The organism is Paenisporosarcina sp. TG-14 (genome assembly GCF_000297555.1).
GTDB lineage: Bacteria > Bacillota > Bacilli > Bacillales_A > Planococcaceae > Paenisporosarcina > Paenisporosarcina antarctica.
This window is the reverse complement of record NZ_AMGD01000018.1, coordinates 1-57,671: the sequence shown is the minus strand read 5'-3', so window position 1 is coordinate 57,671 and position 57,671 is coordinate 1. Positions and strand designations below refer to the sequence as shown.

69 protein-coding genes and 1 pseudogene (1 of these 70 running past the window's edge) are annotated in these 57,671 nt (G+C 36.6%); 54 read left to right on the top strand and 16 right to left on the bottom strand.

All coding sequences use genetic code 11. The annotated features are described in order from the left end of the window. The 32 genes from C406_RS21235 to C406_RS0106165 all read left to right on the top strand — a co-directional run. A protein-coding gene (locus C406_RS21235) for a hypothetical protein (RefSeq protein ID WP_017379759.1) crosses the window boundary here: on the top strand, nt 1–105 show its 3' portion. It extends 24 nt beyond the left edge of the window; 105 of the gene's 129 nt are visible here — the last part of the coding sequence; the start codon falls outside the window, past its left edge; the stop codon is at nt 103–105. Then, the gene (locus tag C406_RS0106315) at nt 93–344 is read left to right on the top strand and encodes a hypothetical protein (RefSeq protein ID WP_017379758.1); all 252 of its coding nucleotides are present in this window, start codon (nt 93–95) and stop codon (nt 342–344) included. The genes C406_RS21235 and C406_RS0106315 overlap by 13 nt, the downstream gene beginning before the upstream one ends. A gap of 120 nt (nt 345–464) precedes the next feature. Then, the gene (locus C406_RS0106310) at nt 465–812 is read left to right on the top strand and encodes a RyR domain-containing protein (RefSeq protein WP_017379757.1); all 348 of its coding nucleotides are present in this window, start codon (nt 465–467) and stop codon (nt 810–812) included. Nucleotides 813–843: 31 nt separating this feature from the next. Continuing rightward, nucleotides 844–1,005, top strand: coding sequence for a hypothetical protein (locus C406_RS20485; protein ID WP_017379756.1), 162 nt, complete (start codon nt 844–846; stop codon nt 1,003–1,005). Between the two features lie 2 nt (nt 1,006–1,007). Further along, nucleotides 1,008–1,205 (top strand): XtrA/YqaO family protein, encoded by a 198-nt coding sequence (locus C406_RS0106300; protein ID WP_017379755.1) that lies wholly within the window; start codon nt 1,008–1,010, stop codon nt 1,203–1,205. Next, complete coding sequence (locus C406_RS0106295) at nt 1,202–1,579, top strand: hypothetical protein (protein WP_017379754.1); 378 nt, start codon at nt 1,202–1,204, stop codon at nt 1,577–1,579. The genes C406_RS0106300 and C406_RS0106295 overlap by 4 nt, the downstream gene beginning before the upstream one ends. Before the next feature lie 85 nt (nt 1,580–1,664). Further along, nucleotides 1,665–1,925 (top strand): hypothetical protein, encoded by a 261-nt coding sequence (locus tag C406_RS0106290; RefSeq protein WP_017379753.1) that lies wholly within the window; start codon nt 1,665–1,667, stop codon nt 1,923–1,925. A gap of 12 nt (nt 1,926–1,937) precedes the next feature. Beyond that, nucleotides 1,938–2,129 (top strand): hypothetical protein, encoded by a 192-nt coding sequence (locus tag C406_RS19335; RefSeq protein ID WP_017379752.1) that lies wholly within the window; start codon nt 1,938–1,940, stop codon nt 2,127–2,129. Nucleotides 2,130–2,140: 11 nt separating this feature from the next. After that, the gene (locus C406_RS0106280; protein WP_017379751.1) at nt 2,141–2,632 is read left to right on the top strand and encodes a sigma-70 family RNA polymerase sigma factor; all 492 of its coding nucleotides are present in this window, start codon (nt 2,141–2,143) and stop codon (nt 2,630–2,632) included. A 163-nt stretch (nt 2,633–2,795) separates the two neighbouring features. After that, entirely contained in the window at nt 2,796–3,638 is an 843-nt protein-coding gene (locus C406_RS0106275; RefSeq protein ID WP_017379750.1) for a terminase small subunit, read from the top strand. Continuing rightward, nucleotides 3,625–4,932 (top strand): PBSX family phage terminase large subunit, encoded by a 1,308-nt coding sequence (locus C406_RS0106270; protein WP_017379749.1) that lies wholly within the window; start codon nt 3,625–3,627, stop codon nt 4,930–4,932. Before C406_RS0106275 ends, C406_RS0106270 begins: the two co-directional genes overlap by 14 nt. 12 nt (nt 4,933–4,944) lie before the next feature. Continuing rightward, a complete protein-coding gene (locus tag C406_RS0106265) occupies nt 4,945–6,426 on the top strand; it encodes a phage portal protein (protein ID WP_017379748.1) in 1,482 nt (493 codons plus the stop codon). 6 nt (nt 6,427–6,432) lie between these two features. After that, nucleotides 6,433–7,557 (top strand): phage minor capsid protein, encoded by a 1,125-nt coding sequence (locus C406_RS0106260; RefSeq protein WP_017379747.1) that lies wholly within the window; start codon nt 6,433–6,435, stop codon nt 7,555–7,557. 1 nt (nt 7,558) lies between these two features. Continuing rightward, nucleotides 7,559–8,161, top strand: a complete 603-nt coding sequence (locus C406_RS0106255; RefSeq protein WP_017379746.1) for a hypothetical protein — start codon at nt 7,559–7,561, stop codon at nt 8,159–8,161. 43 nt (nt 8,162–8,204) lie between these two features. Further along, nucleotides 8,205–9,104, top strand: coding sequence for a hypothetical protein (locus C406_RS0106250; RefSeq protein WP_017379745.1), 900 nt, complete (start codon nt 8,205–8,207; stop codon nt 9,102–9,104). 46 nt (nt 9,105–9,150) lie between these two features. Beyond that, nucleotides 9,151–9,381, top strand: coding sequence for a hypothetical protein (locus C406_RS0106245; protein WP_017379744.1), 231 nt, complete (start codon nt 9,151–9,153; stop codon nt 9,379–9,381). A gap of 12 nt (nt 9,382–9,393) precedes the next feature. Further along, complete coding sequence (locus C406_RS0106240) at nt 9,394–9,783, top strand: hypothetical protein (protein WP_017379743.1); 390 nt, start codon at nt 9,394–9,396, stop codon at nt 9,781–9,783. Continuing rightward, the gene (locus C406_RS0106235) at nt 9,776–10,108 is read left to right on the top strand and encodes a putative minor capsid protein (RefSeq protein ID WP_017379742.1); all 333 of its coding nucleotides are present in this window, start codon (nt 9,776–9,778) and stop codon (nt 10,106–10,108) included. Before C406_RS0106240 ends, C406_RS0106235 begins: the two co-directional genes overlap by 8 nt. Further along, nucleotides 10,109–10,456, top strand: a complete 348-nt coding sequence (locus C406_RS0106230) for a minor capsid protein (RefSeq protein ID WP_017379741.1) — start codon at nt 10,109–10,111, stop codon at nt 10,454–10,456. Nucleotides 10,457–10,466: 10 nt separating this feature from the next. Further along, entirely contained in the window at nt 10,467–10,865 is a 399-nt protein-coding gene (locus C406_RS19330) for a phage tail terminator protein (RefSeq protein WP_017379740.1), read from the top strand. Continuing rightward, the gene (locus tag C406_RS0106220; RefSeq protein ID WP_017379739.1) at nt 10,865–11,302 is read left to right on the top strand and encodes a phage tail tube protein; all 438 of its coding nucleotides are present in this window, start codon (nt 10,865–10,867) and stop codon (nt 11,300–11,302) included. The genes C406_RS19330 and C406_RS0106220 overlap by 1 nt, the downstream gene beginning before the upstream one ends. Before the next feature lie 74 nt (nt 11,303–11,376). Then, nucleotides 11,377–11,778: a hypothetical protein gene (locus C406_RS0106215; RefSeq protein WP_017379738.1), complete on the top strand. Its 402-nt coding sequence runs from the start codon at nt 11,377–11,379 to the stop codon at nt 11,776–11,778. Between the two features lie 2 nt (nt 11,779–11,780). Next, the gene (locus C406_RS0106210) at nt 11,781–12,386 is read left to right on the top strand and encodes a Gp15 family bacteriophage protein (RefSeq protein ID WP_017379737.1); all 606 of its coding nucleotides are present in this window, start codon (nt 11,781–11,783) and stop codon (nt 12,384–12,386) included. Nucleotides 12,387–12,392: 6 nt separating this feature from the next. After that, complete coding sequence (locus C406_RS0106205) at nt 12,393–14,789, top strand: phage tail tape measure protein (RefSeq protein WP_017379736.1); 2,397 nt, start codon at nt 12,393–12,395, stop codon at nt 14,787–14,789. Next, the gene (locus C406_RS0106200) at nt 14,786–15,526 is read left to right on the top strand and encodes a phage tail family protein (RefSeq protein ID WP_017379735.1); all 741 of its coding nucleotides are present in this window, start codon (nt 14,786–14,788) and stop codon (nt 15,524–15,526) included. The genes C406_RS0106205 and C406_RS0106200 overlap by 4 nt, the downstream gene beginning before the upstream one ends. A gap of 15 nt (nt 15,527–15,541) precedes the next feature. Further along, nucleotides 15,542–17,143: a phage tail spike protein gene (locus C406_RS0106195; protein ID WP_017379734.1), complete on the top strand. Its 1,602-nt coding sequence runs from the start codon at nt 15,542–15,544 to the stop codon at nt 17,141–17,143. Nucleotides 17,144–17,158: 15 nt separating this feature from the next. Then, nucleotides 17,159–18,505: a hypothetical protein gene (locus tag C406_RS0106190; RefSeq protein ID WP_017379733.1), complete on the top strand. Its 1,347-nt coding sequence runs from the start codon at nt 17,159–17,161 to the stop codon at nt 18,503–18,505. A gap of 139 nt (nt 18,506–18,644) precedes the next feature. Next, nucleotides 18,645–19,082, top strand: a complete 438-nt coding sequence (locus C406_RS0106185) for a phage holin family protein (RefSeq protein ID WP_017379732.1) — start codon at nt 18,645–18,647, stop codon at nt 19,080–19,082. Continuing rightward, nucleotides 19,082–19,939: a peptidoglycan recognition protein family protein gene (locus C406_RS19845; RefSeq protein WP_017379731.1), complete on the top strand. Its 858-nt coding sequence runs from the start codon at nt 19,082–19,084 to the stop codon at nt 19,937–19,939. Before C406_RS0106185 ends, C406_RS19845 begins: the two co-directional genes overlap by 1 nt. A 300-nt stretch (nt 19,940–20,239) precedes the next feature. Beyond that, complete coding sequence (locus C406_RS0106175; protein ID WP_017379730.1) at nt 20,240–20,713, top strand: hypothetical protein; 474 nt, start codon at nt 20,240–20,242, stop codon at nt 20,711–20,713. Then, entirely contained in the window at nt 20,710–21,345 is a 636-nt protein-coding gene (locus C406_RS0106170; protein WP_017379729.1) for a hypothetical protein, read from the top strand. Before C406_RS0106175 ends, C406_RS0106170 begins: the two co-directional genes overlap by 4 nt. A 2-nt stretch (nt 21,346–21,347) precedes the next feature. Next, nucleotides 21,348–22,280: a hypothetical protein gene (locus C406_RS0106165; protein ID WP_017379728.1), complete on the top strand. Its 933-nt coding sequence runs from the start codon at nt 21,348–21,350 to the stop codon at nt 22,278–22,280. 879 nt (nt 22,281–23,159) lie between these two features. Here C406_RS0106165 and C406_RS0106155 read toward each other — a convergent pair. Beyond that, entirely contained in the window at nt 23,160–23,498 is a 339-nt protein-coding gene (locus tag C406_RS0106155; protein WP_017379726.1) for a YuzD family protein, read from the bottom strand. 84 nt (nt 23,499–23,582) lie between these two features. On the opposite strand from C406_RS0106155, the gene C406_RS0106150 reads away from it, so the two are divergent. The 10 genes from C406_RS0106150 to C406_RS0106105 all read left to right on the top strand — a co-directional run bounded on the left by C406_RS0106150 (nt 23,583) and on the right by C406_RS0106105 (nt 30,226). Then, nucleotides 23,583–23,819, top strand: coding sequence for a NifU family protein (locus C406_RS0106150; protein WP_017379725.1), 237 nt, complete (start codon nt 23,583–23,585; stop codon nt 23,817–23,819). A 267-nt stretch (nt 23,820–24,086) separates the two neighbouring features. Then, entirely contained in the window at nt 24,087–24,449 is a 363-nt protein-coding gene (locus tag C406_RS0106145; protein ID WP_017379724.1) for a HesB/IscA family protein, read from the top strand. Nucleotides 24,450–24,660: 211 nt separating this feature from the next. Then, nucleotides 24,661–25,875, top strand: coding sequence for an NAD(P)/FAD-dependent oxidoreductase (locus C406_RS0106140; RefSeq protein WP_026045624.1), 1,215 nt, complete (start codon nt 24,661–24,663; stop codon nt 25,873–25,875). A gap of 394 nt (nt 25,876–26,269) precedes the next feature. Continuing rightward, complete coding sequence (locus C406_RS0106135; protein WP_017379722.1) at nt 26,270–26,761, top strand: NUDIX domain-containing protein; 492 nt, start codon at nt 26,270–26,272, stop codon at nt 26,759–26,761. A gap of 143 nt (nt 26,762–26,904) precedes the next feature. Continuing rightward, entirely contained in the window at nt 26,905–27,030 is a 126-nt protein-coding gene (locus C406_RS20675) for a YuiA family protein (protein WP_192812581.1), read from the top strand. Nucleotides 27,031–27,305: 275 nt separating this feature from the next. Further along, complete coding sequence (locus C406_RS0106125) at nt 27,306–28,268, top strand: S8 family peptidase (protein ID WP_017379720.1); 963 nt, start codon at nt 27,306–27,308, stop codon at nt 28,266–28,268. Nucleotides 28,269–28,586: 318 nt separating this feature from the next. Beyond that, a complete protein-coding gene (locus C406_RS20145) occupies nt 28,587–28,748 on the top strand; it encodes a YvrJ family protein (RefSeq protein ID WP_017379719.1) in 162 nt (53 codons plus the stop codon). 126 nt (nt 28,749–28,874) lie between these two features. Continuing rightward, entirely contained in the window at nt 28,875–29,465 is a 591-nt protein-coding gene (locus C406_RS0106115) for a sigma-70 family RNA polymerase sigma factor (RefSeq protein ID WP_017379718.1), read from the top strand. A 17-nt stretch (nt 29,466–29,482) separates the two neighbouring features. Then, nucleotides 29,483–29,755 carry a helix-turn-helix domain-containing protein gene (locus C406_RS0106110; protein WP_017379717.1) on the top strand — a complete coding sequence of 91 codons (273 nt, stop codon included), beginning with the start codon at nt 29,483–29,485 and terminating at the stop codon, nt 29,753–29,755. A gap of 141 nt (nt 29,756–29,896) precedes the next feature. After that, nucleotides 29,897–30,226, top strand: coding sequence for a YuiB family protein (locus C406_RS0106105; RefSeq protein ID WP_017379716.1), 330 nt, complete (start codon nt 29,897–29,899; stop codon nt 30,224–30,226). Nucleotides 30,227–30,392: 166 nt separating this feature from the next. On the opposite strand, the gene C406_RS0106100 is transcribed toward C406_RS0106105, so the two are convergent. Next, nucleotides 30,393–30,869: a divergent PAP2 family protein gene (locus tag C406_RS0106100; protein ID WP_017379715.1), complete on the bottom strand. Its 477-nt coding sequence runs from the start codon at nt 30,867–30,869 to the stop codon at nt 30,393–30,395. A 160-nt stretch (nt 30,870–31,029) separates the two neighbouring features. On the opposite strand from C406_RS0106100, the gene C406_RS0106095 reads away from it, so the two are divergent. Beyond that, nucleotides 31,030–32,538 carry a leucyl aminopeptidase gene (locus C406_RS0106095; RefSeq protein ID WP_017379714.1) on the top strand — a complete coding sequence of 503 codons (1,509 nt, stop codon included), beginning with the start codon at nt 31,030–31,032 and terminating at the stop codon, nt 32,536–32,538. A 173-nt stretch (nt 32,539–32,711) separates the two neighbouring features. After that, nucleotides 32,712–32,966 carry a hypothetical protein gene (locus C406_RS0106090; protein WP_017379713.1) on the top strand — a complete coding sequence of 85 codons (255 nt, stop codon included), beginning with the start codon at nt 32,712–32,714 and terminating at the stop codon, nt 32,964–32,966. Between the two features lie 55 nt (nt 32,967–33,021). Here the strand turns inward: C406_RS0106090 and mnhG are convergent, their stop codons facing one another. The 8 genes from mnhG to C406_RS0106050 all read right to left on the bottom strand — a co-directional run bounded on the left by mnhG (nt 33,022) and on the right by C406_RS0106050 (nt 40,399). Then, nucleotides 33,022–33,393 carry a monovalent cation/H(+) antiporter subunit G gene (gene mnhG / locus C406_RS0106085; protein WP_017379712.1) on the bottom strand — a complete coding sequence of 124 codons (372 nt, stop codon included), beginning with the start codon at nt 33,391–33,393 and terminating at the stop codon, nt 33,022–33,024. After that, nucleotides 33,374–33,658 carry a Na(+)/H(+) antiporter subunit F1 gene (locus tag C406_RS0106080; protein WP_017379711.1) on the bottom strand — a complete coding sequence of 95 codons (285 nt, stop codon included), beginning with the start codon at nt 33,656–33,658 and terminating at the stop codon, nt 33,374–33,376. Before C406_RS0106080 ends, mnhG begins: the two co-directional genes overlap by 20 nt. Then, a complete protein-coding gene (locus tag C406_RS0106075) occupies nt 33,655–34,134 on the bottom strand; it encodes a Na+/H+ antiporter subunit E (RefSeq protein ID WP_017379710.1) in 480 nt (159 codons plus the stop codon). The genes C406_RS0106080 and C406_RS0106075 overlap by 4 nt, the downstream gene beginning before the upstream one ends. A 1-nt stretch (nt 34,135) precedes the next feature. Then, nucleotides 34,136–35,620: a Na+/H+ antiporter subunit D gene (locus C406_RS0106070; RefSeq protein ID WP_017379709.1), complete on the bottom strand. Its 1,485-nt coding sequence runs from the start codon at nt 35,618–35,620 to the stop codon at nt 34,136–34,138. After that, a complete protein-coding gene (locus tag C406_RS0106065; RefSeq protein ID WP_017379708.1) occupies nt 35,613–35,954 on the bottom strand; it encodes a Na(+)/H(+) antiporter subunit C in 342 nt (113 codons plus the stop codon). The genes C406_RS0106070 and C406_RS0106065 overlap by 8 nt, the downstream gene beginning before the upstream one ends. Next, the gene (locus C406_RS0106060) at nt 35,954–36,376 is read right to left on the bottom strand and encodes a Na(+)/H(+) antiporter subunit B (protein WP_017379707.1); all 423 of its coding nucleotides are present in this window, start codon (nt 36,374–36,376) and stop codon (nt 35,954–35,956) included. Before C406_RS0106060 ends, C406_RS0106065 begins: the two co-directional genes overlap by 1 nt. Then, the gene (locus C406_RS0106055) at nt 36,363–38,786 is read right to left on the bottom strand and encodes a Na+/H+ antiporter subunit A (protein WP_017379706.1); all 2,424 of its coding nucleotides are present in this window, start codon (nt 38,784–38,786) and stop codon (nt 36,363–36,365) included. The genes C406_RS0106060 and C406_RS0106055 overlap by 14 nt, the downstream gene beginning before the upstream one ends. 380 nt (nt 38,787–39,166) lie before the next feature. Beyond that, nucleotides 39,167–40,399: an MFS transporter gene (locus C406_RS0106050; protein WP_017379705.1), complete on the bottom strand. Its 1,233-nt coding sequence runs from the start codon at nt 40,397–40,399 to the stop codon at nt 39,167–39,169. A 142-nt stretch (nt 40,400–40,541) separates the two neighbouring features. On the opposite strand from C406_RS0106050, the gene C406_RS0106045 reads away from it, so the two are divergent. Both C406_RS0106045 and C406_RS0106040 read left to right on the top strand, forming a co-directional pair. Continuing rightward, nucleotides 40,542–41,279: a peptidylprolyl isomerase gene (locus C406_RS0106045; protein ID WP_017379704.1), complete on the top strand. Its 738-nt coding sequence runs from the start codon at nt 40,542–40,544 to the stop codon at nt 41,277–41,279. Nucleotides 41,280–41,296: 17 nt separating this feature from the next. Further along, nucleotides 41,297–41,509 (top strand): hypothetical protein, encoded by a 213-nt coding sequence (locus C406_RS0106040; protein ID WP_017379703.1) that lies wholly within the window; start codon nt 41,297–41,299, stop codon nt 41,507–41,509. A 609-nt stretch (nt 41,510–42,118) separates the two neighbouring features. Here the strand turns inward: C406_RS0106040 and C406_RS0106035 are convergent. Beyond that, nucleotides 42,119–43,291 carry a MalY/PatB family protein gene (locus C406_RS0106035; RefSeq protein WP_017379702.1) on the bottom strand — a complete coding sequence of 391 codons (1,173 nt, stop codon included), beginning with the start codon at nt 43,289–43,291 and terminating at the stop codon, nt 42,119–42,121. Between the two features lie 74 nt (nt 43,292–43,365). Here C406_RS0106035 and C406_RS0106030 point away from each other — a divergent pair, with 74 nt between their 5' ends. Next, the gene (locus tag C406_RS0106030; RefSeq protein ID WP_017379701.1) at nt 43,366–43,626 is read left to right on the top strand and encodes a DUF1871 family protein; all 261 of its coding nucleotides are present in this window, start codon (nt 43,366–43,368) and stop codon (nt 43,624–43,626) included. A 71-nt stretch (nt 43,627–43,697) separates the two neighbouring features. Here C406_RS0106030 and C406_RS0106025 read toward each other — a convergent pair whose 3' ends face one another. Together C406_RS0106025 and C406_RS0106020 are read right to left on the bottom strand one after the other, a co-directional pair. Next, nucleotides 43,698–43,913, bottom strand: a complete 216-nt coding sequence (locus tag C406_RS0106025; protein WP_017379700.1) for a helix-turn-helix domain-containing protein — start codon at nt 43,911–43,913, stop codon at nt 43,698–43,700. A 100-nt stretch (nt 43,914–44,013) separates the two neighbouring features. After that, on the bottom strand, nt 44,014–45,354 hold the full coding sequence (locus C406_RS0106020) for a sodium-dependent transporter (protein ID WP_017379699.1): 1,341 nt from the start codon (nt 45,352–45,354) through the stop codon (nt 44,014–44,016). Nucleotides 45,355–45,485: 131 nt separating this feature from the next. On the opposite strand from C406_RS0106020, the gene C406_RS20140 reads away from it, so the two are divergent. Together C406_RS20140 and yugI are read left to right on the top strand one after the other, a co-directional pair. Continuing rightward, nucleotides 45,486–48,194, top strand: a complete 2,709-nt coding sequence (locus tag C406_RS20140; protein WP_017379698.1) for an RNA polymerase sigma factor — start codon at nt 45,486–45,488, stop codon at nt 48,192–48,194. A 90-nt stretch (nt 48,195–48,284) separates the two neighbouring features. Beyond that, nucleotides 48,285–48,659 carry a S1 domain-containing post-transcriptional regulator GSP13 gene (gene yugI, locus C406_RS0106010; protein ID WP_017379697.1) on the top strand — a complete coding sequence of 125 codons (375 nt, stop codon included), beginning with the start codon at nt 48,285–48,287 and terminating at the stop codon, nt 48,657–48,659. Nucleotides 48,660–48,779: 120 nt separating this feature from the next. On the opposite strand, the gene C406_RS0106005 is transcribed toward yugI, so the two are convergent. Then, nucleotides 48,780–50,087, bottom strand: coding sequence for a sigma 54-interacting transcriptional regulator (locus tag C406_RS0106005; protein WP_017379696.1), 1,308 nt, complete (start codon nt 50,085–50,087; stop codon nt 48,780–48,782). A gap of 140 nt (nt 50,088–50,227) precedes the next feature. Here C406_RS0106005 and pruA point away from each other — a divergent pair, with 140 nt between their 5' ends. The 5 genes from pruA (at nt 50,228) to C406_RS0105980 (ending at nt 56,219) form a co-directional block, all read left to right on the top strand. Next, the gene (gene pruA / locus C406_RS0106000; RefSeq protein WP_017379695.1) at nt 50,228–51,772 is read left to right on the top strand and encodes an L-glutamate gamma-semialdehyde dehydrogenase; all 1,545 of its coding nucleotides are present in this window, start codon (nt 50,228–50,230) and stop codon (nt 51,770–51,772) included. 136 nt (nt 51,773–51,908) lie between these two features. After that, nucleotides 51,909–53,102 carry an ornithine--oxo-acid transaminase gene (locus tag C406_RS0105995; protein ID WP_017379694.1) on the top strand — a complete coding sequence of 398 codons (1,194 nt, stop codon included), beginning with the start codon at nt 51,909–51,911 and terminating at the stop codon, nt 53,100–53,102. 82 nt (nt 53,103–53,184) lie between these two features. Then, the gene (locus C406_RS0105990; RefSeq protein WP_017379693.1) at nt 53,185–54,429 is read left to right on the top strand and encodes a Glu/Leu/Phe/Val family dehydrogenase; all 1,245 of its coding nucleotides are present in this window, start codon (nt 53,185–53,187) and stop codon (nt 54,427–54,429) included. Nucleotides 54,430–54,545: 116 nt separating this feature from the next. Continuing rightward, a complete protein-coding gene (locus C406_RS0105985; protein ID WP_017379692.1) occupies nt 54,546–55,709 on the top strand; it encodes an iron-containing alcohol dehydrogenase in 1,164 nt (387 codons plus the stop codon). A 102-nt stretch (nt 55,710–55,811) separates the two neighbouring features. Next, complete coding sequence (locus tag C406_RS0105980) at nt 55,812–56,219, top strand: YugN family protein (protein ID WP_017379691.1); 408 nt, start codon at nt 55,812–55,814, stop codon at nt 56,217–56,219. A 49-nt stretch (nt 56,220–56,268) separates the two neighbouring features. Here C406_RS0105980 and C406_RS0105975 read toward each other — a convergent pair whose 3' ends face one another. Next, the gene (locus C406_RS0105975; protein WP_017379690.1) at nt 56,269–57,258 is read right to left on the bottom strand and encodes a cation diffusion facilitator family transporter; all 990 of its coding nucleotides are present in this window, start codon (nt 57,256–57,258) and stop codon (nt 56,269–56,271) included. 12 nt (nt 57,259–57,270) lie between these two features. Then, a pseudogene (locus C406_RS20670) lies at nt 57,271–57,671 on the bottom strand (MgtC/SapB family protein); the annotation flags it as partial.

Here is a 57,671-nt window from a genome sequence, read left to right as displayed (position 1 = left end):
ATGTTTCGCAAGGAAGATGGCCAAAACGTATGGCTATATGAAGCGCTTCAACAGCACGATCTAAATGCTCGCAAACGACAAGGGTGGCGCTTATGTCACTCATAGATAAAACAATCCAATACGACGATCAAGGTCGCATGCTTTATCATCCTAAGTTTCATAAACGGCACGGTAAACCATTTACTTTGGAGGAACTTATATACCTCTGTAAGTATTGGGAAGTTGATGACCGTCAAAGCCTTTCATTCGCTTTAGGAAAAACAGAAGGCACGATTGCATCTAAAATTCATGATATGAAAAAGAACGGCAAATTCGAGGTTTACAAGAAATGGGTGGGTGAGTGATTTATGCATGGTTAATACTCGGCACGATGTTCATTGTCGCTCTGGGGTTGCTGATAAAGCAAGATATGGACCGCTGACCAATAAGGTTTAACAAACAAAAATAGAAAAGAGGAAATTAAAATGAAAAATGTTGAGATAATTGAAATCGCAAAAGTATGCCACAACGTAAATAAAGCCTATTGCGAAGCACAAAACGACTTTTCCCAGACGTCTTGGGAAGATGCACCTGCGTGGCAGAAAGATTCAGCGATGAACGGTGTTGAATACCACTTAAACAATGACGTGACACCCGAAATGTCACATGAAAATTGGTTGAAACAAAAACTTGAAGAAGGTTGGGTATACGGTAAGGCAAAAGATGCTGAATTAAAAACACATCCTTGTATTATGCGTTATGAACAACTTCCGAAGTTTCAACGAACTAAAGATGCTTTATTCAAATCAGTAGTCGATTCATTTAACTCTTAATACACAGTTCAACTATAAACGAGGTGAAGGAATGAAGCCGAAACTCAGAGCAAAAGGTGATACATATAGACCGCTAACAAAAGTACTGAAAGAGAAAAACGGTCTACCGACTAAAGTTGAGCTTAATGGGTATGAATATGCACTGATCCATCCTAGCTTTATAAATGGCCATAAAGATACGAAAGGGGAATAACTATGAGAATGAAACCTGTAAATATAGATTACCAAGGATTGCTAAATCTTGATATAATGGAACTACCAACAAGTTGTGTAGTGATAATTTGTGAGGGCAAAGCTAAGATTTCTGAACTTCCTGCATTTGCTGAGACGAAAATTACCACACATCAAGGTAAGGTAACCCGTGTTAAGTGGGATGAGGGGGAAGTGTTTTGAATTACTTTGAAAAATCATTCAATTTAACACTATTAGATTTAATTGTTGTGGCAACAGTTGGAGGATTAATAGTATGGATTATTAGTAAATTTCTTGATTATGTTGCAGTGCAAATAAAGAGTAAGCATGAAAAAAATTTTACCAAAATGAAAAAAACGATCCTAAAATTCAAGAAGTATTGGAAAATAAGAAAATTATTTAAATTAGAATATGATAAGGGATTGTATCAATCAATTGAGTGGGATAGTAAATTTAGATATTTATACCCTGCTGAAAAAAAATATTTAAAACGGCATGCAGAAATTCATAAAGTTCAAAAAGAGAAAGATGACGATTCGTTTAGAACTGCGTTAATCAAAACTTATACTTCTTAGTCCCACCAGCAATCTGGAGGACACCTGACAGCATTCCGCTGTTTTGGTGTCCTCTTTTTTTATTCAATAAAAAGGAGTGGAAAACATGCAGGAACAACCAACAATAAATGATCTGCTTAATAACTTTCATCAAGCATTACAGGCTTTAGCCAAAAGAATGAGTGAAATTGTTTCACGAATTTGGAAAGCATTATCAGACATTACGCAAACTATGGAAACCTTACTTACAGAAGAAAATAGAAATTATGAACGTCAAATTTTCAAGTTTGATTTAAAACCCCAGCGCATGAAGCATCAAGTCATTATAAATAAACCGCGGAACATGATTCGTAAAATAATTCACTAAGGGGATAGCACGATGAGAACATTGCAAAGTGAATTGTTCATGAAAAGACTCTCACAGACTCCTATTCAAGAGATAGAGAAAGAAGATATAAAGACAAGCAAACACCCAAAAGAAATGCTCAGTCGAAGAGAATGGCTTGAAATCATGGGGTGTAATCGAGATACCTATTCTCGCGGCAAAGGCGGAGCTATTCGAAGACGATAGGAGGAGATTTTATGACAACCATTTGGGCGGACGATTTGATTCAAGAGTACGATGAAGGACGTAAACAGTTAGGACAAAAACGGAATCAATTGAATAGGAATGACCCTTCGACTGCGCAAGATTTGACGATGATCAATAGCATGATAAGTGAAATGTCTTTTGCAATTGAATGGATGTCTACTGGAAAGCAACCAGGAACATATAAGGGAACCGACGAACGGTTAGTATATCAAAAGCGTTCATTTGAGAGTATGGACCTCATACCTGACATTACAAATCAATTAGATATTAATGATCACCAGTTGCGGTTGAGCGAAAAACAAAAGAAGGTGTTAGTTGATGTTTTCGCTTCCTTTTCCCTCCGTGAACGACAGTGTTACATATTACATGCTGCTAGAGAAATGAGCATGTCTGATATTGCTGAAGAGATAGGAATAAAGAAACGAACGGTTCAACAATACATTGAACGTGCGCGGAAAAAGGTCCAAGAAAAAGTTTCTTGACGTACGATGACGTACGAAGTTTACATAAATGAAGGGGAGAATTAAAGAGGGGATGCGTTCGAGCGTCATACTCTTCCCTGGAATGAATGAATTGCGCAATTTATTCAAAGCATCTCATTGAGGGTATTTTTTATTAGGAATTTCGGAGGTGTGGTGAAGTGAAGTGAAGTGGGAAAAAATTCGTAATGACTATGAATCATCTTCCATCACGTTATTGTCATTGGCTGAGAAGCATGATGTGAAGCTCGGAACTCTTAAAAGCAGAAAAAGCCGTGAAGCTTGGGTAAGAGATACAACTAAAAAGAAAAAGGATGCAACAATTTCTAAAAGGATGCAGCCGAAAGAAGTCTTTGTAGAGTCGGATGATTTAACCGATAAACAAAGGCTTTTTTGTATTTATTACATTAAGTACTTCAATGCGACAAAAGCTTATCAAAAGGCTTATGGATGCGCTTATTCAACGGCTATGACAAATGGTCATAATCTACTGAGAAATACTGAGATATCCAAAGAGATTGATCGGATGAAGGTTGAACAAGCTATGGAGTTAAAACTGGACGTTCGAGATGTGCTGCAGAAATACATTGACATAGCTTTTGCGGACATAACGGACTTTGTTCTATTCGGGACGAAAGAAGTCATTGAGTATGACGATAACGGTGTAGCAATAATTGATCCAGATGGAAAAGTAGAAACACGTACTGTTTCATTTGTAGATTTTAAAGACTACAAAGAAGTGGATGGCACACTCATCACTGAAGTGAAACAAGGTCGAGATGGTGTAGCGGTCAAATTAGCAGACAAAATGAAAGCACTGGAAATGCTATCGAAGTACTTTGACCTCCTATCAGAAAGCGACAAGAAGAAACTTCAGGAAGAAAAACTGAAAGCAGAGATTGTGAAAGTGACTGCTGAAACTAAAAATGAGGATTCGGGCATATCCAGAGTGGTGATTGTCAACGACAAGGAAGCGATGAGGATGGCGATGCAAAATGACGACGATTGACAAGACAGTAAACGTCATGGACCTGCTGAACCCTAACTTTTATTCCGTGTGGTTGAATGAATTGCCGAATAGCATCTTAAGCGGTGGTCGTTCTTCAATGAAATCATCTGTCATTTCGTTGAAACTGGTGATTGACTTCTTAGAAGATGATCAGGGTAATGTGGTTTGTTTGCGTAAAGTGGGAAAGTACCTTTCAACCAGTATTTACGAGCAAATCAAGTGGGCCATATATGTGTTGGGTGTTGATGCAGAATTTAGATTTATGACATCACCTTTGAGAATAATCCACAAACAAACCAATACCGCGTTTTACTTTTATGGTGTTGATGATCCTTTAAAGCTTAAATCTGCAAAGATTGCAAAAGGATATGTTATGGCGCTCTGGTTTGAAGAGTTGGCTGAATTTGCAGGAGTCGAAGACATTGATACGGTCGAGGATACGTTCATTCGTGAGAGGCTTAATGATAAAGAGGTAAAAGTTTATTACTCCTATAACCCACCTAGAAACCCTTATTCATGGGTAAACGAGTGGAAAGATAGCAAAGCAGGAGATAGCGATTATCTTCTTCATCACAGTACCTATCTAGACGATGAAAAAGGGTTCCTTTCTGAGCAGATGCTTCGGAAGATTGAAAAGTATAAAGAAAATGACTTTGATTATTGGCGGTGGATGTATTCTGGAGAGGTTATCGGATTAGGTGACACGATCTATAACATGAATCATTTTCATCTGGTTGAATCGTTACCTAGTGACGACCGAATCATATTAATCGATACTTCAACGGATACTGGCCATCAAGTATCAGCGACTACTCATGGCGCTTATGCTTTAAGTGCCAAAGGGAATGTCTATTTGTTAGACACCTACTATTACTCTCCTGCTAATCAAGTAAATAAGAAGGCTCCAAGTGAATTATCCATTGAGTTTTATGATTGGTACACATGGTTACGAAAAACGTATCCGTATCACATCGACAAAACGACAATTGATAGTGCTGAGGGTGCTTTGCGTAATCAAGTATTCAAGGATTACGGCATGAGACTCCATCCAGTGCCGAAAAAGAAGAAAATTGACATGATCGACAATGTGCAGGATTTACTTGCACAAGGTCGATTTTTTGTGTTGGATACACCACGCAATAAGATATTTCTTGAAGAACATCGTAAGTATCAATGGGATGTGAATACAATCAATTCCAACGATCCTAAGGTGACGAAAGAAGACGACCATACTGTCGATCAATTTCAATATTATGTTTGCGATAATTTAAGAAAGTTAGGATTGAAATTCTAAGGTGGTGACAAAGTGTTTAAAAACCTAATCTCCAAAATAAAGGCGGTGATGTACAAAATGGGTTTGATTAACGGCGTTAAAAAGCTAACCAATCGAAAAGATAACATAGCAAATGAAACCTTCTTCGCTCAAATAGAAGTGTGGAAGAATTTATATAAGGGTTATCACAGTGGCTGGCATGATGTGAAATACCAAACAATTAACGGAACTAAAGCAAGGCGTATGCAGTCGATGGGGATGCCGAAAGTGATCTCTCAAGAAATGGCCACACTCGTATTTAATGAGAAATGTGATATTTCCATTGATGATGGCGAGTCGGATTTTGCAGAGAACATTGAAAATGTTTTATCAAATAACGCGTTCAGTCAAAACTTTCAAAACTACTTAGAATACATGTTTGGGTTGGGCGGCACAGTTATTAAAGTTCATGTTATCGACAATCAAATCAAATTGTCTTACGTGTCTGCAGAACAGTTTGTTCCAATCGCTGACAATGGGCGGACCATTACAGAGGGCGTATTTGTAACGGAATCACGAAAAGGCGAAAACAAATTCACGCTGCTCGAATGGCATATGTGGGAACAAGGCATTTACACCGTTAAGAACGAGTTGTATAAAGCAGATAAAAATAGCGGTGATCTGGGTGTTAAGATTTCTCTTGATACAATGTATCCAGGCTTAGAGGATGAAGTACAGATTACTGGACTAACTCGTTCAATGTTCGTCTATTTCAAGCCGAATATTGCTAACAACGTAGAGCTAGATAGCAAAATGGGCATCAGCTTGTTTGCAAATGCAATGGATACTTTGCAGAGCCTGGATGTAGCGTTCGACTCGTTCCATCGAGAGTTTAGACTAGGTAAAAAAAGAATTGTGGTTCCTGCAAGTGCGATTAAAGTAGCTGTAGATCCTTTAACGGGAACTACGAGTCGTTATTTTGATGCCAACGATGAAGTGTATGAAGCGTTTAACTTCGAAGATGAGAAATCAGAGATCAAAGATGTTTCACTTGAATTACGAGTTGAAGAGCATGTTGATTCAATTAATGCATTGCTTGAGATTCTATCCATGCAAACAGGATTTAGTCCTGGTACATTCACCTTTGATTCAAAAGGATTGAAAACAGCCACAGAGGTAATTAGTGAGAACAGTAAAACCTATAAAACACGTTCAAGCCACATCACGTTAGTCGAGGAAGGTTTAAAAGACCTTGTTGAGACCATCGCTGAGGTGGCTTCTTTATATGGATTGTTCACATCACCAGATGAATTTGAAATGAAGGTTAATTTCGATGATTCCATTGCAGAGGACCGCACTACAAACGCAACATATTGGATAACGCTTGTTGGTGCTGGAATTGCTTCTCAACTGCAAGCGATTCAGAAGGTCCAGAAGGTGACAGAGGATGAAGCGTTGACGATTCTCAAACAAATTCAATTAGAACAAGGTTCAATTCAAGAAGCTGAGGATTTCATGCCAGATGATAGGGTGTGATGATGAATGTCACTTACTCCAAAACAGTTATATGACGCTTCCAAACCAATCACAGACGTTTATAGTGCCATTGAATTAAAACTACTAATCAACATAGCTAAACGCCTAAACGGGACATTAGATGAACTATCAGAGAATCCTATGGTGTGGCAATCAGCTAGATTAGCAGAAGCTCAACCGTTATTAAACGAAAATCGTGTTGCTATTTTTAAAAATAGTCCAATTGCGGAACGAGAGTTATTAGCAAGCATGAAAGAAATTAGCATGAAGCATCTTGAACAGAACGAAAAAGTTCTGCAACAAGCATTTGCACAAGGATTACTACCCGTTTCTCCTACAGCTGCACTTGCAAATGATGCTCAGGTGTTAACAATCTTAGCAACCTATAACGGTCGTGCGAAGGACAGGCTTAATAGTATAAATACAACCATGCTATCAAGTTCACAACAAGTTTACCGAAACATAATTAGCCAATCCACTGCAAGAGTCTTAACAGGCCAAGCGACTGCACAACAAGCTATTCGCTCTACCTTGTCACAGTGGAATGACAAAGGGATACCAGTTCTCACTCGAAAAAATGGTTCTGTGATGTCGGCTGAGGGTTATGTAAGCATGATTGTTCGAACGGTTACTAATGACGTTACTCACGACATGCAATCCAAACGCAATGAAGAGTATGAAAGTGATTTGATTGAAATAACCAGTCATGAAGGCGCTCGTCCAAAATGCGCTGAAGATCAAGGGAAGGTATTTTCTGTATCTGGTAGTCATCCAGTTTATCCACCTTGGTCAAGTAGTTCGTATGGCGAGCCTGATGGAATTCTAGGAATCAATTGTGGCCATCAAGATTACCCGTTTTTTGAAGGCATAAGTCAACGGACATCCGAGCCGACAGAAGATAGAGAAGAAAATGATCGGATTTACAAAGAAAGCCAAGACCAACGGCGTTATGAACGTGAAATAAGAAAAGCTAAACACCGCGAAGATATCTTAAAACAAGCAGGAGACGCTGAAGGTGCTCAACTTGCTGGGAAACTTGTAAGGCAACGGCAATCACGTATGAGAGATTTCATAGATGATTCAGGGCGTACTAGACGTTATGGAAGAGAAAGAATTCAGAGGAGGAAATAACATGAAAAAACTATTCAACCAAAAGAAGTTTCTGCCACTAAATATACAATTTTTTGCGGATGATCCAGCACCAACAGATTTACCAACAGACCCACCTACTGATTTGAATAGTGATACTCCAACAGATCCACCGAAAGGAGGTGAAAGCGAGTTAACTGCAGACGAACTTGATAAGTTGGCGGAATCCAAGTTTCTCAAAAAACTAGGTGTGGATGATTTCTCTCAGCTTGAGAAAACGCTGAAATCCCATAAAGATTGGGAGGAAAGCCAAAAAACCGAAGTGCAAAAGCAAACAGACCGACTGAAAGATTTAGAAACGTCATTAGGGACTGCCAACGATGAGAAATTCACCTTGCAATCGAAACTAGCCGCATATGACGCAGGAGTCACAGGAAAGAATGCTGATGCTGTTATCATTTTAGCCAAAACAAGAGTAAGTGATGATGTGGATATTAACGCAGCCATTAAACAAGTGGTTGATGAGTATCCACATTTTGCCGAAGCACCACCGCAAGAAGGCAAAAAGCCACCTCAATTTGTTCAAGACAAACACACGAAAGATAATTTGACCAAAGAGGAAGCATTCATGCAAGCCTTTAACTAGATTTTGCACTTATAAACCATTCAACTACTAGGAGGAAAAACAAATGCCGGTTTTAAATTATGCTGAACTATATACGAAAGCTCTTGAACAAAAATTCACGAAGGAATTAGCGTTTTCTAAGCTTTACAACACGTCAAATAACGCACGTATTCGTTTTGTGAATGCAAAAACAATTCAAATTCCACGTATTGACGTAACAGGAATGGTAGATACGAACCGTGACGCTATCACTGGATTTACTCGTAAGGTGGATAACGACTGGGAAACAAAAACACTTGATCATGACCGAGAGTTTGATACGTTTATCGACCCAATGGATGTGGATGAAACAAATGATGCGGTGACAATTGCTAATACCACTCGAGTGTTCAACGAAGAGCAAAAGATTCCTGAAATGGACAAGTACATGGCATCTAAGCTGTTTGCAGAAGCTACTGGCTATGGTGTAACACCTGTTACGACTGCTGCAACTGTTGCAACTGTTTTAACAATCTTTGACCAACTGATGGAGGATATGGATGAAAATGAAATTCCTGCTGAGGGTCGTTTGCTTTATGTGACACCTGCTTTTTATACACTTTTGAAAAACGCAGAACAAATTCAACGTCAAATTCAAGTCACTAGCAATAACGGAGCTGTAAATCGTTCTGTACGTTCTCTTGATGATGTTGAATTGATTCGTGTCCCTTCATCTCGTATGAAAACATTGTACAATTTCACAGTCGGAGCAGTTGCAGATCCTACAGCAGACCAAATCAATTTGATTCTGGTTCATCCAAACGCAATTCTTTCACCAGTGAAGTATGAGCAAGTGCTACTTGGTCAACCTTCATCTCTTTCTAAAGGGAAGTACACGTACTACGAACGTTCATATTGGGATGTATTTGTATTTGAACGTAAAGCACAGGCTGTAGCGTTCCACACAACACCATATTCAGCATAAGAGAGCTTAGGCTCTCTTTTCTATTTTAAATTGAGGAGGGAAACGAATGGCTAAAGTAAAAAAGAGTAATCGCGTATTAACGGTTGATGAAAATGCAGTCGAAGCTTATCTCAAACAAGGATATGACAAGGTTGATGATAAAGGGAAAGTTCTTAAAAAAGCTATTGCTGGTAAGTCAGTTTCTGCTGCAGAACACAATAAAGTGATTGAAGAAAACGATAAGTTGAAAGAGGACTTAAAGAAAGCAAAGGCTGATTTAACTGCAGCTAAAAAGTAAGGGGTGAGTTAGATGCCTTATATCACACTGGAGTATTATAACGACACCTACCACGGAACGCCGATTGATGCAGACGAGATTGACCGCTTCATCGGTCGTGCATCTGATGTGGTAGATATGGTGACCAACTATAAAATAACTGACTTTGATGCCCTGCATCCACGTATACAAGAGCTTATTAAAAAAGCGACCGCTGCACAAGTGGAATTTTTCGAAGTAGCAGGAGGCATTGATGAAATAGTAGCTGAATCACTGAATAATGCAAGCATCGGAAAGTTTTCCTATGGCAATAAAGCATCATCAGGGAATCTTTCTAGAACACAGGCGGCTATATCGCCATTGGTAATCCAATTTCTTTCTCACACAGGGCTATTGAATAGGTCGGTGAGTGTTTATGGCTAGATCCATACCTAAACGCTTGCTAATACATTCTGTGAATTACGAAGAGTATGTGGGCGATGACCGTTATGGTGAAACATGGGCAAAGCCAATTGAGATTAAATTCGTGAGGGTTGAGCCTTCGCGAAAGGTTACATCTAATGCAAACGGTGAGGACATTGTGGCTCAATCGCTTATTTTCATCGACGCTAAACACTCCAAACCATTTGTGAAGATGGAAAAGGGGTCGAAAGTGACGTTTAACGGAGTTGAGACCTTTGTGAACAAGGTAGATCCTCTTTATGCGTTCGGACCTAACATTCATCACTATGAAATAGAGGTTGTTTAGATGAAGGTGAAAGTAAATATGGATTATGGCGCTCTCAGATCAAAGATGGTTAACGCAACAAATAAAACTCAATCGATTTTGGATCTTCAAGTATTAAAAGATTCAAATAAGTTTGCTCCACAAGATTTATCGGAACTTAAGAAATCGAGTATAAGAACTTCTAAAATCGGTACCGGAGAATTAATCTGGGAAACGCCTTATGCTCGTAAGTTGTATTACAATCCCCAATACAAATTCTCGAAGGATAAAAATCCTTTAGCTGGCGGTTTGTGGTTTGAACGAGCTAAAGCTGAAAAGAAAAAAGTGTGGATAGTGGTAGCTAAAGCAGCATTCAAAGCAAATTTGTAGGTGGTGGCTCATGGATTTCATGGATAGATTATTGGATAAGATTGAATCTGAATTTGATTTATTTGGTTCATCAATCGTAATAGGTGGTTTGAATGACGGGAATAGCATTGCTGTTCGTCGAATACCATCGCCTCCTAGAAATCGTTTTATGGATGGTAACCGCACAGAGGAATATGGTGTTCAATTGCTCGTTAAGCACAGAGATGGTCGTATTGCGACTTCTACAACTCAAGAAATTTCAGATTTATTAGAAACACTAGAAGAACTGTCATCTAATGATGGTTCTTTTTCTTTTGTCAAAATGGAATGCACTACCTTGCCAAATTGGGTGGAAACAACAAATGGCAAAGAGCAAGTGTACACAGCACTGTTTGTTGCTGAATTATACAGAACTAGGGAGGTAATATGATGGTGGAATTTGAATTGCAATATAAAAATAAATTTAGAATTAATACGGCACCTGACACAGAACCAGGTGTTCTAGCGCTATTGGCGGCAGGAATTACTTCTGTTGAACCTTCTACAAACGATGAAGTTGATCAAACACCCTACTATGACGGTGAAGGCTATACAACCAGTACAGTTACAGGTGGTCAATTAATACTTTCTATCTCTGGTCATCGTGTAGAAGGAGATCCTGCACAAGATTTCATTTTCTCAAATATGCTTAAATTCGGAAAAAATCGTGAGACAGATTTCGAATGGGAACGACCGAATGGCGAAGTTATTTCTGGTGATGTAACGATTGCTAATATCGAACCAGGCTCAGGCGATGCAAACGCCAAGAGTGAAATCAGCTTTGAAATTCATTTCAACGGTGCGCCAGTTGTTACACCAGCAGTCTAATCAAACAAATATTCAACTTGAAGAGGGAGCTTAATGCTTCCTCTTTTTATTTAACTTAACAGGAGGACTAACCCATGACAGTAAAAAAATTCGAACTCAAAAAATCCTACGAAGTCATCGAGATTGATGGAAAGAAATATCAAATGGAGTTAAATGATGAAGCTTTGAAATCACATAGAAAGATGTTTAATGCAATGAAAGTGAAGATGGATGCATTACAAACGATTGATCTCGAGAGTGCTACAGAGGAAGAACAAGATAAATTAGAAGTCGATTCCATTCTGGCGATGAAAGAGACCATTGACCAATTGCTAGGAGAAGGATCTTATGATCCTATATACGAATCTGCAGGACGTTCATCTTACGCACTCGCACACCTTGTCTATCAATTAATGGAGGTAGTTGACGCTAAATTTAGCGACGTCCAAACAAAGAAAAAAGAGAACTACTATAAATCCTCTAAAAAGGTGAATTAATCGTGTTAACACTTACACAACGCTTTGATGACAAGGTGGAGATACAAGGTGAGATATACGTTCTAGATCTATCTTTCGACAACGTGCTAAGAGTTTTGGAAGTGTTTAATGATGTTGACTTTAACCCTTACGAACGGTTAGAAATGGCTTTTTCAATGCTAATACCCAATGAACCAGATGTTCCTTTTCAAACAAAGGATCAGATGGTTCTTTTTGTGTTGAAAGAATATGCAGGAATCGATTTCGAACAATCCGAGCAGCCGAAAGAAAAGCCATATTTCGATTTATATCAGGATGCAGGATACATATTCGCGTCCTTTCTTCAAGACTACGGAATGAATCTCTATGACTATCACGGGAAACTTCATTGGAAGCAATTTCAATCGTTACTTAGTAGCTTGGGCGAGAAAACGAAATTCAAAGAAGCGATTAAATATCGTGCAACGAAAGTACCTGGGCGAACGAAATACAACGCTGATGAAATTAAGTACATTCTCGCTATGAAAAAAGCTTACGCATTGAAGGGACAAGAAGATCCTGATTTAGTAGTTGATCGAGTGGATAGTGCATGGGAAAAGGTAGCGAACTTCTTTAAAGCAGGGAGGTGAAAATAATTGGCAGATGGCTCGATATTAATAGACTCCAAAATTGATGAAAAAGGGATAGATAAAGGCATATCAAGCCTTCAATCTAAAATGGGTAAAGTCAGTTCCAAAATGACAAGTGTTGGTACGGGGATGAGTAAAGCGGTCACTCTACCTATCCTTGCTGTTGGGGCCGCAGGATTAGCCGCAGCTGTTAAATTGGATGATGCGTATAACACAATCAGACGAGGAACAGGTGCTACTGGTGAGGATCTTGAATCCTTAAAAGAAAATTTTAAAAACGTATTTAAGAATGTACCTGAGTCGGCAGATGAAGTTTCAACCGCACTGGCTGACTTGAATACGAGAACAGGGCAAACAGGTGAACCGTTAGAAGCGTTAACAAAGCAGTTTCTCGAACTAGGTCGTGTCTCTGGTGAGGATGTGCCAACATTAATTGCTAGTGGTACGCGAGCCTTTGGAGATTGGGGTATTGCGGTCGGTGACCAATCTGATACGATGGACTATTTTTGGAAAGTGTCTCAAACGACAGGAATAGGCGTGGATAAACTTGCTAGTCAAATGGTTCAGTTCGGTGCTCCTTTACGTCAAATGGGGTTTGACTTTGATACGTCTGCTGCTCTTCTTGGAAAATTCGAAAAAGAAGGGGTTAATGCTGAACTGGTCATGGGATCTATGCGACAAGCATTAGGGAAAATGGCTAAACAGGGCATTGATGCAGAAACAGGTTTAAATAAGACAGTGGAATCGATAAAAAACGCAGGGAGTGCATCCGAAGCAAACGCGCTGGCAATTGAACTATTTGGCGCTCGTGCAGGACCTGATATGGCAGCGGCAATTCGTGAAGGTCGTTTTGAAGTAGATGAATTATTAGCGACGTTAGGTAGTAGCGAAGAAACAATAGGGAAAGCAGCCGCTGACACACAGACACTCGGTGACCGTTTTAGCATGCTGAAAAACAACACAATGCTCGCGCTTGAGCCAATCGGTAAAATATTAATGGAGTTCGCTGAAAAGTGGATTCCGCCTTTAATTGCAGCGGTTCAAAAAATGGCGGAGTGGTTCGGGAAATTATCGCCAACAATGCAATTAATGGCTGTCGTAATTGGTGTAATCTTTGCCGCTATAGGACCTTTCTTAGTTGTACTAGCTATGATTATCAGTTCTATTGGGACAATGATTCCAGTCATTCTAAAAGTCTGGGGAGTGCTATCAAAACTAGCGCCTATTTTCCACATCATCCGAACCGCCATGATGGTACTAATGGGACCTATTGGACTCATTGGGATTGCAGTTGGGGTATTGGCTTTCCTAATTTATAAATATTGGGATGAGATAAAGGCAATTACGAAGGCTGTTTTTTCGTGGATTGGTGATTTTTTAGTAATGATATGGGATGGAATTAAAGCCTACTTTACTTTCATGTTAGCTGTTTACAAGACTATATTTACTGCCGCATTTAATGCGATTAAAACAGTAATATCTGTAGCCGTAGGGGTTATTAAAACGGTAATAACATTTGTGTTTGATGCGATTAAGACTTATTTAACATTCGCGCTCAACCTCTATAAGACTATTTTTCTAACTGTTTTTAATGCGATTAAAACAATAATTTTAACTGTCGTTAATGTGATTAAAACCATTATTAATACGGTGTTTAATTGGATTAAAACCTATCTCACTACGGTGCTTAATATTTATAAAACAGTGTTTATGACAGTTTGGAACGCTATTAGAACAGCAGTTCAGACGATTGTAAATGCAATTAAAACGGTTATCAGCACGGTATTTAATACGATAAAAACAGTTATTTCAATAGCCATGAACAGCATTAAGACCGCCATTTCAACGACATGGAATAGCATTAAAACTATTATCTCAACAGCGATAAATAACGTAAAGTCGACCATATCAAACGGAATGGCAGCAGCATTAAAGATAGTGACAGACATTGGCAAGAAATTCAAAGAAGCTGGCGGTAAAATCATTTCGATGTTGGCAGATGGGATTACTGGAGCGATTGGTAAAGCCACTGGCGCAATCGGTAATGTGGTAAGTAAAGTTCGTGATTTCTTGCCTTTTTCTCCTGCAAAAGAGGGACCACTCAGCGACCTGGACCATTTAGACTTTGCCGGTCCTATCATGGATAGTATCAAGGGTGGACAAACCAAGGTCGAACACGCGATGAGTTCTTTATTGCAAATGCCGGACATGAATGGGCTTGTAGCTAATGCTTCAATGGGTGGTGGAGGATCAGTTCAACCCAACAATACAACACACCAAAATAATGGAGTGACAATCAATGTTCAAAATATGAATGTGCGTGATGAAAATGACGTTCAATCAATCAGTCGTGATTTATATGAGCATGTAACACGCAGTCAAAGGGGGCGTGGAAACCGATGATTCTAATTGATAATTATGATTTAACAAACTTGAATATTAAAGTTGAAGTGTCCACTCCTTATGCGAATTTAGCTAAGGTGACATCTCGAATAGAAGATAAAGAAGGGGGTGGAGCAACGGATTTCGGTTCAGTGCTCCATTCAACGGAATTAACATTCAATGTGGATATTAAAGCAACTAATGCTTACGACAATTATCGTCAGTTCATGGGACTTTTCATTGATAAGACAGGGAAGCCCCAAAAAGTAAAGATGAAATACAAAAGAAGTCCTCAAAAATACTTTTTATGTTCTTTATCGAATATCACGGAATTAAGTTACGTGGGATTGTATTTCGCAAAATTTAGTTTCACGTTAATTTCGTCCGATGGATACGCCATTAATGATCAAATTGTTTCAACCTTATACCCAAACGTAGGAAGTGTATCAGGAATCAGCTATCTTGGAGATTTGCCTACAGGATTTAAAATGACACTTTCGGGGACATTCGGAAACTTTAAAGCGCGGTTGAATGACTCTGATGGTTCCAATCAGGAATTCGTTTACACAGCAGCGAGCCATTCTGGGACATTGGTAGTCGATTCTGAACTTTATGACGTGGCGGAAGTAGGGGCATCTGGTTTACGTAATGCATCAGGAGACTTTTTGAAATTAAGTAAAACGTCTACATCCATTACCTTCACTGGATTTATTACTACATCTGTCCGACTTGAGTATTATCCAAAATGGCTGAACTAGAAATGAGGTGAAAACATGAGTGATGATTTATTGGTTCTCTATGATTTGAACGAAAGGTTTTTCACCTCTTTCGGTTTAGGTGTTCTTGCAAAAGCTCGGAAGATTAATGTGAGAAAAGTAATGAACGATATGTACACTTTGGATTTTGTGATTGGCAAACAAGAGCGAAATTCCGGGAAATTAATAGAGGGCCGTTTCATTAAAGCCAATGAGACGGTTTTTATTATTCGGAAAATTGAAGAAGTGGGACATGGTAATACAGCGGATTGCTATGTATTTTGTGAGCACATTATCACGGAATTGTTAGAAAAGCGTGTACCAGCATTTTCAAAGTTACGCACAATAACAACAGATATCGGCATTGAAATCCTGAAAGGAACTCGTTTTAAGTTGGTTCCTGATGTCGAGAAAACTCATTCCATCGTTCAGGAGAACTCTAACTCCATGAAGCAATTGCATCATTTAGCAGCCATAGGAAATTTTATTATTCTTCCTTCAGGGTTACCTGATGTGAATGGTATTTTTACAATTGTATACCGCCAAAATACGGGTAAACAAATTGGATTCTTTATTTACAACGAAAAAAACGCAAAACGTATTCATCGAACTACTGATGGAGCCAATGTAGTAACTCGTCTATATCCAGTAGGTTCAAACGGATTAACCATTGCACGTGCAGCGGCCAATTCAAAAGGGCTTATATACATGGATTCTGTGAACCTTTCTAGCTATGCTTATCCACGTGAAGTTGAAGTGGAGTTTTCAGAAATAGCTGACCCCGATGCACTATATGAGGCAGGACTGGAATTTTTGTCAAAACACGATAAACCCATTTTTACCTATGAAGTGGAAATCGACGATTTAACAGTTGAAGCATCGAAAGTGATTGAACTAGGTGACATCTTTTTAGCTCGTGATGACAACCTGGGATTCACTGCAGATGTGATGCTAGTTAGCATGGATCAAGAAATTGGCACGAATAAAGTGATTTGTGGTTTTGACACAAGGCAAAAGAATTTAGCAGATTTGTTTAATCAATCGTTTGAGCAAGAAGAGAACAAAGAAGTGATCACAGTCGACGCCAATAAAGAATTAATGACTTTGAATTCAACTTTTCAAGAAGTAGCAAAAGTAAACGTTACAGCAGCATCACCCACTATTTTGTTAGCTGGAGTTAATGTCTTATTAAATGTTACATCTGGAGGTTTATTAGAAGGTTCAATTGTATTAAATACCGGTATTCAGATTATAGAGATTAAACAAACACTTACTGCAGGATGGCATACTTTGGGCGTCCCTTTTTCAATTCCTGAACTGGTGGCAGGTTCGTCTACCATACAATTGAACTTGAAAATGTCGAGTGGATTGGCAATCGTCGATATGCAAAAAGCTAAAATGTACGTTCGAGGTGACAAGTTATTATCGGCTACTCAAGCTGGGCCACCAGGGGCTTCAATTAACGAACCAATAACAATAAACGCAGTAATAGAAATTATTGAAGATATTGTTGTTCATTCAAGACAAATTGGAATCTTGAATTATCCAAAGGATGCAATGGACTTGGAAACTACTCTTACGTTTAATGACACTGCAACCGTTATAGTAAAAACAGAATAAAAGAGGATGATAGATTTGAAGGATAAAATGAAATTAATTGCAGAGCCGAAATTAAAAGGTAAGGTGAAGATAGAAAAATTCGAAGACGGTATTTTGCATGACACAATTGAAAAACACAATTTTATAAATCCAAGAGCGAATGCAGTTTATGATATGTTAGCTAGACATTATATGTTTGGTCAGGGTTTCCTCCCTGTAAATAATGCAGAGCATCAACAAAACAACCTTTTATTTAGAACATTGATGTTAACTGATAACGTAAAATCGACAGACCCAGGAAATGAAACATATGTAGATGGGAAGCTAATAGGGTATGCACAAACAGAAGTTACTTATGTAGGTTCAGACTCGTTATTGGGCACGATTAATACGGCAGAAACATTTATCAATAATGAAAGAGCAAAATTAGTATTCGATTTTCCTACCTCCGCAGGAAACGGAACCTTCCAAAGTATCTATTTAACACCATTTCCAGGTAGTGTTTTTGATTTATTGGCAGGTTTAAGAGTGCAAATTCCACTAGACGTTAAGGCGAATCTAGGTGGAGCAGGAACGATTGACCATTCCCGATATGCATATGATCATTTTAGTGGGGATATTTATATAAACAGAAGCCCTAATTTACACAGATTAAGAATATTTTATGATGTTTCCACAGGTAATTTTTCGTTTGCAGGCGAAATAGTTAGAACGGTTGCGTTACTATCTAGTAGAAATAATTCGGGTTTTTGGTTCACTCAAAATGATTTAATGTGGGCCACTACTGATCACAAAGTCTATAAAGTTCCTAAATCTGATTTAACTGGATCACCTGTTTTAGTGGCTACTATGCCAACAGCTATAACAAGTAGTGGTTATTCTGCATATACTGTCGGTTACGATCATTCTGAAAATCAAATTGTATTCATGCGGACAGATGATAAAGTTTTAATTCGTTTTGATTTAGAACTAAATGAAATCAACCGAACACCTACAAGTTTTCCAGTTGGTTGGAACTTTCCATTACAGTTTTCTCACGATGGAACAAAATTATTTAAAATGAACAATCCATATAGCTCGGGATATATTAGTTACTATATGGACTTAACAGATAAAGAAGTGAAATTATTTAGAACTAGTTCGTCATACGGTTCATTCGGTTCTGGTGGTGATAGCAGGTATGGAGTTTTGTTTGATTACTCAGATGAATTTTTCTTGCGAGTGAATCCATCATATATCGAATTAGTTCCTAAAGTGTTTTTCGGATCTAGGGTTTTATTAGAAACGCCTGTCACCAAAACAAATGCCGAGACAATGAAAATTACGTATGAATTGGAGTTTCCTCCATATCCTTTAACGCGTTATGTTTCTCCATCAGTATGATACTAAAAGTTGGTGGGACCTTATTTAGGAATCTAGTATATCAAGATGAAATGTTCAGAAGATAGATATGTGTACGATTACTTAAAGAACGTCCACACGGGCGTTTTTTTGTTTACTTAAAAAGAAGGGAATTGAGACGATGAATCATAATACAGATACAGCATATACGTTTTTTATTGGAGGGGGCTTTGCAGCGCTCTCTTTTTTAGTGGGAGGATTTGATAACTTGATATTAGCTTTAATCATATTTATGACAGCTGACTATATAACGGGTTTGATGGTGGGTTGGCAGACAAAGACATTATCTAGTTCCATAGGATTTAAGGGTTTAATGAAAAAGACGGCTATGCTATTTGCAGTAGTGGTTGCCGTACAGCTTGATGCGATTTTTGGTAATCAAGGACAGTTTATGCGGTACGCCATGATTATGTATTTAATTGGACTTGAAGGTGTATCACTCATTGAAAATTTTGGACATTTAGGATTTAATGTCCCTAAGCAAGTTAGTGATGCATTTACTCAGCTTAAAAACGAAAATGGGCCTAAAACAGAGACGCCAAAGGAAGGTGATAAGTGATGGCAACTATTCAAGATTTACGACCAAACACACCACGTACCAATGGAACTCGGTTTCTAAAAGCAATTAAACATATTGCTCGACATCATTCAGGAGGAACAACAGGTAGTTGGGCTTCATTCTGGCCATTCTGGAATAAAACTAAAGGATGGGGGACTGGAGGATATCATGAAATTATCTTGCTTGATGGAACGGTTCAGCTCTGCTATGACCCAGAAGAAATTACAAATGGCGTAGGTGGCCACAATTCAACAACTTATCATATTTGCGTGGTTGGCAATGGATCCTTTACTGCAGTACAAGAAAAAGTGTGGGAAGAACGATGTATTTTTAATATGAAGAGATTCGGATTATCTGCAGATAAAGTATTAGGACATAAAGAATTTAATGGGGCAGCTACAGCATGTCCAGGGATTGATATGGGCATGGTTCGGAATAGGTTAGTATTCTTACAGCTGAACGCTTCTAAGCCCGTAGTCAAACCTGTAGCAAATCCTATAGAAAAGGGGAATGATAGTGTGTTTACTTATTTAAGTCGAGGAGATAAAGGACAAAAGGTAAAACAGCTGCAAGCGAATTTAATAAAAGTTGGATTAAAACTTGCTGTAGATGGGAGTTATGGACCTGCAACTGAAAATGCAGTCAAGGCATACCAAACAGCAAATGGACTAACTCCAGATGGTTTTTACGGATTTGCTACAAAAGCTAAACTAGAATTTGCTGTAAAACCAGCACCGAACAATAATAAACAATATCGGCTAATGACAGGTACGTTTAGAACAAAAGAAGCCGCCGAAAACGCAGCAGCTAAACTGAAAAAACAATTCGGTTGGGTCGTTTACGTCAAGGATGCATGAAGTGATATAATTAAGTCATGCAGGGCATCCTTTGCCTAGATGGACCACTCTTAATCGGGTGGTCTTTTTTATTTGAGCAAAATCCATCTGGTGCATCCAATGGATCTCATGTCAAACATTTTTTGAGCTTCACATTAAATTATATGATTTTAAAGGAACTTTAGATTTTATTGTCGAATAAAATACTGTAAGGTATAAGAGATAAATAATTTTGGTATTATTAAATATTATTGGGTAGTATACTGTATAGGTCTGAATGTAAATGAATTTCTAAAGTTTCCTAAAAAGAGGAGAATTAATATGGAAGTTTACGGCAAGGTTTTCCGTAAATACTCTCACAATGAACTAAATATTTTTAATAAATCATATAATCCTGAGAAAGAAAAATACCATGAGGTAATTTTGGAAATGAAATCCCGTGGTTATAAACAAGTGATTATAAATTCAGAACTAATGGTGAGAATTTTAAATGAAATAATATTGAATGAAGGATTTATTCTTCAAATAAAGTTTACTGATAATACAGATGAAAACTTAATTGTTGATGTAACCAATTTAATTAAAAATATAAGACATAATCCTATACAGTTTATTAATCTAAAAGAAAAATTAGATTGGGCTTTGGACAATAATTCAATCGATATTTTTAATGTTGAGTTATTATACAAAAATAATAAATATACTGTTTATTCAAATGGTTTAATAATGGGAAATGAATTAAATGTAATCTACGAAGAAATTGTAAAAAAAATACTCATTGAGTATCTGTCATGACTGATAAGAAAAAAGAAATATCTAAGGAAATAAAAGGGTATATAAAAAATTTTTCTATTCTATTTTTGTCAGGAATCCCATTATACTATGGTTTGTCGATTGCAAAATCGATTTTTAATATTGAAAACGAAAGACTTATATGGTTAATAGATTTAGGGTTTTATAATTTGATATTTTCATTAATTGTTGCAATTATTTTATTTTTAATCTCTATAAAGAGAACTAACTTAGAGATTAGTCTTTATTATTCTGAAGATAAACTTAGTAAAGTAACCTTAGAAAATGATAAAAAGAAAACAATACATTTGGGAATTACAGTGAAAGGTAATAGAAGTAATATTCCTGATAGAATTACATTACACTATCCTGATTGGTTAGACTTGCAATTGAAAGGTGCAGAGTATATAACAGCAGAAGATTCTCTAAATCAATACTATTTCGATTTGCAAAAAATGTTTAATCAGCAAAAAGAGATTGATCTAACAAAGATAATTCCAATTGATATAACGGGCTATTCAGATGCAATGAATAAAATTAAAATAATCCCCGAATTAACAAAAATAGAACCGAAAATCCGATTCTTTACGAGCATAAAACTACAAGGTCTCAAAATTAATTTAAAGGGGAATTGAAGATGACACTATCCAGATGGTCTGATGATACTGAGAATTCTATGGAAAGCATTATTAGTAATATGTTAAATTATTCAAATTGGCACGTTCCAATAAAAGACCCGTTAACTGATGAGGATTTACAGTTTAGAATTACTAAATCTTTTCCTAATGACAAGACTACTGAGTTAAATGGAACGGAAATAAAATATAATGTAATAAATTATGATTATGAAAAAGTAAGGAACGGGGAAGAAAATAATGAAATGCGATCCATCAGATTATATCCAACTAGCGGTTATTTAGTTGTTTATTCTGATACCATCAATACTCAATACATAACGAATAGATCAAATTCTGATCCAACAAAAACCATCTTAAGAAAAGTAAACAATTATACAGGTCAGTTAGAAATAAAGAGTAATCCCTATCAAATATCGGAGGACTTATTCACTTGGATGATTTCAAAGGTTTTAAATAATACCGAAGAATCAATTGATGAAACTTCCTTGTTGAGTATTAAGAAAATAATAGGATTTAAGGGATCTTCCGATGATAAATTAGCAGAAGTAATAGGTTCAGGTAATCGAATCATGAATTCACTAAGCACATTGGCATTTTTATTCGATAATGAAGAAGTAACTTATGTTAAGCCTGTAATTGAATATAATGGGCATACAGTAGAACTTTTTTTAAATTTAAGCGGGAGTATTGATATAAATTTAGAAAATTATATCGGAAATTTTTTCATGGACCCCCCAGATGAAATGAAAGCGAAATTAGCTTTAATGATTTCTCTTGAAACGATACCGAAAATAATTTCTAATTACGGAAATGATCTTACAAGTAGAACTTGGTCTGTAGAGAAAAAAATTGAATTCATCAAATCAATTGGTGAAGAAATTCAAACAAAAGTCAATGAAAAAGTTAGAGGGTTAGAAGACACCGAAATTTAAGCATATCTCTCGGATTATTTTTATTCGAAAAAGCACTAATTAGTAGTGCTCTTTAATTTGCCCTAATGTCTATCTAAACTTTTGCACCTCTAACCGGGTGCTTTTTCATTTACCTAAATGTCGAAATTTGACGAACGATTACACCCCCAATTTGTTTTTTCTTCCTTTATAGTAATGCTAAGAGGTGCTCAAAATGATTTCAAAAGAATTAATGAAAAAATACCAAGTCAAGAACGCGTGGATAAGCTCCAAAAAGGACGATAGAGTTGTAGCTGGATTTACAAATGCTGGCCTTGGTGAGTGTACCGACGGAAAATGGCTGGTGGTAGTAGATTCAGAGGTACTGATATTAAACACAAGAGCAACAGCGACGAAGCGAATACGAGAGCGTGATTTCTGGACCAGAATGAGTAGGAGTTACCGAAGTAAGCCATAAGCATCTGAAAAGGTGATTTTTTATTTGTGGATAATAAAAACCCAACCACTATCGAGGAAGGGCTTAAGGTTGTTTCTAAATTAAATGCAAACTAACATTAAAACCTCTTTCATCTCTTTCAATAATCACTTCTTCATCATCTGAATCAGGGTTTTCTGTCTTGTGATTACCTCCAGTAAAACTTCATGAATGTTATTCATTAGCAATTTCCAATTGGAATATAATAAGAAGATTCATTAATTATCACAAAAAATATCACATTTTATATAAAAAAACTTAAAAAACCATGAAACAGAAAACACTTTGATATTTAATTCCTCTCTATTAAATAGCACTTGATATGTAGTGTGAAACGTAGCGAAATCAGCTACATATATAAGTGGCACAACGGGTAATGAATAAAAAAGGCCTAGAAGGGAAAAATAACTTCTAGGTCTTTGACTTTATTTGTATGAATCTACACCTACAAAACCATACTTCTCAAGTTCTGCAAATACAGGATTTAATTGAATATTTCCTTCACCAATCACTTCTCCTTCAATTAAAACGAGTGGATAGAAGAATTCATCCTCTAAAACACGATTTGCAATATTTTGTTGCCGTTCGTTTTCAATTGGCTTTTGAATATCAATATAAATTATTTTATAAAGTTGATTCGGGTACTTTCGATTGATAGCTGCTTGCAACCATTCGTATGTATCCCTAGAGGTTGGTGCATTTGCACAACTAGCGCATATAATATCAGCACCGAAGATTTCAATTAAGAGTGTTTTTTTGTCCATGTAATTAATTCTCCTTTAGTAGGTACTGTTGGATTTTTTCATCTCTTCACATTATAATATTTATAAGGGAAGGAGTCGAAATAAATGACTGATACAATGATGACAGATCAAGTTCAAGAAGTACTAGATAAATTACGTCCATTCTTACTGCGTGATGGAGGAGATTGTGAACTTGTTGATATCGAAGATGGCATTGTCAAACTTCGTCTTCTTGGCGCATGCGGAAGCTGCCCAAGTTCTACAATTACGCTAAAATCAGGAATAGAACGTGCACTTTTGGAAGAAGTTCCAGGAGTCATTGAAGTAGAACAAGTTTTTTAATTATAAAAGCTTAAGGCGCTACGTTTGCTAACTGCCGATAGAGAGACCGAATCGAAAACTTGTTTTCGGCAATAGGTCTTGAAACGAAGGTGCGAGTTGGTGCTTGTAGCTAGTAACTAAGGGGCCTATTACGGGCTCCTTTTTTAAAAGTATCTATTCATTCATTATACCCAACACGAAATTAATGAACAATCAATTTAAATTGCTCTGCTTGAATGTTTAGGACAAAAGTTGGTATCATATAACTATAGAAGGAAGGTGTAACGGATGACACAGATTGTCGAATTATCAGAAGCTGCAGCTTACCAAGTGAAAGAAATGATGACCCATAATGAAGAACAAGGCTCATTTTTACGTGTAGCTGTTAATGGTGGAGGATGTAGTGGTTTATCATACGGAATGGGTTTTGAACGCGAGAAAACAGATTCCGATACAGTTTTAGATCAACATGGATTAACTATTTTAGTATCAAATGAAGATAAAGCAATTATTAATGGAACAGTGATTGATTATAAACAATCTCTAATGGGTGGCGGATTCACGATTGAAAATCCGAATGCTATCGCATCTTGTGGCTGTGGCTCATCATTTACTACAGCTACAAAAAAAGGAACTCCAGAGAATTGCTAAGACCGAATCTATTTCGGTCTTTTTTCTGTAAATTCAAACCTTTTATACTTCATAAGATTATATTGAATTCAATACACAAAAGGTCTATTATTGTAAATAGTACGTTTGTCGAAAATATAGACAAATTAGCTGTAGTTATCAAAGCATAGAAATATCTCTTTTTCACTAAAGAGAATGTATATAAAACAAATAGAAGGTGGTTTGAATCTTGGTGAAAAGACCGAAAATTTTAGTGTTAGGCGCCGGGTATGGCGGATTATCAACAGTAGTTAACTTGCAAAAAAATATTGGGTCAGATATTGCAGATATCACATTGATAAATCAAAATGATTATCACTATGAATCAACTTGGTTACATGAGGCTTCAGCTGGTACATTACGTCCAGACCAAGTACGTTTTGACATTGCAGATGTAATTAAAGCAGATAAAGTGAAATTTGTTAAAGCATCAGTTGAAGGAATAGACATTACTGGTAAACAAGTGACAACTGATACTGGCGTATTTACTTATGATTACTTAGTAATTGGTCTTGGATTCGAAGGCGAAACTTTTGGTATTCCAGGTCTAGATAAATATGCTCTATCTATTGCTAATGTAAAAGCAGCTCGACAAATACGTGAACATATTGAATATCAATTCGCTACATGGTCACTAGAAGAAGTAAAAGACGACAGCCGCTTAACAATAGTGGTTGGTGGTGCAGGATTTACTGGTATCGAGTTCTTAGGTGAACTAGGTAATCGTGTTCCTGAACTTTGTAAAGAGTTTGATGTACCACAAGAAAAAGTTCGTGTTCTTTGTGTAGAAGCAGCTCCAATGGTATTACCAGGATTTGATCCAGAATTGGTTGAATACGCAGTGGGACATCTTCAAGCAAAAGGAATTGAATTCTCAATTGGAACTCCAGTTGTTGAAGCGACTCCAGAAGGCGTTAAGATTAAAAAAGGTGAAGACGAGTTTGAATTTGTGAAAGCTGGCTCAGTCGTTTGGGCTGCAGGTATTCGCGGAAACCGTTTAATCGAACAAACAGGCATTGAAAATATGCGTGCTCGCGTTAAAGTTGAAAAAGATATGCGTGCTCCAGGTCACAATGATGTATTTATCGTTGGTGATTGTGCATTATTGATAAATGAAGAAATTAATCGCCCTTATCCACCAACTGCACAAATTGCTATGCAACAAGGTGTAACAGTGGCTAAAAACTTACTTTCTTTAATCAAGGGAGAAGAAACTGAAACATTTGTACCTGACTTAAAAGGTAGTTTATGTTCACTGGGTGAAGACGATGCTATTGGCGTTGTTTTCGGTAAAAAAGTGACTGGTTCTAGAGCTTCGTTTATGAAGAAAATGGTAGATAACCGTGCTCTTTATATGTTAGGTGGCGCATCACTAGTTGTGAAAAAAGGTAAATTTAACGTTCTTTAAAAGTTCGTTTATCGTCTCCCATCTGGAGTTTTCAGATGGGAGATTTTTTGTACTGAAAAAAGAAAGTATGAGTTTTTAAGTGTTACACCTTAGAACTTGGAGTAATCTTATGCCTAGCTACTAGAGACAGCTCTAGGGACCATTTATGGTGTCAGAAAGGCATACTTCCAGCACGGGTGTGTCGTACTAAGATGAGATTTTCCGCTTGGCTCTTACTTGAAGGAACATTGAACTTTGTTTTCAGGTATCGAACCAAAACTTTAGAGCTAAAAGGAACTTTGCGGTTTTCTATGATAAAAGAGTTGAATTTACGGAAATAAGTATATGCATAGACGTAAGTTTGCACCATTATGGAAGGAAGCTATATTTTTCTAATGAGGAGATGATGAAACTAATGGCTAAAAAAGATAGAGGAAAAGTATGGTTAGGCGTATCTGGATTAGTTATTAATCATTTAAATGAATGGCTCGTAGTAAAGAAAAGATATGGGGGACTTGACGGCAAATGGTCATTTCCAGCTGGATTTGTAGAACCAGGGGAAACTGTTGATCAGGCAGTTTGTCGAGAAGTACAAGAAGAAACTGGAATTGAAACAATGGTTCAGGGTTTAGTTGGATTTAGAACCGGGGTAATAAGAGGTGAAATAAGTGATAACATGGCAATTTTTATTTGTGAAGAAACTAGTCGTGAACAATTGGTTATCCCACAATTAAAAGAAGTATACGAAGCAAAGTGGATGAGTCCAGTTGAATTGAGCCAGGATCCACATACATCGGTCATGATACATGAATTGGCAACAAAGACCTTAGGGCAGGGTCTACAAGTAATTGAAGGCATTAACCCTGGTGATGTATTTGGCTATACAAGCTATAAATTGTATTTTTAAAAGAGTTAGAAAACAAGAGAAAAATAAAGAAATAACAAGAAAAAGCCTAATGTATTCGTTTACATTTAGGCTTTTCCTTATTTACAGATTTTTTTGAATATGTTATATTATCAGAATATTATGAATCAGAGGAGATGGTACAAATGACAACTTATAAAAAAGATGTTCAAAACAATGATTGCCCATACTGTAAAGGGGATGGATATTTTCAATTACGTCTTGGTGGATCAGAAACATGTGCTTGTTGTTCAGGGTCTGGAAGAAAGTAAACTCTAAAGAGGGTTCTTTTCGGTGAAACACCGAGAAGAGCCCTTTTTATTTGATTCAATTCTTGCTCTTATCCCAATTCAAATCTCACTACTTTTTGGAAAACACAAAATATGTATGCATAATTAGCATTTTTTAGTAATATTCTCCTATAAATAGCCACTTCTATTTCCATAAAAATCCTACCTTAGAATCTATTATATTATTCTGAATATTGTTACAATTATATTACATTACATCAAGTGCTTGCTTAAATAATAATTTGAGGAGGGAGAAGATGGATAAATACATGTATTTGATCCCGTACGAATTAGTGGAGCAGTTAGAAACGGTGAATGAAATACCAAAAGGAATTGAAATTATTCAAGCCCCTGAGATTTGGAATGAAACAAAAGGAAAAGGAATTACTGTAGCTGTCTTAGATACAGGGTGTGATACAGATCATCCAGATTTGAAAAATCGAATTATTGGTGGCTATAATTTCACAAGTGATGATGAAGGAGATCCTTTGAAATTTGAAGATTACAATGGGCACGGAACGCATGTTGCGGGAACAATTGCTGCTAGTAGTAATAACAGTGGAGTTGTTGGAGTCGCACCAGAGTCAAACCTATTAATTTTAAAGGTACTTGGTAAAAGTGGTTCAGGAAAATATGATTGGATTATCAAAGCAATACGCTATGCAATCGACCATAAAGCAGATATTATTTCGATGTCTTTAGGTGGATCATCTGATGTAAAAGAACTTCATGATGTAATAATTGAAGCAGTAAACCAAAATATATTAGTTGTATGTGCTGCAGGCAATGATGGTGACGGTCAAGATTCAACTGATGAACTCAGTTATCCTGGATGCTACAACGAAGTGATTAGCGTAGGTTCAGTTAATTTAGAAAGGAAGTCCTCTGAATTTACTAATTCGAATAATCAAGTTGATTTAGTAGCCCCTGGAGAGAAAGTGACATCAACTTATCTTAATGGAAGTTATGCTACACTAAGCGGCACATCTATGGCAACTCCCCATATATCAGGTGCATTGGCACTATTAAAAGTAATATCTAATTGTGCATTTGATAGAGATTTAACCGAACCTGAGTTGTATGCCCAATTGATAAAGAGAACAGTTCCACTTGGTAACTCGCCAAAAATTGAAGGGAACGGACTGATTTATTTAACCCTATTAGATTATGTGGAAAATGTGTTTAATCAACAAACTGTGAAAGCGCTAATTAATATATAAATGAAAACAGATGCCCTCTACTTCTAACAAGGCATCTGTTTTTTTAGTACATGTTTTATCCATTCAACACGTCCCCTTCAAGCCATTCCTATGCCCATTAAATCGCTGACAAAGCCTAACCCAAATGAAGAAATTAAGAAATATCAAACTAACGTTATGTGCCTTAAACTTTATTGACTTTGGATATAGTAATGAGTTAATGGAATGCTAGTTATTGAAACTTTAATAACAACTATTATTTTTCACTATAGGTTGTGAAATCTTTCCATAATTCTTCTTTAATATATAACTACTAATAAAAAAAGGAGAGGATAATTCATGTACAATTTCGATGTACCCTTATGGACAATGATCTTAGGGAATTTTGGATTTCCAATCGCTATTACTATCTATTTGTTCTGGCGGTTTGAAAGAAGAATTGAAAAGTTAGAAGACGCAGTTTCACAGCTTTCTGATGTAATAAAACATTATTACTATTGAACGAGTTGGAGAAATGGAATATGAGGAATTTATAAACTTTTAAGTTTAATTAGATAATAACAGATAAAGGTACTATCTTTTTTTTACCACATAACGGAACTAACGTTCTTTATGGGAGGTATTAATTTGAAAGATTCTTATAATCAAAGTGTTGAAACGTATCTTAGTAAAATTGAAAAGCATATGAAAAATCCTATTATTAAATCGTTCTTAAATATAGCAGAAAATATGGATCTCTTAAAAGAAGTTATTAACAATCCAACAAGCATATTAACGAAAAAGCTAGATGATACGTTCAGGGAATTTTATTTTAGAATCAGATTTACCAGTTATTTGTCTCAAGCCATCTATTTTAATGCCATAAATTATGATAAGAAAGTAAAATTGTTTTCAGATAGAAATAAATCTATTTTGGATATACCCGTAAAAGATAAGAAAGGTAGAACGGTAATTGAGCTTTTTTGTTCAATGGAATGGAAGGATTGCCAAGAAGATTGTATTTATTCTTCAAATATTAAAGACCATTTAACAAATGACTCATTATATAAAGGAATTGAACAATTAACAGAAAATCAGCGTCAACTATTAAGTTTGGCATATATATTTGATTTAACTGACTCTGAAATAGCAACTTATTTTAATGTATCCCAACAAGCAGTTTCCAAAAGTCATAAAAAAATATTGAAAAAGTTAAGAGAAATTATTGAAAATGGATAGAGAGGGAGGGGGTTTGAATGAATAAAAGTCTATTTACACTAGTTAAACAATCAAGAACGGATAACAACTCACTAAAAATCGTGATTGACTTATTTTCTCCTAAAATTCACAGGTCATTACAACAAACAAAAAAGCAATTTAGGGAAGACTTATCCCAAGAATTAAAAATTAAAATAGTAGATTGTACCAGAAATTATGATGTTGATAAGACACCCGGATATTTTCAAATGTTAGATCTTCTTGAAAGAAAAGGTATGCAAAATTACGACGAAGAGGATAAAGAATTATAGTTTTAAAATACAAATATTGTAACATAGTATGGTAGTTAGACACAGGTCTGTACTATTAATTAGTATTACACAAACATGTTTATTGAAAGGAACATATCATTCATGTAAACTGTTGAAAGGAAGCATGGAGGGAAGATTTTAATGGATGGTAATTTTACACTTGTAACAGCTATGTTATCAGTATTATTATTTTTAGTAATGTTTTTCGGTATCGCCTTTTTAATCAATATGTTACTTCGCGCGACCTGGTTAATGGCTATTGTCTATCCTATCGTGGTCATATTAATTATTGATGAAGTTGATTTCTTTGATTATTTCACAGCACCGAAAATGGCATTTCTAGAGCTTGGAGACAAATTAATGTCACTTCATTTCGCAGATATTTTAGTTTTATCAAGTGGTTTACTTGGTGCAATTATTGCTGGAATTGTGATTAAAATGTTACGCAAAAATGGATATCAAATGTTTTAACAATGAAAAGCGCAACTCAAGCACCATAAGACCAGCTCCGAAATGAATCAAAAACTATTATTATGAATGAGTTTCTGAAGCGAAGATCTAGGTTGATCTGTGGAACTAGATGCGATTATCATCAATTTGTAAAAAAGCAGTGAACTCATTATGAGTTCACTGCTTTTTACATGATAAATACATAAACAATGGTAGAAATGATTATTCCGGTTAAGGCGCCCATTAAGACTTCGCTTGGTTTATGCCCAAGAAGTGTTTTAAGTTCTTCGATTTTTTCTTCATTCTTCTTTTGTGCCCAACCCTTCGATTGATTCACAAAAATTTGAAAGTCAATGCGCATTTGGTTAATAATGATGGCTTGTTGTCCTGCTTGAAAACGAACGCCAGATGCATCAAACATGACAATAATCGCAAAGATTGCAGATACTGCAAAAAGAGGTGACCCAAGACCAGTTTCAAAAGCAACCGCTGTGGTTAGTGCTGTAACGGCGGCTGAGTGAGAACTTGGCATTCCACCAGTTGAAGTGAAAAGCTTCCAATCAAGGACGCCTGTCACTATATATGTAATCGGAATTTTAATGAATTGAGCAAATATAATTCCGAAAAGTGCGGCAATGAGCGGAATATTGGTTAAGATGTCCATAGGCTTATCCACCCTTTCAAGTTCGTAATTGTTTAGTAAAGTATACCAACCACAGCTCAAGACCTCAACCTGTGTTTAAACAGGTAGTTACAGATAATTCGAAAAGCGTAAGAATTTCGTATATAATAGAAGTCGAATGTATATAATTGGAGGGATTTATTTGAAAACAGAAGTTACGGGAGTAAACTTTAACGAAGTTCAAGCAGAAGTATTAATTGTGGGGACATTTAAACATCCTGAAAACACACAATACTGGTCTGAGTTAGTTTCATTTTATGGTGCATCATTAGAAAAATGGGTGAAATCTGGTGATATTTCTACTGATCGAAAGAAATTAACGAAATTACCAGCTCTTCAAGATGGCAAGCTTCAACGGATTTTCTTTGTTGGTCTTGGTGATCGTAAATCGTTAACTGAAGATGACTTGCGAGAAATATTTGGTATGGTAGGAAAAGAACTTGTAGCTTCAAAATCAACTAATATTTCGATTTGGTTAGATTCATTTACGAACGAAGACATTGAAATAGAAGATGCTACATATTTAGCAGCTGAAGGAATAGGTATGGGTCTGTACCAAGTGCCTCACTTTAAAACAACTTCAAATGCAAATGATTATTATCTAGATAATATTGAATTACTTACTACTTCAGATGAGAAAGAAATCTTATCTTTTTTCAATTTAGGACAAGTATATGCGGAAGCTGTTAACGAAGCACGTACGTTAGTTAACATGCCATCAAATGTTTTAACAGCTACTAAAATGGCTGAGTATGCAAAAGAACTTGCTGAAACTTATGACTTTGAATATGAAGAACTAGGCAAAGCTGAAATGGAAGAACTCGGAATGGGTGCAATTTTAGCAGTCAATCAAGGGTCAACAGAAGAACCAAGACTAATTGTAATGAAATACCGTGCAAATGATGATTGGAGCGATGTCATTGGCCTGGTGGGCAAGGGCGTAACATATGACACTGGAGGTTATTCAATTAAGTCTAAGGATGGTCTAGTGGGCATGAAAGGCGATATGGGTGGTGCAGCCGCAGTTTTAGGTGCTATGCGTATTATCGGTGAAACTAGCCCGAGTAAAAATGTCATCGCAGTTATTGCAGCAACTGATAATATGATCTCAGGAAATGCATTTAAACCGGATGATGTCATTACATCATTAAGTGGCAAAACAATTGAAATCTTAAATACGGATGCTGAAGGTAGACTTGTATTAGCCGATGCGGTCACTTATGCAAAACAACAAGGTGCAAACTATATTGTGGACGTAGCAACGTTAACTGGTGGCGTCATTGTTGCTCTTGGTAAGGATAAAACAGGAGCACTTACAAACAATGAAACATTCTTTGAGACGTTCTTAGAAGCTTCTGTAGAAACAGGGGAATTTGTTTGGAGATTACCTTTAACTGAAAAAGACAAGAAACGTATCCGCAAAAGTGATGTAGCAGACTTAAATAACTCGCCAGGTCGTGATGGTCATATGATCTTCGGTGGCGGCTTTGTTGGAGAATTTGTTGATAATACACCATGGATTCATTTAGACATCGCAGGCACTTCTGAATCAAGTGTTTCGCACGATTTAGGGCCAAAGGGTGGAACTGGTTCAATGGTACGTACACTTGCAACCCTTGTTGAACGAATGAGTATGGAATCTGAAGAGTAAAGAAACCCGCGCATCCTCGACATAGTCGCTTAAAAGTTGAAAGATGAGTACTTGACCTTTTTCCAATAAGGGTCTGACGAGCTGAGTTTAAGAACTAGATAAACCGAATAGGCTATATGCATACGTCAGTCCTTCTTTTTTTCATACGTTAGAAAAGAGAGGAGGAGTGACAAATGGTCAATCGATATCGTTCAAGCTATGGCAGAGGATATGGCAGAGGATATGGTAGAGGTTATGGCGGCGGTTTTGGTAGGGGAATAGGTGGAATTGGAGGACTCGGATTTTTTGGTGGTCCATTTTTAGGTGGTTTAGCGGGAAGTTTATTAGGGTCAACTTTATACGGTGCACCATATCGACAGTATCCATATTATCAATATCCGCAATATCCGTATTACGGAGGTTATCCATACGGAGGTTATCCATACTAAAATTTTTAATAAAAAATGCTTATGCTTTTTACCTAAGGTAAAGAGCATAAGCATTTTATTTTTGTTCATGTCGTTTTTTTCGTTCTGCTATTACGGGTGCGAGTTCGTCTTTAACGGAGTCTTCCCATAGCTTCACGCCTGTTAAATAAGCAGAGCGACCAATAACATGACCGCCAACAGGACCTGTGATAAATAAAAATGCAATCCCTAGAAGAACAAGTGTATTGACATGGCCTTCTATTAACCAAAAATGAAAAAACACACCTAGTAAGATAAACATAACACTAAGAGTAGCACTTTTAGAAGCAGCATGTGTCCGTGTATATACGTCGGGCAATCGAATTAATCCAATTGCCGCCACCAGTAAAAAAATAACACCAATTAGGATGGTTGTAACGATCAAGATATTAGCTAAGATTATTATCACGTTGGATTATCTCTCCTTTCTCTAAAAATTTAGAGAAAGCTACAGTGCCGATAAAAGCTAATATGGCAATCAGTAAAATAATTTCTAAGAAAAAGCTAGATTCAGATAAGATGGATATCATACCAATCATGCAAATGAGCGCAACACCTAATGAATCAAGTGCAACTACACGGTCTGGAATAGAAGGCCCCATAATTAATCTGTAAATAAAACCTAACATGGACAGGCTAATCAAAAATAGTACAATCCAAAAGAATATCATCATGGGCGACTCACCTCCAATATAGCTTTCTCAAATGTATTCTTGATGGAATCGATTGCTTCATCAGCATCACGATAATCTAAAGCGTGAATATAAATCGTTTTTGAATCTTCTGAGACATCAATAACTAGTGTACCAGGTGTTAAACTTATTAAACTGGATAATAATGTTATTTCCCAATCTTTTTCTAATATTGTAGGTAGAGCGAATATGGCTGGTTTAATGGACAATTTGGGTTGAAGAATTAAAAATAATACTTGAATATTAGCCATGATTAATTCTTTAAAAAACATTAAGCTTAATTTAATAACGGACCACAGACGGTTCATATAGAAACGCCCTGGGAAAAATCCTTTCATTGTCCAAATCATCAACATACCTAATAAAAAACCTACGATAAATGTAGAACTGCTAAATGAAACGCTTAAGAACATCCAAAGCAAAGCAATAAAAAAGTTTAACAATAATTGAAAAGCCAATTTAAGAACCTCCTAATACAGCTTGTATATATTGTGAAGGGTCTAACATTACATTTGCAGCATCGTTCATATAAGGGACTATCCACTCTGAACCAACACCGTATAGCACACTAATAACAACTAAAATTAGTGCTGGAGCAAATAACCCACGATAGTGACGTTTCGTTAGTGGGGTTATTTCAACAGGCTCTCCCCAAAAAGCATAAATAAAGATGCGCATGACCGAAAGTAAAACGACTAAACTTGATGCTAAAATAAAAATGCTTCCCCATAAATTCTCGGCTTGAAAGCCTCCTTGAACAATGAGTAACTTACCAACGAAGCCACTTAAAGGTGGAATTCCAGCTAAACCAAAAGCTGCAATTAAAAAGGTCCATCCAAGCATTGGATAAGTTTTTATTAAGCCACCCATTTTTCGTAAATTAGAAGTACCTGTAATTGCAATGATAATACCAATTAATAAGAACAGAGCTCCTTTAATTAATATGTCATGAATTAAATAAAACACGGAACCCATGAGAGCTGCTTCATTCATTTGAGAAGTACCAAATAAAATTACGCCGACAGCAATAATGATGTTATATATAATGATTTTTTTGACATCAAAGTATGCTAATGCACCAATACATCCAGCAATTATGGTTAGTACAGAAAGAATCATAAGTAATTCGTGTGTGAAGCTTTGATCAAGTGTGAAAAACAGTGTATATGTTCGCATAATGGCGTAAACGCCAACTTTTGTAAGTAGCGCTCCAAATAATGCTAGGACCGGAATTGGTGGTGCTGCATAGGAGCTTGGTAACCAAAAATAAAGAGGGAAAATTGCCCCTTTTAATCCAAATACGAGTAAGAATAACACGGCAATAACTGTGATGATACCAGGCTGATTAATGAGTGCAATCTTCACAGCTATATCTGCCATATTAAGTGTGCCAACTACTGAATACAAATAGCCAACTGTAACAACAAATAAAGCGGATGAAATAATATTCACTAAAATATATTTGATTGATTCTCGTAATTGCACTTTCTCGCCACCGAGGACAATAAGCAAGTAAGAAGATATGAGCAACACTTCGAAGAATACGAACATATTAAAAATATCGCCTGTTGTAAATGCTCCATTCACACCAGTTATCATAAATAAAATTCCTGGGTAGTAAAAGTAAGACTCTCTAGCTTTGCCAATAGAAGAAAAGCTATACCATACTACAAATAAAGCAATCAATGTTGAAGAAAATACTAGCAAAATGGAGAGCATATCAGAAACCATAGATATACCGAATGGTGCAGGCCAGCTACCTAGTGTAATAGCTTGAATGCCATCTGCTTTAACTTTTACTAGTAATACAACTGATGCAATTAATGTCGTAAGAAGCCCTATTATGGCGCCACCTCTTTGTACAGATAGGTTTTTTGGGAATAACATCAAAATAATTCCAAAGAAAAAAGGAAGTAAGATAGGGAACAAAAGCAAATTAATCATGGTCTTCAGTTCCTCTCATTAAATTCATATTATCTGTATCAAGTTCTTGATATGAGCGATAAGCTAGCACTAAGAAAAATGCTGTAACACCAAAACTGATTACGATTGCTGTTAAGATCAGGGCTTGTGGTAGAGGGTCTGCATAATCAGTTACACCTGGAGATACAACAGGAGGGGCCGTGCCACCTAGTCCACCCATCGTTAAGAAAAGTAAATGCGCACCGTGACTTAGTAAACCAGTACCAATAATGATACGAAGTAAGCTTTTAGAAAGCATTAAATAGACAGCGGCCATAACTAGAAAGCCAACAACAAAACTCATCACAATCTCCATTAGTCATCATCTCCTATCGATTGAATAATGGTCATCGTAACACCTACGACAACTAAATAAACTCCCGTATCAAAAAACACAGCCGTATGTAAAGATTGCTTTCCTAATAGGGGTAAATCAAAATAATCAAATGCATGTGTCAGAAGTGGAACATTAAAGAAAATAGAGCCAGCAGCAGTGGCTAACGCTATTAGCAAGCCAATAGACGTCATCACTGTATAATTTATCGGCAAGGTTGTCGTAACGGTTTTTAAATCAAAAGCTAGCAGTAATAACACAATACCGCTTGCTGTCAATAAACCGCCAACGAATCCTCCACCAGGAGTATAGTGACCTGCAAAGAAGATATGAATTGAAAAGAGAATAATAATGAAAAAAACGACTTTTGTTGCTGTCTGTAATATAACATCATTTGTCTTCAATTCGATTCACCTCTTTCTTTTTTGTTAATCTAAGTTTAATCATGCCGATAATACCAATAGAGGCTATGGCGAGTACCGCTATTTCAAACAAAGTATCAAATCCACGGTAATCAACTAAGATGACGTTTACGATATTTCCACCGCCGGCTTTTGAATAAACCGTTTCTTCATAATAGGAAGAGATAGAAGGTACTAGTTTTTGAGAGTGGGCAGAAAGTGCAACAATAGTGACAGTTGCACCGACACCAAAAGCAACTAATGCATTTCCAAGCCTGAATTTTAAACGATTTTCATGTCGGTTTAACTTAGGCAAGTGATAAAATACGAGTAAAAACAAAGCAACGGACACTGTTTCAATAACGAGTTGAGTTAGAGCTAAATCAGGTGCGTTAAAGATAACAAAGAATAACGCAATTGAATAACCAACAGCACCTAATGCAATAATCGCAGTTAACCTTGAGTTAGCCAGTAAAATAGTTATTGTACCTGCAAGTAACACAAGCACAATAATCAATTCATAAAAACGAATAGGTGCAAGCATTGCGAAGCTAACATCAAACGCATCTTTAATAAAAACAGTGCTAATTGTTAAGATGACGATTCCTGTAAACATATAAACTAAATACGAGCGCATATAACCAGTCATATATATTCTTGAAAGCCGGTTTGTCCCAACTTCACTGAAATACATTAAGCTGTCATATAGTCGATTCAGTGATAACCAATCAGGAAATTTAGTATATAGTGGCTGCCATTTTGGCAACGTCCAATATAGTAACAAGCCAAGCCCTATTATGCCTAAAGTCATTAATAATTCAGGCTCGAAAAAGCCATGCCATGCGGATATGTGAATATCTATTTCACTAGGTGACGTATAGAGAAAAGGTTGCATCGCCATAACAGCAGGTTTAACCAAATAATCACCGATTAAATTTGGGACAAAGAATATTGCAATGACAAGAGTTCCTAAAATAGCAGGTGGAATGAGCATGCCAATGGGAGCTTCATGTGCTTTCTTTGGCAATAAATCGGGTTTGTATTTCCCTGTAAAAGTCCGAAATACAAAGTACAAACTATAAACAAACGTGAACACACTTGCAATCCAGCCAATGATTGGGAATAAAATACCCCATGTGGCGAAAGCAAAGAGATCAAAATTTTGAATGGACAGCATACCTGACAGGAACATCTCTTTACTTAAGAAACCGTTAAATGGAGGGAGACCTGCCATTGAAAAGCTGCCGATTAGCGCTATGGTAAAAGTAACCGGCATTATACTCATAAGGCCACCAAGTTTCCGGATATCACGCGTACCTGTTTCATGATCGACAATGCCTGCAATCATGAACAAACTACCCTTAAATGTCGCATGATTGACTAGATGGAAAATGGCTGCAAAGGCAGCATATTTGAAAATCGAGTTATCCTCAACGCCTGTATGGAATGAAATCGCTCCAGCTCCAAGTAGGGACATGATTAAACCAAGTTGACTGACTGTCGAGAATGCTAAAATTCCTTTCAAATCGGTTTGTTTTAAAGCAAAGAAGGAACCCCAGAATAAGGTTAACAAACCTGTACCTGTAACAAGCCAAATCCACCATTCGGAACTCGCATATAGTGGAGTGAATCGAGCAACTAAATATAGACCTGCTTTGACCATAGTTGCAGAGTGTAAGTAAGCACTAACAGGTGTTGGTGCTTCCATTGCATCGGGAAGCCAAATGTAAAATGGAAATTGAGCAGATTTTGTAAACGCACCCAATAATACAAGGATTAAAGACCAAATAAACCATTTGTGATTAGCAAGCTCGGGGGCTTGTGCAATTAATTCTCGAATCGAGTACGTATCTCCCATAATAGAAAGGAGTATAAATCCACCAAGCATCATTAATCCACCGAACACGGTAATCATCATAGATTTTAAGGCACCAAATCGAGAGCGATCTCGCTTATACCAATAACCAATTAATAAGAAGGAAGAAATCGAAGTTAACTCCCAAAAGAAATACAAACTAATCAAATGGTCAGATTGTACCACACCAAGCATCGCTGTCATAAACAGCAGTAAATACACATAAAAATTGTGTAATTGCTCCCTTGTTTTATCTAAATAGAAAATGGAGTAAAGCACAACCAGTGCACCGATTCCTGTTATAAGAAGAGAAAATAATAAACTCAACCCATCTATGTAAGAGATAAAGGAAATGTCTAACGAAGGAATCCAATCAAATGATGAAGTATATGTATCACCATTTTGGAGCTTTGGTACAAATGTCGTATAAAGTCCAAATAATACTACTGGAACTACGAGGACAAACCAGCCGGTGTGAATGCTACGAACCTTTTTATATAAAAAAGGTATTAGAATTGCAGCAAGCATCGGGATGAAAATAAAGTATACAAATGGCAAGTTAATCCTCCTTTTTCGAAAAACCACATTTTCTAAAATCATTGATATAAATCTATACAAATCTCACCATTGTAGTTGTGTATAGCTACAAGCGCCAGATCGAGGCTCGCTTCATGGCGAAAGAAAGAAAAAATGTTTGTCTTTGATGTTCCCAACCCTGGAACTTCGCTCTCTCTTTTCTTTCATAAAGTCAATTATAGCTTAGATATGGAGTGATTGCATCGGATAGTATTTACATCAAAGGGAGTTGTCACTTTGCTCTCTTTAAGTTGATAAATAGGAAGAGACCAAAAATATTTAGTGAATATGTCATGAAAACTTCACTTTTAAATAATAAAAAAACGCTTCTCCTAAAAGAGAAACGTTAATTTGTAGAAATTTTAAGCTTGTTGATGAGCTTCTTCGTTTAACAATACCTTTTCAAAATCTTGTTGTGGCTTTCTACGAATAAATGTTAGTACCAAATATGAAACTAAGAACAATATGCCTGTAACGTAGAACACGGAAGAAATACCGATGAAGCCACTAACAAGTCCACCAAACATTGGACCAACGATATTTCCAAAGAAGCGGAAGCTTGTATTATACCCCAACATTTCCCCTTGAATTTCGATTGGCGATTCACGTCTGACTAAGGCAGTAGTTACTGGAATTAATCCCCCAACTGCAATTCCGAATAATAAACGTAATCCAATCAACTGCCAAAGTTCAGTAACAAAAGCTTGAGGAATGATAAACAAAAAGGCCAAAATAAGTAGCATACTTAACACTTTCTCATAGCCAATCGTATCTCCAAGATGTCCCCATTTTCTTGCGAATAATAAATTCCCAACACCAGCTGCACTAAATGTAACTCCAGCCAGCAATGCAATTTGAGAAGAATCGGTTAAACTTGATACATAAAGCGATAGTAGCGGTTGGATACTGAAATTACCTATTTGAATTAACGCAGTAATGATCATGATATTAAAGACTAATCGGTGATGAATGATGCCTGATAAAACCGTTTTTCTTGAATATACATGTGCACCTGCTACAGGTACCCTTTTAGTTTCCTTAATACCAAACAAAACAAGCAGTGCAGCGATTGCAATTACCACAGATGTGATGACAAATGTATATTGGAACCCGAATGAATCAGCGAGTAGACCACCAATAACGGGTCCAAAGAGAGTACCTGAAACACTCCCCATTTGAAGTGTGCCAAGTGTTTTTCCTGCCACTTCTTTCGCTGTTTGTGAACTAATAAAAGCAAGTGATGTGGGAATAAATCCTGTGACCACACCCATAAATAAACGTAAAAGGAATAAAGTTTCTACAGAATGAACAAAGCCCATCAGAAAAATACTAATCGATATACCAAATCCGGTAATGATTAATATCGGTTTATAACCAAAGCGATCTGCTATACGGCCCCATATGGGTGACATAAGGAATGCAGAGACGAATGTAATTCCAAATATAAAGCCTGACCATTTTTGAACATAAGAGTCAGAAAAATCTCCCATTGTATTTATATAGAGTGACAAGAAAGGCATAATCATTGTTGCCGTTCCAGCCACTAGAAAGTTTGAAATCCACATTATATAAAAATTTCTTTTTTGATTATCCAAATAAAACACTTCTTTCGCTACCTTACACTAAAGGACTTATAATAATTTATTATAAAACATTTCGCCTTACGAAGGAAGGAAGGCGTCTTAATAACTGAAATTAATTACAGAATATGATAAACTATTTTTGGGTGAAATGAACATGAAAAAACGAGGATGGCTGTTATTGATTAGCCTGGTTGTCTTGTTAGCAGGTTGCGGCACTAAAAAGAGTGTCGAAGAAGAGAAGATAGAAAAACCTAATGAAGAAACACAACAAACTACTACCAAAAATGAAGGAGAGATTACTATGTATCCACAATTATCAAAAGAAGTTGCTTCAAACGAAGCGTTAGTCGTAATGAACACAACTATGGGTTCGATAAAAATTAAATTATTCCCGGAAGTTGCTCCTAAGACAGTAGAAAACTTTATTACACACGCAGAAAATGGTTATTATGACGACATCATTTTCCACCGTATTATTAAAGATTTCATGATTCAAGGTGGAGACCCTACTGGAACTGGTATGGGCGGAGAAAGCATCTACGGTAAAACCTTCGCAGACGAATTCTCTGATAAAGCATTTAACCTACGTGGTGCACTATCAATGGCAAATGCTGGTCCTGGAACAAACGGTAGTCAATTCTTTATCGTTCAAGCTAGCCGTGTAGATTCAAGCATGTTAAGTCAATTGAAAAAAGCTGGATACCCAGAAGAAATTATAGAAGCATATACAACAAATGGTGGTACTCCTTGGTTAGACAACAAGCATACCGTTTTTGGACAAGTTATTGAAGGCTTAGAAATTGTTGATGAGATGACTACAGTAAAAAGAAATGGTAGCGACAAACCACTTGAAGACATCAAAATTGTATCAATAGAAGTTCTTCAGAAATAAGTTAGGAAGTGTCCTACGTGAACGCATGGATAGTCAACTTTTTGTACTTTCCTGATGATAAGTCTGCCTATATTCCTGCTATTTTTGAGTTTGCAATCTTTGCGGTCATCTGTGTTTTAGTGTTTCGTTGGATTGTTAGACATTCAAAAAAACAAGAAGAACAGACTAGGGAATTAGAAGAACGTGTATTACGCGAACGGAAAATAGAGCAACAAAAAGATCAACAGTAAATAGAAAAGGCTTAACCAATGAAAATTGGTTAAGCCTTTTCTTACAAAATAAGAAAATATATAATATTAATGTGACAAGAACCCAGTGTTTATGGTGTTTTCAATATATGGAGACTAACCTGCTAAAATAGAATTTCTTTGTGACTCTCGTTAATTCGATTAATGTGAAGTCGTGAATACCTTTTTTAGAAACGAAAGTTTCCTCTCAGTCAAAGTGAATTTTGTTCAGTGATTTATTCTTGTTTAGTAATTTTTGCAATGAAGATAAAAACGTCCTATCTAAATATTGGGTACTTACATTTTACAAGGTAGGACAATTTTTTATATTTACTATTAAACCTATATTGTTATCACTGTTGATTATTAAAAGGAGAATGATTGTAGTGGAAGGCGGCGAGAAAACATGTGCTCCTGCGGTTACTCGTGGCAAAGCGTCCGCCTGAAACGGAAATCACTAGACCTAAATAGAAGGCTGTCCTATTCTTTAAACTGATACTTCAATCATCTGTAGTTTCTTAAAGGACCGGGCGTACTTTGCCCGGTTTTTCTTATGAGATTAGAAATTAAAAGCTAGTTCGAACGCTCCAAGCTAAGCTCTTTGCGCTTTTATTATTCTAAAGCAGTGATGAAACGCGATACACCATCTTCAAGTGTGGAGCGCGGGCAAGCCACATTCATTCTTAAGAAGCCTCTACCAGTGTCGCCATATTTTGAACCTGGCTCTAAGGCAAGTTTACCTTTATTTAATAGCAAATCCATTATTTCATTTTCCGAATATTCTGTCCCTCGATAATCTATCCATAATAAATAAGTAGCTTGTGGTTTTTCAATTTTTAATCCTGGAACAGCTTTTGTCAATTTTTCAATGGCATAGTCGATATTAGAAGAAAGAACTTTCAATAATTCATCTAACCAAGCTCCACCATCTTCATACGCAGCTGTTAGAGCAACAGCTGCAAAAGAGCTAAGTTCCATTTGACCATGGGCAAGAGCATTTTCTTTTAGCTTTTCACGTTTCTTAGAATCAGTAGCTATTATGACTGCGGCTTGAATTCCAGCTAAATTAAACGTTTTAGAAGGAGCTACACAAGTTATAATCCGATCTACTTCCTCCCCAGCCAAAGTAGCGAGAGGGATATGCTTATGTTTAGGAAACACTAAGTCGCCATGGATTTCATCTGATAAAATGAGGGTGTCGTATTTAGCACATAATCGAATGATTTCTTGTAAAGTCTCTTTTGGCCAAACCATGCCCCCTGGATTATGTGGGTTACATAGAATAAATAACTTTACTCCTTGCTTTAATTGTTTTTCAAATGAAACAAAGTCTATTTTGTATTGACCTTTTTCTTCTATTAACGAGCTTTCCACCACTTGACGACCTTGCTTTTGGGGGATAGAAAAAAACAGTTGATAAACAGGAGGGGTTATTAAAATAAGATCTCCTTTTTGAGTAAAAGATTCAATAACAGATGCAATTGCTGGGACCACGCCATGATGAAAAAGCATCCATTCGTTTTGGGTTTGCCAACCATGACGTTCTAAAAGCCAATTTTGCACAGCTGTTTTAGACCCTTCGTCCATGTAGGAATAGCCAAATATAGGATGCTTGATGCGTTCAAGTAATGCGTCAATTACGGCTTGTGGTGCGGCGAAGTCCATATCTGCAACCCACATTGGCAATATATCAGAAGCATCTTCAATTTTGTACACTTTATCTATAAAATCCCATTTAATGGAGTGGGATTCGCTCCTATCTATTACTTGTTTAAATGAAGTCATAGCAATTCCTTCTTTCCTTTTTAATAATATGTTATCATAGCCTTTATTAAAGAAAAGCAAATAGGTGAAAAATGATGGAAAACATCCAAATGAATCGTAAAGCAGTCTTGTTACTTCAAACGTGGGATCCTTTTAAAATGGGATCTGATGCCTATGATACTGAAACAGCTGACGTAGTAGCAGCCCTTCAAGGAATTAATAACCCAACAGAACTAGCAAAATGTATTCAGAAAGTTTATGAGCATTCCTATGAACAATGGATTCCTATAGAACAATGCGTTCAAATTGCTTATAAATTAATTGCTGTTAAATTCGAAGCAAACTGCATCGTCTGATATTAAAATATATTTCTAACAAAAACAAAAAAGAGCATTTACCTAATTAGGTGAACGCTCTTTTTGTGTATTTATGAATTTTCTGGAAGTCCATCAGTCAGATTAGAAGCTGGAACTTCGAGTGCGTTTGATAACTTCAATATGTTCTGAACAGAAGGGACTTCTGTACCAGCTTCATATTTTTCTAATCTCGCGGTACCGATTCGTGTCTTTAATGACAAATCTTCTATGGAGATATTCCGTTCTTCTCGCAATAAGCGAATTTGAGTGTGAAAATCTTTTTTCATCTTTATGCACTCCTCTCATCAAAAATCTTATGCTAGTAACTATCTAATCATACCGCATAAATGTTAATTTTGTGAAATGTTTCATATTAATATCAGTTTATTAACCCTGTATAGCAGAGATGATGGCATTGATAAAGACCACAATAATGGCCGCTGGTGCTAAGTAACGAACGATAAAGTACCACGTGTTAAAGGATAAAGAGGAAATATTTAATTCCGTAAAGGTTTCATCTTTTTTCAATACGTACCCGGCGAAGATTGAAATCATCAAAGCTCCTAGAGGTAATCCGATACTACTCGTTATGAAATCTGCAGAGTCAAAGAACGTTTTTCCAAAGATTTTAATATCGGAAAATACGCCAAAAGATAAAGCACTTGGAATCCCTACTAAGAAAATCATCAAACCATAAATCCATGCAGCACTCTTACGTTTATCGTATGCATTTTTAATACCTATGGATACAACAATTTCTAACATCGAAATAGAAGAAGTCAATGTTGCAAAAAGCAATAAGATAAAGAATAGGAGCATAAAGAATGCACCGAATGGTAATTGTTCGAAAACTGCTGGTAAAATGATAAATACAAGTCCAGGTCCTTCATTTGGCGAATAACCTAAAGCGAAAACCGCTGGGAAAATAACTAGACCAGCCATAATGGAAATCCCGATATTTAACATGGAAACGCTTAAAGCTGAATTGCCTAACCTTTGATCTTTAGGTAAGTAGGAAGCATAAGTCATCATTCCAGCAACACCGACACTAAGTGAGAAGAATGCTTGTCCTAATGCCAGTAACATGGTTTGTGCATTAAAGTAAGTCCAATCAGGAACAAACATAAACTTAACGCCTTCCCATGCACCATCAAGTGTTAATGAACGAATAACTAACACGATAAAGAAAATTAGTAAGGCAGGCATCATGAGTCGACTTGCGCGTTCAATTCCACCTTTAATCCCACCACGAACAATAAGAACTGTCAAAATCATAAAAACAGCTTGTCCAATTAAAATTTCCCAAGGATTAGCGATAATCGATTCAAACAAATCTGCGTAATACCCTTCACCCTCATTATTAAATCTAAAGAGTAAAGCTCTTCCGAGATACGATAATATCCATCCACCAATGACACTGTAGAACGATAAAATAATAAATGAGAAAAAGAATCCAGACCAGCCAATTAAGAACCATTTCTTCCCTGGTGCTAATTTTTTCAGTCCAGTTACTGCATCAGCTTGACCTTTTCGTCCTATAACAAATTCTGCTAACAGAATGGGTAAACCGATTAACAATGTGCTAATAATAAATAATAATACAAATACACTACCACCGTTTGTTCCTGCCATATATGGAAACTTCCATATTGCGCCAAGTCCAATCGCACTTCCCGCAGCTGCGAGGATGAAGCCAATCTTTGATGCAAAATGATCGCGCTTTGCCATATTAACCAACTCCTAAAATATTTAAAGATTTTTATAATGTTACACGACAGTGATTGAAAAGAATATAACTTTTTGAAACATTATGAGAAAAAGAAACGTATTACAAATATAGACAGCTAGGAGGGGGCTTCATGCAAGATACAGAAATGGTTAATAGTGCACAAAATGGAAACCTAATTGTTTTTGGAGAATTAATTTATCTCCATCATCGAACGGTCGAAAAATACGCCTTTCAATGTGGAGTGAAAGCAGAAGATATTCATAGTGTGACCCAGGAAGTTTTTATTAATCTAAATAAAAAATTAGGTGAATTTCAAAATTCTCATTTTCTGACGTGGTTATTCAAATTAACATTAAAGGCCTCTCGTGATTACCATAATAGAGAAAAACGAGTAAAAGACGAAGGACCAGAATTACAGGGGGATTCACCAGGACAATCAACTCGATTACCTCAATCGAGGATTTTAGTATTTGACGAAGATAGAGAACTACACGATGCCATTCAACTATTAGAAGAGACATACAGAAATCCACTTATCTTGTTTTATTTCCATGAGCTTGGTTATGAGCAAATAGGTGAAATTTTAAACATCCAACCAGTAGAAGTTGAATCCAGATTGATAAGTTCGAAAGAGAATATTAAATCGGCGCTGGAAATAGTGGATGATCAACAATTCGAACTGCATTTGAATTTATTGAAAAAATCGTTCAAGCGAGTCCCCTCAAAATTTAATGCAGACGAGATTCTACGACGAATTGAATCAGAAAGAGTTAAGAGGGAAGATTCACTTTCTCCGAAAAAAGAAAGTAAGTCAAATAAATATATGGTTAATATTTGGACAGTAGGATTATCTAGTGTCTTAATAATAGGAGTTCTAAGCACTTCCTTTTTAAAAATAAAAAATGATAATGTACGAAGCCACGAGGTTGCCACAGCTGCCGACTCTACTAGTATAGAAAATATCTTGAAAAATTTTGAAGAGCAAAAGAGTACTTATAGAAGTACGCTTAAGTTAACCGAAGAAGAATTTAATCAAATAGAATTTGTGAAAATGGCTAATCAATTATTTGCATCTACTATTCAAGAAAATGCTGCAGAAAATGACTCTAGCAGTATATCCAATGAAGAACGTTATGAAGAGGTGTTAGATGTGTTAAAAATCCCTTCACAGATGGTGAATGATGCGACCGCTGAGGGGATGATGGAAGAAAAAGAAAGTGCGATTTTTATTGATGAGTTGAACACCAAGATTGATTTTTTAATTACCTATTATAATTCTGTTTTAGAAAACCATCGTGAAATATTGAATACAGCAAAAATGAGTGGAAGACTGGATGCTTCTTATTTGATGGCAAATCGTTCGAAATTGCCTGATGAGGTTGAAAATCTAATAGATCATGCACACACTCAAGGTGTTTCAATCAGAGTTTCTGGGGACAAAAATAGTTATCAAACATTCTTCGAGTTCCCGGATAATTGGCATAAATTGTATGAACATGTACAAGGTTCTTCCATTGCATTTTTAAACATTAAACCAATGATTCCTTTTACATATGGGGGCGAGTTAGTCTTAACCCCTCATGAATCTGCTATGTACTTAAATGAGTTAGAACACATTTTACTAAGCACGAAACATCAAAATTCTCTCTACACCGTTATGAAATCACAGTATGAAGATTTAGCTTATACATTAATTTTCGGGGCAAGTAATATGGAAGTGGTTACGAATGGTCGAGTTAATGAGGAATTCCACTCGGCATGGAATAACTTAAGATACAGTTATGGCGATTCTCCTATGAAATATTTCATTAGACCACTGTTTGAATACGTAAGCGAAAATAATTGGGAAGTAAACGAAACGTATCGAAGTTTAAACTTTAATGATCTACAGATAGCCTTTAATCTTGCAGAAAATGGTGACCTAGCAGCCATTATGCCGAGAGAAAACAGTGGAGCAAAATCTGCAACAATTAATTGGCCAAACAGTGAAATACAACAAAAGGTAGAAAAATCTATTAAGAATATTGATATAACACAAATAAGTCAGATTGTTGGATTGAGCCCAATTGAAAGTGTTTTATTGTATCATCACGCTCAAGAAGAAAACTTAATGGACATCCAACAGTCACTCTTAACATTTATGAATTTTACTGATCACGAGAATATGGAAAAGGTTATGAATAGTTGGCTAAACAATAAATTGATTCCGAGAGAAACAACGAGTCTTCGTTATCAAGACGAGGAAACTTTTGAACAGTATGGAAACTTTGTAGGTTCAGTAGATGTAATGAATGGAGAACAAGTGATTCGAACCATTCCCATTACTCGAAATTACCAAGGCATGTGGGTGATTGATGCAAGTTTAAGTTATCTACTCTATAGTGAGCCACATGTAGAAATCAATGAACAAACACTGGACGATATCCAAAATCTCTACACACGTTTTAAAGAAAATTACGATTACACCATTTTAAAAGATGTTGGTGCAACAATGGTAGCCGGAATTTATCTTGAAGCAGCAAGTCAAGGAGATTTAAATACGCAGTATGAATTATTACTAAAGGGTGAGAATACGAATACTCCAAATAAAGAAAACTTTCTGTCAGGTCCATCTCAAATAGAGACCAATTGGAAAGAACAGTATAACTCGATGGAATCGCATCAAAGCTATCCTTCAGATGAATCGATCCTAAGCAGTAGGGAAGAGAAAAATGATGAATTTGATGTCACAGTTTGGCTCTATGTTAAACCTGAATTAATTACTGGTGAATTGTACCGAAATGGTTTCCGATTGCGAAAAACGGTAGAAGGATGGTTCGTTTACTATATGCCTATATAGTGACACTTTTGAGTTTTATACTAGTTTATGGTACAATCTTCTATGACCTTAAGGTAGATAGGTATATATCCAAAACTAGGAGCGATTATTATGACTAAGAAGTATGAAGTTGGAGAAATAATTACAGGTAAAGTAACAGGCGTTCAGCCATACGGCGCGTTTGTAGCATTAGATGAAGAGACTCAAGGTCTTGTTCACATCTCAGAAATCACATATGGTTATGTGAAAGAAGTTAGCGAATTTTTGTCTGTTGGACAAGAAATCGAAGTGAAAGTACTTGAAGTGGACGAAAAAGCGGGCAAAATTAGCCTATCAATTCGTGCATTACAAGAACGACCACCTGTATTACGTAAAGAAGATAAACCTAAAAAATCATTGCAAGCACGCGTTGATGAGCAGGATTCAGAAGGATTCAATTCGTTAAAAGATAAATTACAAGACTGGATTAAACAATCTGGTCAATGAGCAAATGCGAGTCTACTCTTTTTGAGTAACTCGCATTTTTTTCTTTCTTATTTTGTCACCTACAATTATTCTTGATACAGATTTAACCAAGTTGTGAGATTCCGAGTGTTTAAATTTAATTTACTTCTTCAACTTCCTCAAACGGTACTGCAAATTCTGTCTGCTCATCCCAAGGGCAACAGCCGATTTTGTGACATTGCCCTCAAACATGCCCATGACTTTTTGCAAATAGTACATTTCTGCTTCTCTTAAATATTCATCAAGAGGCAATAAATCACGATTGGACTGGACAACGAAGTCTTCTGCCCGCTTTAAAGGTTCTCGCATTTCTTGAACTTTTAATTTAAAATGTAATGGTAACATTTCAAAAGTCACCATTTCTTCGAAGGTTAACATCGATACTATCTCGTCTAACAAAATTTCGACTTCTTTTAAATTTCCTGGCCAATCATACGAGTGGAAAATATCCCTCACTTCATTTGTCATTCCCATAATGGCTGAACCAAAGCGGATTCGATGACGTGCAAAGTAGTCGTGGACGAACGGATCAATGTCTTTACGACGATCACGCAGTGGAAGAACAACAATAGACATTGAGGCAAAGAAATAATACAAATCTTTCAAGAGTTCTCCGGAAGCTATTAAGTTTACTGGATCTGCTCCCACACTCGCTAAAAATAAATGTTTACTTAGGCTTGGATCATTGACCAAATCTAATAACTGTTGTTGCAAACCTAAAGTTAATAAATCAATTCGGACACAAAAGATTGTACTGGTTTCCAACAAAATCAAGTCATCTTTTAATTTAGTAAGAATGGTCGGATCGGAATTATGACAATTTAACGTATAAAAATGGGACATAGGTGGAGACAATTCATTATGTATCCCTTCAGCTACTAAGTCTTTTCCTGTTCCAGCTTCACCAACGAGCAATACCGACAAGCGAGCTGTCGCGGCTTTTTGAGCCATTAAAATTACCTGTTTCATGGAGTCTGAAACAGCAGTGATGTTCGAAAATGTGATGGGCTCACCATAACGACGTAAAGGTTGGTATACCATCCGTTCTAGAGTAGTAACGTCACGTGCTAATTCAACAGCACCGATTAGTTTGCCATTTTCAAAAACAGGATATGTATCATTAATTGTAGTAATTTCATGGCCATTACGATTCCAATAAGTTTGTTTTACATTTAACACATGTTCTTTACTTTGTAGTACTTTTAAAAGGGTACTCTCTTGTTGATCAAATTGAAAAAGTTCCAGAAGAGTACGATCAGCTACATCATGTAGGTCGAGTCCTTCAATATTTTTCATTTTTTCGTTATATAAAATGGTACGTCCATTGCTATCAATTGCGTGAATACCTACGGAAATATGATCACTAGCAAAGCGGTAAAACGGCAATAATTGAAGATCCTTTACATTCACTGGAGGTTCACTCCTAACTTTTTTTGCGAAAATAAGAAATTTCACTTGATTAACGCAACAATCTCTTGCATTATTATATATGTAAACAAAATAAAAGTGCAAATTATTTTTGCACTAAATAGAATTAGAGGAGGATTTACATGATTCCTTATAAACACGAAGCCTTTACTGACTTCACACAAGAAGAGAACAAAAAAGCTATTCAAGAAGGCTATAAAACAGTTGCAGGTTACATGGGTCAAGACTACCCACTTATTATTGGTGGCGATCGAATTATAACTGAAGAGAAGATTGTTTCTTATAATCCTGCTAATAAAACTGAAGTTGTAGGTTCAGTTTCAAAGGCAACTCATGAGTTAGCTGCAAAAGCGATGGAAATTGCTGATGTAACTTTTAATACATGGAAAAAAGTGAAACCAGAAATTCGTGCAGATGTTCTATTTAAAGCGGCAGCAATTATGCGTCGTCGCAAATTCGAATTCTCAGCACTACTTTCTAAAGAAGCTGGTAAAACATGGATCGAAGCTGACGTAGAAGCGGCTGAAGCAATCGACTTCCTTGAATATTATGGTCGTCAAATGCTTCAATTAAAAGATGGTAAACCAATGGAGAGCCGTCCGGGTGAATACAATCGTTATGACTACATTCCAATGGGAGTAGCAGTTGTCATTTCACCATGGAACTTCCCATTCGCAATTATGGCGGGTACAGCTGTTGCCGCAATGGTAACTGGTAACACAGTATTGCTTAAACCAGCCTCAACTACTCCAGTTGTTGCTTATAAATTTATGGAAGTATTAGAAGAAGCGGGAATGCCTGCTGGCGTTGTTAACTTCATACCAGGTTCAGGTTCTGAAATTGGAGACTTCTTGGTAGATCACCCACGTACTCGTTTAATCAGTTTCACTGGTTCACGTGACGTTGGTTTACGTATTTTCGAACGTTCTTCAAAATTAAATGAAGGTCAAATTTGGATTAAACGTGTTATCTCTGAAATGGGTGGTAAAAACACAATCGTTGTTGATAAAGAAGCTGATTTAGAATTAGCAGCTCAATCAATCGTAAAATCTGCATTCGGCTTTGGTGGTCAAAAATGTTCAGCATGTTCACGTGCTGTTATCGTTGAGGATGTTTATGAACAAGTAGTAAATCGTGTAGAAGTGTTAACAAAAGCTTTATCTGTAGGTGTTCCTGATAAAGATAAGCACTTTGTAAGTCCAGTTATAGATGCTGCTGCATTCAAAAAGGTTATGAGCTACATTGAAATTGGTAAAGGGGAAGGTCGCCTAGTTGCGGGTGGAACTGGAGACGATTCTAAAGGGTTCTTTATACAACCGACTGTTTTTGCTGACGTAGATCCACAAGCGCGTATCATGCAAGAAGAAATCTTTGGACCAGTTGTTGCTATGACGAAAGTAAAAGATTTCGATCAAGCAATTAAGATTGCAAACAACACTGAGTACGGCTTAACTGGAGCGGTTATTACAAACAACCGTATGAACCAAGAAAAAGCACGTGAAGATTTCCACGTGGGTAACTTGTACTTTAACCGTGGTTGTACGGGCGCGATCGTTGGCTATCAATCATTTGGTGGATTCAATATGTCAGGTACTGATTCAAAAGCAGGCGGACCAGATTACTTAACATTACATTTACAAGCAAAAACAACATCTGAAATGTTATAAAAAGGAATGAAGGCTAAGTTCGGCGCGTCCTGCGCCAACGCCTTCATGATCCACTTCGTGTGGGACAAAAACATATAGGCAGGCACATCAGAAGATGCGTCTGCTTTTTTTTGAAAATTTGAGGAGGCGAATTATTATGACAGTTTCACAAAATGTTATTAAACAAACAGAAAAATTTGGTGCTCCTAACTATCATCCACTACCAATCGTTATCTCTGAAGCACATGGTGTATGGGTAACAAATCCTGAAGGAAATAAATACATGGATATGTTATCTGCATATTCTGCAGTAAATCAAGGACATCGTCACCCTAAAATTATTCAAGCACTTAAAGATCAAGCGGACCGTGTTACATTAACTTCACGTGCTTTCCATAATGATCAATTGGGCCCTTGGTATGAAATGATTTGTAAATTATCAGGCAAGGAAATGGCACTACCAATGAATACGGGTGCAGAAGCTGTTGAAACAGCTATTAAAGCAGCGCGTAGATGGGCTTATGATGTAAAAGGAGTTGCTGAGAACCAAGCAGAAATCATTGCATGTGACGGCAACTTCCATGGTCGTACAATGGCCGCTATATCTCTTTCTTCTGATCCAGATTACAAACGAGGATTTGGACCGATGTTACCTGGTATTAATTTAATCCCGTACGGTGATATTGAATCGTTAAAATCAGCAATTACTCCAAACACAGCAGCATTCTTAATTGAACCTATTCAAGGAGAAGCGGGAATTATTATTCCTCCAGTAGGTTTCATGAAAGCAGCGCGTGAACTTTGTCGCGAACATAACGTATTATTTATTGCTGACGAAATTCAAGCAGGACTTTGCCGTACAGGTAAAATGTTTGCATGTGAGTGGGAAGATGTAGATCCAGATATGTACATTTTAGGTAAAGCACTTGGTGGAGGAGTATTCCCGATTTCTTGTGTGGTTGCTAATAAAGAAGTTCTTGAAGTTTTCAACCCTGGTTCACACGGTTCAACTTTTGGTGGTAATCCAATGGCTTGTGCAGTTTCAATCGCTTCTCTTAATGTATTAGTAGAAGAGAAACTAGCAGAACGTTCTGAAGAACTAGGAAACTACTTTAAAGAAGAGTTATCAAAAATTAAAAATCCTTTTATTAAAGAAGTGCGTGGACGTGGATTATTTATTGGAATGGAATTAACAACAGCTGCTCGTCCATATTGTGAAGAATTGAAGGAACTTGGACTTTTGTGTAAAGAAACACACGATACTGTGATTCGTTTTGCACCACCTTTAGTGATTACAAAAGAAGAATTAGACTGGGCAATTGAAAAAATTCAAAAAGTATTTAATAAATAATTTTTCACTGTTAAAAAACAAGATTATGTATGTTACAATAGTTGCGAAGAAATCATTATGAATAAAGAGGCGAAACAATAAAATGGCTGAAAATCTAAACCTGTTTACATCAACGCAAGTGGTTATTCATGAAGCTCTGAACAAACTTGGATATGATGAAGGAATGTTTGAACTTTTAAAAGAACCATTACGTATGCTTGAAGTACGAATTCCTATTAAAATGGATGATGGTAAGGTACAAGTTTTCACGGGTTTCCGTGCTCAACATAACGATGCTGTTGGTCCTACAAAAGGTGGCGTTCGTTTCCATCCACAAGTTTCTAAAGATGAAATGAAAGCACTCTCTATGTGGATGACATTAAAGTGTGGAATTGTTGACTTACCTTACGGAGGAGCTAAAGGTGGAATTATTTGTGACCCACGACAAATGACAATGACTGAGATAGAGAAACTTAGTCGTGGTTACGTTCGTGCAATTAGTCAATTTGTTGGTCCAGCAAAAGATATTCCGGCTCCGGATGTATTTACAAATTCGCAAATTATGGCTTGGATGATGGATGAGTATAGTCGTATTGATGAATTCAACTCACCAGGTTTTATTACAGGTAAACCAATTGTTCTTGGTGGTTCTCAGGGACGAGAACGTGCGACTGCACAAGGTGTAACAATCTGTGTAGAAGAGGCCGCTAAAAAACGTGGACTTGTAATGAAAGATTTGCGTATTGTCATTCAAGGATTCGGTAATGCAGGAAGTTTCTTAGCTAAATTCATGAGTGATGCAGGAGCTAAAGTTATAGGTATTTCTGATGCTTACGGTGCTTTACACGATCCGAATGGTTTAGATATTGATTATTTACTTGATCGTCGTGATAGTTTTGGGACAGTGACTAAATTGTTTGAAAATACAATCAGTAATCAAGAGTTACTTGAATTAGATTGCGATATTTTAGTTCCAGCAGCAATCGAAAATCAAATAACTTCTGAAAACGCACATAAGATTAAAGCGAGTATTGTAGTGGAAGCTGCAAATGGGCCAACTACAACAGAAGCTACACAAATATTAACTGATCGTGGCATTTTACTTATACCGGATGTACTAGCAAGTGCAGGCGGAGTGACTGTATCCTATTTTGAATGGGTTCAAAATAACCAAGGATATTATTGGTCAGAAGAAGAAGTAAACGAAAAGTTATATAAAAAAATGGTTTCTGCTTTTGAAAATATTTATAACGTTGCGACAACACGCAACATTAACATGCGTTTAGCAGCATATATGGTTGGTGTTCGTAAAACTGCTGAAGCAGCACGCTTCCGCGGGTGGGTATAAGAATACTACGTCTTGTCTCTTAGTAGACAAGGCGTTTTTTTTGTGGGATTTAAGCTCTTTTCTTTGATTTTACTAAAAAATTTGCACATAATAAAATCTATAGGAGAGTGATAGAAGTGAATGAATTTTCATTTTATAACCCGGTCAAATTAATATTCGGTAAAGGACAACTGGAACAAATTAAACAAGAACTACCTACATACGGCAAAAAGGTGCTAATCGTATATGGTGGAGGAAGTATAAAGAAAAATGGTCTTTATGATGAAGTCATGATGACATTAAATGAAACAGATTTAGAGGTATTTGAGTTGAGTGGAGTGGAACCAAATCCTCGTATTTCTACTGTAAGACGTGGAGTTGAACTTTGTAAAAAAGAAAACATAGATGTATTACTAGCAGTAGGTGGCGGATCTGTTATTGACTGTACGAAGTTAATAGCTGCTGGAGCGAAGTACGACGGTGATGCTTGGGACTTAGTTAGCCGCAAAGCAGTTCCTATGGCAGCACTACCATTTGGCACAGTGTTAACGATAGCAGCAACAGGGTCAGAGATGAATTCAGGTTCGGTTATTACAAATGAAGAGACACAAGAAAAATACGGATGGGGCAGTCCACATGTTTTCCCGAAATTCTCAATACTAGATCCAACGTATACGTTTTCTGTACCACAAGATCAAACAGTATACGGAATCGTCGATATGATGACTCATATATTTGAACAGTATTTCAACAACGCTACGAACACACCGGTTCAAGATGAAATGTGTGAAGGTGTATTGCGCGCTATTATGGAGACTGCGCCAAAACTCTTGAGCAACCTACATTCCTATGAGCACCGTGAAACCATTCTTTTTTCAGGTACGATTGCATTAAATGGCATGTTACAAATGGGTTACCGTGGGGACTGGGCATCACACAATATTGAACATGCAGTCTCGGCGATATATGATATTCCTCATGCGGGAGGATTAGCGATATTATTCCCACACTGGATGAGATATAACATGAAAGTAGATCCAGAACGTTTCGCTCGATTAGCAGTTTATGTATTCGGCGTTGATCCAGAAGGAAAAACGGTAGAAGAAATAGCGAATGAAGGCATCGATAACTTACGTGCATATTGGTCATCGCTGTCAGCTCCTGAAACGCTTGCTGACTATAACATCGATGATACTAATATTGAAGTTATGGTAGAAAAAGCAATGGTTAACGGGCCTTTTGGTAACTTCATGTCTTTAGAAGCAGAAGATGTACGGTCCATTTTAAAAGCCTCATTATAATAGAAAAGCACTCAGCCGCATTGGTTGAGTGCTTTCTTTTCCATCAAGCGAATAAAATGATACTCTTTCTGTCCATTCTATATAGAAGACAGGAGGTTTTATATGATTGAACTTAATTCTTCATTAAAAGGAAAAAGATTTGAAAAAGGTTATTTAGAAGAATTTTTAAAAAGCCATGGATTTACTGTTGGTGGTGGATGGGAATATGATCATGCTTACTTTGATTATGTATTTCAAAAAACACCTTATTATGATGTCCTGAGAATTCCTGTATCAGTGAAAAGTGGAGATTTTGAACAACCATCTGCGAAATTAGAATGCGGTGTACCTTTTTTGTTGAGACATTGCTATCAGTTTGGACTTGATGATGAGAAGGATGCTCTATTTGGTATTGGTGGAGGAACGTTAAACCAATTTCAAAAACCAACGGATCCAGATGCACCGATAAGTGAAAAACTTGTTGTGCAAGGAGTGGAATTGTTAAAAGTCATAGATAGTCGTTTGCAATAAAGAAACGCCTCGTCCAATAAATACATTGGACGAGGCATTTCTTGTGGGTTCAAACAGGAGGTAAAGTTTCTGGTCGGTTACTTACATGTTTCCAATGAGTAATGCCATCATCTTCATCAAACGAAATAGTTACATCTTGAACACCCTGTTGATTAAGAATTAAATCCACTAAATGGTCACGAATGTCATCTGCACGTGCAAAAGAAATAGTAGAGTCAACTTCAGCAACAAGTTCAACGTGTAAATACTCGCCTTCTTTAACTACTGAAAGCTTCTTAATATCTTTCACATCTTGATGGTCTGCTACGAGATGTGCAATATGGTTTAACATTTGCTCATCCGTTTCTCCGATTGCTCCACGTGCATTTTCTAAAAACACACGTCCAACAACGTAGAACATCATTAATCCAATCATAATAGAAGCAATACCTTCTGCTTGTAAAAATCCTGTAAAATGAGCAATTAATACAGCTGAAAACGCTAGGATGCCCCCACCAGTTGCAACTAAATCTTCCATGAATACTAATTTTGTTGCTGGTTTAGCGCGATTTAAATGTACAAAACCCTGTGTTAAAGGCGCCAAGCCTTTAGCAGCTGGCAAACCAGCTTCGTGCAATACTTCTTTTCCGGCCTTATAAAGCACAAAAGTCTCTAAAATAATGGCAATTGCTAAAACTCCAAGAGTAATTAATAATCCGCCTGACTTTGTAGGATGTTGAATATGATGCCAACCTTCAATTATTGTTTCATAAGACAAGATAGCAACAATTAATACAGCACCTAGACAAACTAAGTTGACAACTCGACCAAAACCATTTGGAAATCGAGCAGTAGGTGATTTTTTAGAAAGCGCAGATCCAATAAAAACAAAGAACTGATTTGCGGCATCTCCAATCGAGTGCATCATTTCTGCAAACATCGCTACATTTCCTGTGAAAAAGAAAGCAAAACCTTTTAATACCGCAATCACAGTATTAACGATTGCTGCTAACAAGGAAGGTTTATTTCCTTCTTTTAGTAGTACGAAAAATTCTTTCATAATAGCCTCCTGTTAAGATAAAATTTCAAGTTCAACTCGGTCGATATAAGGAAGTGCATGAACACTGTTGTAAATGGTGAACGTGTCATGTTTGGGCAAGGCAGATAAGCGCATTTCAATTTCATGTTTTACTCTTTGATCAGACAGTGGAATGTCTTTTATGCGAATACTTTCTATTACTATTTCTTCAAACCTTAAAAAAGATACCAAATTTTTTATTTCCTCCGTTTCTGACATAAGAACCTTCATATAAACTTCTTTCATCCTTAAACGTTTTGGACCAAACTTTGAGAGGAGAGGAGGGAGTAGCTCAATACCTACTAATACAATCAACACGCAAGTTGTAGCCTCTACGTAAAAACCGGCTCCAACTGCAATACCTATTCCGCCAGCACCCCAAATCATAGCAGCGG

Bases quoted from the DNA above. Each gene is read 5' to 3' on its own strand.
- C406_RS0106315 (WP_017379758.1), top strand. From the start codon at position 93: ATGTCACTCATAGATAAAACAATCCAATACGACGATCAAGGTCGCATG.
- C406_RS0106310 (WP_017379757.1), top strand. From the start codon at position 465: ATGAAAAATGTTGAGATAATTGAAATCGCAAAAGTATGCCACAACGTA.
- C406_RS20485 (WP_017379756.1), top strand. From the start codon at position 844: ATGAAGCCGAAACTCAGAGCAAAAGGTGATACATATAGACCGCTAACA.
- C406_RS0106300 (WP_017379755.1), top strand. From the start codon at position 1,008: ATGAGAATGAAACCTGTAAATATAGATTACCAAGGATTGCTAAATCTT.
- C406_RS0106290 (WP_017379753.1), top strand. From the start codon at position 1,665: ATGCAGGAACAACCAACAATAAATGATCTGCTTAATAACTTTCATCAA.
- C406_RS19335 (WP_017379752.1), top strand. From the start codon at position 1,938: ATGAGAACATTGCAAAGTGAATTGTTCATGAAAAGACTCTCACAGACT.
- C406_RS0106280 (WP_017379751.1), top strand. From the start codon at position 2,141: ATGACAACCATTTGGGCGGACGATTTGATTCAAGAGTACGATGAAGGA.
- C406_RS0106270 (WP_017379749.1), top strand. From the start codon at position 3,625: ATGACGACGATTGACAAGACAGTAAACGTCATGGACCTGCTGAACCCT.
- C406_RS0106260 (WP_017379747.1), top strand. From the start codon at position 6,433: ATGTCACTTACTCCAAAACAGTTATATGACGCTTCCAAACCAATCACA.
- C406_RS0106255 (WP_017379746.1), top strand. From the start codon at position 7,559: ATGAAAAAACTATTCAACCAAAAGAAGTTTCTGCCACTAAATATACAA.
- C406_RS0106250 (WP_017379745.1), top strand. From the start codon at position 8,205: ATGCCGGTTTTAAATTATGCTGAACTATATACGAAAGCTCTTGAACAA.
- C406_RS0106245 (WP_017379744.1), top strand. From the start codon at position 9,151: ATGGCTAAAGTAAAAAAGAGTAATCGCGTATTAACGGTTGATGAAAAT.
- C406_RS0106240 (WP_017379743.1), top strand. From the start codon at position 9,394: ATGCCTTATATCACACTGGAGTATTATAACGACACCTACCACGGAACG.
- C406_RS0106235 (WP_017379742.1), top strand. From the start codon at position 9,776: ATGGCTAGATCCATACCTAAACGCTTGCTAATACATTCTGTGAATTAC.
- C406_RS0106230 (WP_017379741.1), top strand. From the start codon at position 10,109: ATGAAGGTGAAAGTAAATATGGATTATGGCGCTCTCAGATCAAAGATG.
- C406_RS19330 (WP_017379740.1), top strand. From the start codon at position 10,467: ATGGATTTCATGGATAGATTATTGGATAAGATTGAATCTGAATTTGAT.
- C406_RS0106220 (WP_017379739.1), top strand. From the start codon at position 10,865: ATGGTGGAATTTGAATTGCAATATAAAAATAAATTTAGAATTAATACG.
- C406_RS0106215 (WP_017379738.1), top strand. From the start codon at position 11,377: ATGACAGTAAAAAAATTCGAACTCAAAAAATCCTACGAAGTCATCGAG.
- C406_RS0106200 (WP_017379735.1), top strand. From the start codon at position 14,786: ATGATTCTAATTGATAATTATGATTTAACAAACTTGAATATTAAAGTT.
- C406_RS0106195 (WP_017379734.1), top strand. From the start codon at position 15,542: ATGAGTGATGATTTATTGGTTCTCTATGATTTGAACGAAAGGTTTTTC.
- C406_RS0106185 (WP_017379732.1), top strand. From the start codon at position 18,645: ATGAATCATAATACAGATACAGCATATACGTTTTTTATTGGAGGGGGC.
- C406_RS19845 (WP_017379731.1), top strand. From the start codon at position 19,082: ATGGCAACTATTCAAGATTTACGACCAAACACACCACGTACCAATGGA.
- C406_RS0106175 (WP_017379730.1), top strand. From the start codon at position 20,240: ATGGAAGTTTACGGCAAGGTTTTCCGTAAATACTCTCACAATGAACTA.
- C406_RS0106170 (WP_017379729.1), top strand. From the start codon at position 20,710: ATGACTGATAAGAAAAAAGAAATATCTAAGGAAATAAAAGGGTATATA.
- C406_RS0106165 (WP_017379728.1), top strand. From the start codon at position 21,348: ATGACACTATCCAGATGGTCTGATGATACTGAGAATTCTATGGAAAGC.
- C406_RS0106155 (WP_017379726.1), bottom strand. From the start codon at position 23,498: ATGGACAAAAAAACACTCTTAATTGAAATCTTCGGTGCTGATATTATA.
- C406_RS0106150 (WP_017379725.1), top strand. From the start codon at position 23,583: ATGACTGATACAATGATGACAGATCAAGTTCAAGAAGTACTAGATAAA.
- C406_RS0106145 (WP_017379724.1), top strand. From the start codon at position 24,087: ATGACACAGATTGTCGAATTATCAGAAGCTGCAGCTTACCAAGTGAAA.
- C406_RS0106135 (WP_017379722.1), top strand. From the start codon at position 26,270: ATGGCTAAAAAAGATAGAGGAAAAGTATGGTTAGGCGTATCTGGATTA.
- C406_RS20675 (WP_192812581.1), top strand. From the start codon at position 26,905: ATGACAACTTATAAAAAAGATGTTCAAAACAATGATTGCCCATACTGT.
- C406_RS0106125 (WP_017379720.1), top strand. From the start codon at position 27,306: ATGGATAAATACATGTATTTGATCCCGTACGAATTAGTGGAGCAGTTA.
- C406_RS20145 (WP_017379719.1), top strand. From the start codon at position 28,587: ATGTACAATTTCGATGTACCCTTATGGACAATGATCTTAGGGAATTTT.
- C406_RS0106110 (WP_017379717.1), top strand. From the start codon at position 29,483: ATGAATAAAAGTCTATTTACACTAGTTAAACAATCAAGAACGGATAAC.
- C406_RS0106105 (WP_017379716.1), top strand. From the start codon at position 29,897: ATGGATGGTAATTTTACACTTGTAACAGCTATGTTATCAGTATTATTA.
- C406_RS0106100 (WP_017379715.1), bottom strand. From the start codon at position 30,869: ATGGACATCTTAACCAATATTCCGCTCATTGCCGCACTTTTCGGAATT.
- C406_RS0106090 (WP_017379713.1), top strand. From the start codon at position 32,712: ATGGTCAATCGATATCGTTCAAGCTATGGCAGAGGATATGGCAGAGGA.
- C406_RS0106080 (WP_017379711.1), bottom strand. From the start codon at position 33,658: ATGATGATATTCTTTTGGATTGTACTATTTTTGATTAGCCTGTCCATG.
- C406_RS0106070 (WP_017379709.1), bottom strand. From the start codon at position 35,620: ATGATTAATTTGCTTTTGTTCCCTATCTTACTTCCTTTTTTCTTTGGA.
- C406_RS0106065 (WP_017379708.1), bottom strand. From the start codon at position 35,954: ATGGAGATTGTGATGAGTTTTGTTGTTGGCTTTCTAGTTATGGCCGCT.
- C406_RS0106045 (WP_017379704.1), top strand. From the start codon at position 40,542: ATGAAAAAACGAGGATGGCTGTTATTGATTAGCCTGGTTGTCTTGTTA.
- C406_RS0106035 (WP_017379702.1), bottom strand. From the start codon at position 43,291: ATGACTTCATTTAAACAAGTAATAGATAGGAGCGAATCCCACTCCATT.
- C406_RS0106030 (WP_017379701.1), top strand. From the start codon at position 43,366: ATGGAAAACATCCAAATGAATCGTAAAGCAGTCTTGTTACTTCAAACG.
- C406_RS0106025 (WP_017379700.1), bottom strand. From the start codon at position 43,913: ATGAAAAAAGATTTTCACACTCAAATTCGCTTATTGCGAGAAGAACGG.
- C406_RS0106020 (WP_017379699.1), bottom strand. From the start codon at position 45,354: ATGGCAAAGCGCGATCATTTTGCATCAAAGATTGGCTTCATCCTCGCA.
- C406_RS20140 (WP_017379698.1), top strand. From the start codon at position 45,486: ATGCAAGATACAGAAATGGTTAATAGTGCACAAAATGGAAACCTAATT.
- yugI (WP_017379697.1), top strand. From the start codon at position 48,285: ATGACTAAGAAGTATGAAGTTGGAGAAATAATTACAGGTAAAGTAACA.
- pruA (WP_017379695.1), top strand. From the start codon at position 50,228: ATGATTCCTTATAAACACGAAGCCTTTACTGACTTCACACAAGAAGAG.
- C406_RS0105995 (WP_017379694.1), top strand. From the start codon at position 51,909: ATGACAGTTTCACAAAATGTTATTAAACAAACAGAAAAATTTGGTGCT.
- C406_RS0105990 (WP_017379693.1), top strand. From the start codon at position 53,185: ATGGCTGAAAATCTAAACCTGTTTACATCAACGCAAGTGGTTATTCAT.
- C406_RS0105980 (WP_017379691.1), top strand. From the start codon at position 55,812: ATGATTGAACTTAATTCTTCATTAAAAGGAAAAAGATTTGAAAAAGGT.
- C406_RS0105975 (WP_017379690.1), bottom strand. From the start codon at position 57,258: ATGAAAGAATTTTTCGTACTACTAAAAGAAGGAAATAAACCTTCCTTG.